Source organism: Nocardia sp. NPDC019323 (genome assembly GCF_044389845.1).
GTDB lineage: Bacteria > Actinomycetota > Actinomycetes > Mycobacteriales > Mycobacteriaceae > Nocardia > Nocardia implantans.
The window spans coordinates 114,876-170,316 of the sequence record NZ_JBIRYN010000002.1; the positions used below are offsets into that span (position 1 = coordinate 114,876).

57 protein-coding genes and 4 tRNA genes (2 of these 61 only partly in view) are annotated in these 55,441 nt (G+C 67.7%); 28 read left to right on the forward strand and 33 right to left on the reverse strand.

What is annotated here, in order from left to right:
• Both tgt and ACH49X_RS08020 read right to left on the reverse strand, forming a co-directional pair.
• A protein-coding gene (gene tgt / locus ACH49X_RS08015) for a tRNA guanosine(34) transglycosylase Tgt (protein WP_357207029.1) crosses the window boundary here: on the reverse strand, positions 1–352 show its beginning. The gene continues 908 nt to the left of window position 1, outside the view; only the first 352 of its 1,260 coding nucleotides appear in the window; it begins with the start codon at positions 350–352; the stop codon falls past the left edge of the window.
• A 60-nt stretch (positions 353–412) separates the two neighbouring features.
• Entirely contained in the window at positions 413–880 is a 468-nt protein-coding gene (locus tag ACH49X_RS08020) for a MarR family transcriptional regulator (RefSeq protein ID WP_357207031.1), read from the reverse strand.
• Positions 881–940: 60 nt separating this feature from the next.
• On the opposite strand from ACH49X_RS08020, the gene ACH49X_RS08025 reads away from it, so the two are divergent.
• On the forward strand, positions 941–1,441 hold the full coding sequence (locus ACH49X_RS08025) for an SgcJ/EcaC family oxidoreductase (protein WP_195079771.1): 501 nt from the start codon (positions 941–943) through the stop codon (positions 1,439–1,441).
• Positions 1,442–1,673: 232 nt separating this feature from the next.
• Here ACH49X_RS08025 and ACH49X_RS08030 read toward each other — a convergent pair whose 3' ends face one another.
• The 4 genes from ACH49X_RS08030 to ACH49X_RS08045 all read right to left on the reverse strand — a co-directional run bounded on the left by ACH49X_RS08030 (position 1,674) and on the right by ACH49X_RS08045 (position 6,529).
• The gene (locus ACH49X_RS08030) at positions 1,674–3,578 is read right to left on the reverse strand and encodes an ABC transporter ATP-binding protein (RefSeq protein WP_357108648.1); all 1,905 of its coding nucleotides are present in this window, start codon (positions 3,576–3,578) and stop codon (positions 1,674–1,676) included.
• Positions 3,575–5,308: an ABC transporter ATP-binding protein gene (locus tag ACH49X_RS08035; protein ID WP_195079769.1), complete on the reverse strand. Its 1,734-nt coding sequence runs from the start codon at positions 5,306–5,308 to the stop codon at positions 3,575–3,577. The genes ACH49X_RS08030 and ACH49X_RS08035 overlap by 4 nt, the downstream gene beginning before the upstream one ends.
• Positions 5,309–5,395: 87 nt before the next feature.
• The gene (locus tag ACH49X_RS08040; protein WP_195079768.1) at positions 5,396–5,899 is read right to left on the reverse strand and encodes an Rrf2 family transcriptional regulator; all 504 of its coding nucleotides are present in this window, start codon (positions 5,897–5,899) and stop codon (positions 5,396–5,398) included.
• Positions 5,900–5,935: 36 nt separating this feature from the next.
• The gene (locus ACH49X_RS08045) at positions 5,936–6,529 is read right to left on the reverse strand and encodes a TetR/AcrR family transcriptional regulator (protein WP_357207033.1); all 594 of its coding nucleotides are present in this window, start codon (positions 6,527–6,529) and stop codon (positions 5,936–5,938) included.
• 203 nt (positions 6,530–6,732) lie between these two features.
• On the opposite strand from ACH49X_RS08045, the gene ACH49X_RS08050 reads away from it, so the two are divergent.
• On the forward strand, positions 6,733–9,027 hold the full coding sequence (locus tag ACH49X_RS08050; protein ID WP_357207034.1) for an MMPL family transporter: 2,295 nt from the start codon (positions 6,733–6,735) through the stop codon (positions 9,025–9,027).
• A 57-nt stretch (positions 9,028–9,084) separates the two neighbouring features.
• Here the strand turns inward: ACH49X_RS08050 and ACH49X_RS08055 are convergent, their stop codons facing one another.
• Together ACH49X_RS08055 and ACH49X_RS08060 are read right to left on the reverse strand one after the other, a co-directional pair.
• Positions 9,085–9,360: a hypothetical protein gene (locus ACH49X_RS08055; protein ID WP_323124468.1), complete on the reverse strand. Its 276-nt coding sequence runs from the start codon at positions 9,358–9,360 to the stop codon at positions 9,085–9,087.
• 185 nt (positions 9,361–9,545) lie between these two features.
• The gene (locus ACH49X_RS08060; protein ID WP_039794406.1) at positions 9,546–9,746 is read right to left on the reverse strand and encodes a hypothetical protein; all 201 of its coding nucleotides are present in this window, start codon (positions 9,744–9,746) and stop codon (positions 9,546–9,548) included.
• 169 nt (positions 9,747–9,915) lie between these two features.
• Between ACH49X_RS08060 and ACH49X_RS08065 the strand changes: the two genes are divergently transcribed.
• The 5 genes from ACH49X_RS08065 (at position 9,916) to ACH49X_RS08085 (ending at position 13,614) form a co-directional block, all read left to right on the forward strand.
• A complete protein-coding gene (locus ACH49X_RS08065; RefSeq protein WP_195079765.1) occupies positions 9,916–10,209 on the forward strand; it encodes a DUF6191 domain-containing protein in 294 nt (97 codons plus the stop codon).
• A gap of 51 nt (positions 10,210–10,260) precedes the next feature.
• Complete coding sequence (locus ACH49X_RS08070) at positions 10,261–10,584, forward strand: hypothetical protein (RefSeq protein ID WP_357419950.1); 324 nt, start codon at positions 10,261–10,263, stop codon at positions 10,582–10,584.
• A gap of 1 nt (position 10,585) precedes the next feature.
• Positions 10,586–11,203, forward strand: coding sequence for a hypothetical protein (locus ACH49X_RS08075; protein ID WP_357207036.1), 618 nt, complete (start codon positions 10,586–10,588; stop codon positions 11,201–11,203).
• A gap of 55 nt (positions 11,204–11,258) precedes the next feature.
• A complete protein-coding gene (locus ACH49X_RS08080; RefSeq protein WP_357207038.1) occupies positions 11,259–12,662 on the forward strand; it encodes an amidohydrolase family protein in 1,404 nt (467 codons plus the stop codon).
• A gap of 115 nt (positions 12,663–12,777) precedes the next feature.
• The gene (locus tag ACH49X_RS08085; RefSeq protein ID WP_323124466.1) at positions 12,778–13,614 is read left to right on the forward strand and encodes an antibiotic biosynthesis monooxygenase; all 837 of its coding nucleotides are present in this window, start codon (positions 12,778–12,780) and stop codon (positions 13,612–13,614) included.
• On the opposite strand, the gene ACH49X_RS08090 is transcribed toward ACH49X_RS08085, so the two are convergent.
• The 6 genes from ACH49X_RS08090 to ACH49X_RS08115 all read right to left on the reverse strand — a co-directional run bounded on the left by ACH49X_RS08090 (position 13,615) and on the right by ACH49X_RS08115 (position 16,793).
• Entirely contained in the window at positions 13,615–14,070 is a 456-nt protein-coding gene (locus ACH49X_RS08090) for a deaminase (RefSeq protein ID WP_323124465.1), read from the reverse strand.
• Positions 14,071–14,182: 112 nt separating this feature from the next.
• Positions 14,183–15,208, reverse strand: coding sequence for a hypothetical protein (locus tag ACH49X_RS08095; RefSeq protein WP_357207041.1), 1,026 nt, complete (start codon positions 15,206–15,208; stop codon positions 14,183–14,185).
• Positions 15,209–15,332: 124 nt separating this feature from the next.
• Positions 15,333–15,899 (reverse strand): hypothetical protein, encoded by a 567-nt coding sequence (locus ACH49X_RS08100; RefSeq protein ID WP_195079759.1) that lies wholly within the window; start codon positions 15,897–15,899, stop codon positions 15,333–15,335.
• 72 nt (positions 15,900–15,971) lie between these two features.
• On the reverse strand, positions 15,972–16,181 hold the full coding sequence (locus ACH49X_RS08105; protein ID WP_195079758.1) for a hypothetical protein: 210 nt from the start codon (positions 16,179–16,181) through the stop codon (positions 15,972–15,974).
• The gene (locus tag ACH49X_RS08110; RefSeq protein ID WP_195079757.1) at positions 16,181–16,450 is read right to left on the reverse strand and encodes a hypothetical protein; all 270 of its coding nucleotides are present in this window, start codon (positions 16,448–16,450) and stop codon (positions 16,181–16,183) included. Before ACH49X_RS08110 ends, ACH49X_RS08105 begins: the two co-directional genes overlap by 1 nt.
• Positions 16,437–16,793 (reverse strand): hypothetical protein, encoded by a 357-nt coding sequence (locus ACH49X_RS08115; RefSeq protein WP_357296707.1) that lies wholly within the window; start codon positions 16,791–16,793, stop codon positions 16,437–16,439. The genes ACH49X_RS08110 and ACH49X_RS08115 overlap by 14 nt, the downstream gene beginning before the upstream one ends.
• A gap of 412 nt (positions 16,794–17,205) precedes the next feature.
• On the opposite strand from ACH49X_RS08115, the gene ACH49X_RS08120 reads away from it, so the two are divergent.
• The 4 genes from ACH49X_RS08120 (at position 17,206) to ACH49X_RS08135 (ending at position 20,337) form a co-directional block, all read left to right on the forward strand.
• On the forward strand, positions 17,206–18,387 hold the full coding sequence (locus tag ACH49X_RS08120; RefSeq protein ID WP_357207043.1) for a helix-turn-helix transcriptional regulator: 1,182 nt from the start codon (positions 17,206–17,208) through the stop codon (positions 18,385–18,387).
• 211 nt (positions 18,388–18,598) lie between these two features.
• Positions 18,599–19,069, forward strand: coding sequence for an SAM-dependent methyltransferase (locus ACH49X_RS08125; protein WP_357207045.1), 471 nt, complete (start codon positions 18,599–18,601; stop codon positions 19,067–19,069).
• A gap of 45 nt (positions 19,070–19,114) precedes the next feature.
• Entirely contained in the window at positions 19,115–19,879 is a 765-nt protein-coding gene (locus ACH49X_RS08130) for a helix-turn-helix domain-containing protein (protein WP_357207046.1), read from the forward strand.
• Positions 19,880–19,926: 47 nt separating this feature from the next.
• Positions 19,927–20,337, forward strand: a complete 411-nt coding sequence (locus ACH49X_RS08135; RefSeq protein WP_195079752.1) for a VOC family protein — start codon at positions 19,927–19,929, stop codon at positions 20,335–20,337.
• Between the two features lie 153 nt (positions 20,338–20,490).
• Here the strand turns inward: ACH49X_RS08135 and ACH49X_RS08140 are convergent.
• The 3 genes from ACH49X_RS08140 to ACH49X_RS08150 all read right to left on the reverse strand — a co-directional run bounded on the left by ACH49X_RS08140 (position 20,491) and on the right by ACH49X_RS08150 (position 21,655).
• Positions 20,491–20,578, reverse strand: a tRNA-Ser gene (locus ACH49X_RS08140).
• A gap of 59 nt (positions 20,579–20,637) precedes the next feature.
• The gene (locus tag ACH49X_RS08145) at positions 20,638–21,072 is read right to left on the reverse strand and encodes a nucleoside deaminase (protein WP_195079899.1); all 435 of its coding nucleotides are present in this window, start codon (positions 21,070–21,072) and stop codon (positions 20,638–20,640) included.
• A 43-nt stretch (positions 21,073–21,115) separates the two neighbouring features.
• Entirely contained in the window at positions 21,116–21,655 is a 540-nt protein-coding gene (locus ACH49X_RS08150; RefSeq protein WP_195079751.1) for a tRNA adenosine deaminase-associated protein, read from the reverse strand.
• Between the two features lie 58 nt (positions 21,656–21,713).
• Here ACH49X_RS08150 and ACH49X_RS08155 point away from each other — a divergent pair, with 58 nt between their 5' ends.
• The gene (locus ACH49X_RS08155) at positions 21,714–22,664 is read left to right on the forward strand and encodes a prephenate dehydrogenase (protein ID WP_397069280.1); all 951 of its coding nucleotides are present in this window, start codon (positions 21,714–21,716) and stop codon (positions 22,662–22,664) included.
• 43 nt (positions 22,665–22,707) lie between these two features.
• Here ACH49X_RS08155 and ACH49X_RS08160 read toward each other — a convergent pair whose 3' ends face one another.
• The 3 genes from ACH49X_RS08160 to ACH49X_RS08170 are packed head-to-tail and all read right to left on the reverse strand — an operon-like array spanning position 22,708 to position 27,406.
• The gene (locus ACH49X_RS08160) at positions 22,708–23,322 is read right to left on the reverse strand and encodes a putative glycolipid-binding domain-containing protein (protein ID WP_280516576.1); all 615 of its coding nucleotides are present in this window, start codon (positions 23,320–23,322) and stop codon (positions 22,708–22,710) included.
• 50 nt (positions 23,323–23,372) lie between these two features.
• Positions 23,373–25,592: an ABC transporter ATP-binding protein gene (locus tag ACH49X_RS08165; protein WP_357207050.1), complete on the reverse strand. Its 2,220-nt coding sequence runs from the start codon at positions 25,590–25,592 to the stop codon at positions 23,373–23,375.
• A gap of 2 nt (positions 25,593–25,594) precedes the next feature.
• On the reverse strand, positions 25,595–27,406 hold the full coding sequence (locus tag ACH49X_RS08170; RefSeq protein WP_357207052.1) for an ABC transporter ATP-binding protein: 1,812 nt from the start codon (positions 27,404–27,406) through the stop codon (positions 25,595–25,597).
• 221 nt (positions 27,407–27,627) lie between these two features.
• Between ACH49X_RS08170 and ACH49X_RS08175 the strand changes: the two genes are divergently transcribed.
• Positions 27,628–27,906 (forward strand): putative quinol monooxygenase, encoded by a 279-nt coding sequence (locus tag ACH49X_RS08175; protein ID WP_195079748.1) that lies wholly within the window; start codon positions 27,628–27,630, stop codon positions 27,904–27,906.
• Here the strand turns inward: ACH49X_RS08175 and fadD32 are convergent.
• Both fadD32 and ACH49X_RS08185 read right to left on the reverse strand, forming a co-directional pair.
• On the reverse strand, positions 27,903–29,831 hold the full coding sequence (gene fadD32, locus ACH49X_RS08180) for a long-chain-fatty-acid--AMP ligase FadD32 (protein WP_195079747.1): 1,929 nt from the start codon (positions 29,829–29,831) through the stop codon (positions 27,903–27,905). The genes ACH49X_RS08175 and fadD32 overlap by 4 nt on opposite strands.
• 108 nt (positions 29,832–29,939) lie before the next feature.
• On the reverse strand, positions 29,940–31,190 hold the full coding sequence (locus ACH49X_RS08185; protein ID WP_195079746.1) for a KasA/KasB family beta-ketoacyl-ACP synthase: 1,251 nt from the start codon (positions 31,188–31,190) through the stop codon (positions 29,940–29,942).
• Positions 31,191–31,524: 334 nt separating this feature from the next.
• Here ACH49X_RS08185 and ACH49X_RS08190 point away from each other — a divergent pair, with 334 nt between their 5' ends.
• From ACH49X_RS08190 to ACH49X_RS08210, 5 genes are all read left to right on the forward strand, one after another.
• Positions 31,525–32,658 carry a DNA cytosine methyltransferase gene (locus tag ACH49X_RS08190; RefSeq protein ID WP_195079898.1) on the forward strand — a complete coding sequence of 378 codons (1,134 nt, stop codon included), beginning with the start codon at positions 31,525–31,527 and terminating at the stop codon, positions 32,656–32,658.
• Positions 32,655–33,083: a very short patch repair endonuclease gene (locus tag ACH49X_RS08195; RefSeq protein WP_195079745.1), complete on the forward strand. Its 429-nt coding sequence runs from the start codon at positions 32,655–32,657 to the stop codon at positions 33,081–33,083. The genes ACH49X_RS08190 and ACH49X_RS08195 overlap by 4 nt, the downstream gene beginning before the upstream one ends.
• A 218-nt stretch (positions 33,084–33,301) precedes the next feature.
• Positions 33,302–33,991, forward strand: coding sequence for a DUF998 domain-containing protein (locus ACH49X_RS08200; protein ID WP_357108690.1), 690 nt, complete (start codon positions 33,302–33,304; stop codon positions 33,989–33,991).
• Between the two features lie 178 nt (positions 33,992–34,169).
• Complete coding sequence (locus ACH49X_RS08205) at positions 34,170–34,562, forward strand: RidA family protein (RefSeq protein ID WP_357207054.1); 393 nt, start codon at positions 34,170–34,172, stop codon at positions 34,560–34,562.
• Between the two features lie 160 nt (positions 34,563–34,722).
• On the forward strand, positions 34,723–35,439 hold the full coding sequence (locus ACH49X_RS08210) for a maleylpyruvate isomerase family mycothiol-dependent enzyme (RefSeq protein ID WP_195079742.1): 717 nt from the start codon (positions 34,723–34,725) through the stop codon (positions 35,437–35,439).
• 99 nt (positions 35,440–35,538) lie between these two features.
• On the opposite strand, the gene tnpB is transcribed toward ACH49X_RS08210, so the two are convergent.
• From tnpB to ACH49X_RS08230, 4 genes are all read right to left on the reverse strand, one after another.
• Positions 35,539–36,930 (reverse strand): IS607 family element RNA-guided endonuclease TnpB, encoded by a 1,392-nt coding sequence (gene tnpB, locus ACH49X_RS08215; protein ID WP_357207056.1) that lies wholly within the window; start codon positions 36,928–36,930, stop codon positions 35,539–35,541.
• Between the two features lie 180 nt (positions 36,931–37,110).
• Positions 37,111–37,183, reverse strand: a tRNA-Arg gene (locus tag ACH49X_RS08220).
• A gap of 34 nt (positions 37,184–37,217) precedes the next feature.
• Positions 37,218–37,307, reverse strand: a tRNA-Ser gene (locus ACH49X_RS08225).
• An 88-nt stretch (positions 37,308–37,395) separates the two neighbouring features.
• On the reverse strand, positions 37,396–38,100 hold the full coding sequence (locus tag ACH49X_RS08230) for a dienelactone hydrolase family protein (RefSeq protein WP_195079740.1): 705 nt from the start codon (positions 38,098–38,100) through the stop codon (positions 37,396–37,398).
• A 117-nt stretch (positions 38,101–38,217) separates the two neighbouring features.
• Here ACH49X_RS08230 and hisC point away from each other — a divergent pair, with 117 nt between their 5' ends.
• Positions 38,218–39,291 carry a histidinol-phosphate transaminase gene (gene hisC, locus ACH49X_RS08235; RefSeq protein ID WP_357108718.1) on the forward strand — a complete coding sequence of 358 codons (1,074 nt, stop codon included), beginning with the start codon at positions 38,218–38,220 and terminating at the stop codon, positions 39,289–39,291.
• Here the strand turns inward: hisC and ACH49X_RS08240 are convergent.
• The gene (locus tag ACH49X_RS08240; RefSeq protein WP_195079738.1) at positions 39,288–40,361 is read right to left on the reverse strand and encodes an alpha/beta hydrolase family protein; all 1,074 of its coding nucleotides are present in this window, start codon (positions 40,359–40,361) and stop codon (positions 39,288–39,290) included. The genes hisC and ACH49X_RS08240 overlap by 4 nt on opposite strands.
• A 60-nt stretch (positions 40,362–40,421) precedes the next feature.
• Positions 40,422–41,453 carry a HoxN/HupN/NixA family nickel/cobalt transporter gene (locus ACH49X_RS08245; RefSeq protein ID WP_357207058.1) on the reverse strand — a complete coding sequence of 344 codons (1,032 nt, stop codon included), beginning with the start codon at positions 41,451–41,453 and terminating at the stop codon, positions 40,422–40,424.
• 515 nt (positions 41,454–41,968) lie between these two features.
• Between ACH49X_RS08245 and ACH49X_RS08250 the strand changes: the two genes are divergently transcribed.
• Positions 41,969–43,042 carry a nitric oxide synthase oxygenase gene (locus ACH49X_RS08250; RefSeq protein ID WP_195043765.1) on the forward strand — a complete coding sequence of 358 codons (1,074 nt, stop codon included), beginning with the start codon at positions 41,969–41,971 and terminating at the stop codon, positions 43,040–43,042.
• 403 nt (positions 43,043–43,445) lie between these two features.
• On the opposite strand, the gene ACH49X_RS08255 is transcribed toward ACH49X_RS08250, so the two are convergent.
• The 3 genes from ACH49X_RS08255 to ACH49X_RS08265 form a co-directional block, all read right to left on the reverse strand.
• Positions 43,446–43,530: transfer RNA gene (locus ACH49X_RS08255), tRNA-Ser, on the reverse strand.
• Between the two features lie 24 nt (positions 43,531–43,554).
• Positions 43,555–44,055 carry a MarR family winged helix-turn-helix transcriptional regulator gene (locus ACH49X_RS08260; RefSeq protein ID WP_397069289.1) on the reverse strand — a complete coding sequence of 167 codons (501 nt, stop codon included), beginning with the start codon at positions 44,053–44,055 and terminating at the stop codon, positions 43,555–43,557.
• A 41-nt stretch (positions 44,056–44,096) separates the two neighbouring features.
• Complete coding sequence (locus tag ACH49X_RS08265; protein WP_323124460.1) at positions 44,097–45,275, reverse strand: alpha-hydroxy-acid oxidizing protein; 1,179 nt, start codon at positions 45,273–45,275, stop codon at positions 44,097–44,099.
• A 117-nt stretch (positions 45,276–45,392) separates the two neighbouring features.
• On the opposite strand from ACH49X_RS08265, the gene ACH49X_RS08270 reads away from it, so the two are divergent.
• Positions 45,393–46,382 carry an NAD(P)H-quinone oxidoreductase gene (locus ACH49X_RS08270; RefSeq protein ID WP_195079734.1) on the forward strand — a complete coding sequence of 330 codons (990 nt, stop codon included), beginning with the start codon at positions 45,393–45,395 and terminating at the stop codon, positions 46,380–46,382.
• 7 nt (positions 46,383–46,389) lie between these two features.
• Here ACH49X_RS08270 and ACH49X_RS08275 read toward each other — a convergent pair whose 3' ends face one another.
• Positions 46,390–47,592, reverse strand: a complete 1,203-nt coding sequence (locus tag ACH49X_RS08275; protein WP_195079733.1) for a cysteine desulfurase-like protein — start codon at positions 47,590–47,592, stop codon at positions 46,390–46,392.
• 252 nt (positions 47,593–47,844) lie between these two features.
• Here ACH49X_RS08275 and ACH49X_RS08280 point away from each other — a divergent pair, with 252 nt between their 5' ends.
• From ACH49X_RS08280 to ACH49X_RS08310, 7 genes are all read left to right on the forward strand, one after another.
• Positions 47,845–48,447: a bacterial proteasome activator family protein gene (locus tag ACH49X_RS08280; protein ID WP_195079732.1), complete on the forward strand. Its 603-nt coding sequence runs from the start codon at positions 47,845–47,847 to the stop codon at positions 48,445–48,447.
• A gap of 225 nt (positions 48,448–48,672) precedes the next feature.
• The gene (locus ACH49X_RS08285; RefSeq protein WP_195079731.1) at positions 48,673–49,554 is read left to right on the forward strand and encodes an ABC transporter permease; all 882 of its coding nucleotides are present in this window, start codon (positions 48,673–48,675) and stop codon (positions 49,552–49,554) included.
• Between the two features lie 10 nt (positions 49,555–49,564).
• Positions 49,565–50,404, forward strand: a complete 840-nt coding sequence (locus ACH49X_RS08290) for an ABC transporter ATP-binding protein (protein ID WP_195079730.1) — start codon at positions 49,565–49,567, stop codon at positions 50,402–50,404.
• Positions 50,405–50,624: 220 nt separating this feature from the next.
• Positions 50,625–51,632, forward strand: coding sequence for a glycosyltransferase family 2 protein (locus ACH49X_RS08295; protein WP_323124459.1), 1,008 nt, complete (start codon positions 50,625–50,627; stop codon positions 51,630–51,632).
• Between the two features lie 243 nt (positions 51,633–51,875).
• Positions 51,876–52,922, forward strand: coding sequence for a ribosome small subunit-dependent GTPase A (gene rsgA, locus ACH49X_RS08300; RefSeq protein ID WP_357207061.1), 1,047 nt, complete (start codon positions 51,876–51,878; stop codon positions 52,920–52,922).
• Between the two features lie 56 nt (positions 52,923–52,978).
• The gene (locus ACH49X_RS08305; protein WP_357207063.1) at positions 52,979–53,692 is read left to right on the forward strand and encodes a hypothetical protein; all 714 of its coding nucleotides are present in this window, start codon (positions 52,979–52,981) and stop codon (positions 53,690–53,692) included.
• A gap of 143 nt (positions 53,693–53,835) precedes the next feature.
• Positions 53,836–54,687, forward strand: a complete 852-nt coding sequence (locus ACH49X_RS08310) for an NAD(P)-dependent oxidoreductase (protein ID WP_357108735.1) — start codon at positions 53,836–53,838, stop codon at positions 54,685–54,687.
• A 60-nt stretch (positions 54,688–54,747) separates the two neighbouring features.
• Here the strand turns inward: ACH49X_RS08310 and ACH49X_RS08315 are convergent, their stop codons facing one another.
• Positions 54,748–55,441: the 3' end of a glycosyltransferase gene (locus ACH49X_RS08315; protein ID WP_195079727.1), read on the reverse strand. It continues 1,223 nt past the right edge of the window; the window shows 694 of its 1,917 coding nt (coding positions 1,224–1,917); its start codon lies off the right edge, out of view; the stop codon is at positions 54,748–54,750.

Sequence of the window (55,441 nt, forward strand, 5' to 3'; positions counted from 1 at the left end):
CCTCCATCGCGAGCACCTTCTTGAAACCGACGCCCAGCGACATCACCTGGAACCCGCCGCTGTCGGTGAAGGTCGGCCCCGGCCAGTTCATGAACGCGCCGAGCCCGCCCGCCTCGTCCACGATGTCGGCGCCCGGTTGTAAGTACAGGTGATAGGCGTTCGCGAGCAGCGCTTGGGCGCCGAGTTCCCGCATGGTTTCCGGCAGCACCGCTTTGACCGTCGCCTTGGTCCCCACCGGGATGAAGGCGGGCGTGGCGATCGGCCCGTGCGGCGTGGCGATCACACCGGACCGGCCGTGCCGTCCGTCCAAGCGGGTACCGAGGGTGAAGGAGAAGGATTCGGGACCGGACACCCCGCTATCCTCGCAGTTCGGTGGTCGCCGCCCGAACCAGGCCACTGCTCGTCACAGGCATCAGCATGATTCGCCCGACCGCGAGACACGCTCGGTTTGCTCCTGGTGCACCCGCAGCGCGGTGCGCAGGAAGTCGAGTGCGATGCGCAGTTCGTCGGTGTCGAACCGTGTCAGAGCCTCGGCGCCCGCCTTCCCCACGGGTTCGAAGATCTCTCGCGCCACCTCGGCGGCCCGCGCGGTGGCTTCGACCAGGATCCGCCGCCGATTACCGGGATCTTGTGCGCGCGAGACGAATCCAGCCCGGGTCAACCGGTCGACGACGGTGGTGGTGGCGGCGGGACTCAGTCGCAGCGCAGCGCTGAGCTCCCCTGCCGTCAACGGGCCTCGGCTGAGCACGATGTCCAGGCAGCGCAGGTCGGTGCGGTTCAACCCCAGACGAACGGCCGCGGCCTCGTCGAAGGCGTCGAAGCTCTGCTGCAGCGTCCGCAGCTCTTGCGCGATCGCGCCGATCAACTCTTCTTTCGACATTCGAATCTTTCTGTTATCTTATATTTCGATAGTCGAATCTTAACACCGGAAGGCACCACCATGGACGCGACCCTCGACCGCACCGACGACCGCGCGCTGCGCAGCCTGTTCGACGAGCTGATGCGCACCTGGACCGATAACGACGCCGCCGCGTACGCCGCCCTGTTCACCGAGGACTCCGACTACGTCTCCTACGACGGCACCCGAGCCACCGGCCGCGGCGAGCATCAGGCCAACCACGAAAAGCTCTTCCGTGGAGTCCTGGCCGGGTCGGCACTGGTCGGCGATCTGGAGTCGATCCGCTTCGTCACCCCCGACGTGGCGATTGTGCACGGCACGGCATCGGTTCTGATGCCGTGGCGCTCGCGCCTCCCCCAGCGCCGGCTGTCCCGCCAAACGCTGGTGACCGTGCGCACCGACCAGGGCTGGAAGATCACCGCACTACACAACGGCCGCGTCCGCCCGGTACGCATCCCCGGACCGAACTCGTTCCCGTCGAAGATGTCCCAGCTCATGAGCCGCCTGTCCCACCGCCTCGGCCTCGGCCGGAAACGGTCGTGAGTGCGGGCCGACTGAGCGAGCTGTTTCGGCGCCCGTGCGAGCGCACCGAGACAACGATGCCGTGCGCGCGACTCCCCTGACGAGCCCAGCGCCGGCCCACCCACACCTGCGAACGAAGAGCAGCCAGAGCGAGCATCCGCCGGGCTCACGTTCGGTCCGAGCCGACAACGAGCCACTACACCGCGCACCTGGTCGCGAGCTTCGACCACGCCGCGCCGCAGGCGCGGCCGAATCACACAGCTCCAGCGAACTGGGCGTTGTACAACCGGTAATAGGCCCCGCGCTCATCGAGCAGGCGTTCGTGTGAGCCGTGTTCCACGATGCGGCCCGCTTCCATGACGACGATCAGGTCGGCGTCGCGGATGGTGGACAGGCGGTGGGCGATGACGAAACTGGTCCGGTCGCGGCGCAGGGCGGCGGTGGCGTGCTGCACGAGCAGTTCGGTGCGGGTGTCCACCGAGCTGGTCGCCTCGTCCAGGATGAGGATGGACGGCTTGGCGAGGAACGCGCGCGCGATGGTGATCAGCTGCTTCTCGCCCGCGCTGACGCCGGCGCCCTCCTCATCGATGACCGTGTCGTAGCCGTCGGGCAGCGCGTGCACGAAGCGGTCGACGTAGGCGGCGCGGGCCGCGGCGAGGATCTCCTCTTCGCTCGCGTTCGGGTTGCCGTAGGCGATGTTCTCCCGGATGGTGCCCTTGAACAGCCAGGTGTCCTGCAGCACCATGCCGATGCGCGAGCGCAGGTGGTCGCGGGTGATCTCGGTGATGTCGACGCCGTCGATGGTGATGGTGCCCGCGTCCAGTTCGTAGAACCGCATGAGCAGATTCACCAGCGTGGTCTTGCCCGCGCCGGTGGGGCCGACGATCGCGACCACGTGGCCCGGCTCAGCCACCAGCGACAGGCGCTCGATCACCGGCTTGTCGGGTTCGTAGCGGAACGAGACTGCCTCGAACTCCACGCGGCCGCGGTCGACCGGGCGCGCGTCGGCCATCACCGGGTCGGGGCTCTGTTCCTCGGCGTCCAGGATCTCGAAGATCCGCTCGGCGGAGGCGACGCCGGACTGCAGCAGGTTCGCCATCGCGCCGAGCTGGGTCAGCGGCTGGCTGAACTGGCGCGAGTACTGGATGAACGCCTGCACCTCGCCGAGCGAGAGACTGCCCGTGGCCACCTTCAGGCCGCCGACCAGCGCGACCAGCACGAAGTTGACGTTCCCCAGGAACATGATGGCGGGCATGATCAGGCCCGAGATGAACTGCGCTTTGAAGCTGGCCTGGTAGAGCTGCTCGTTGCGCTGGTCGAACTCCTTGCCGACCTCGCGGTTGCGGCCGAACGCGGTGACCACCTCGTGCCCGGTGTATGCCTCCTCGACCTGGGCGTTGACCAGGCCGGTGTACTTCCACTGGTCGACGAAGTGCGGCTTGGACCGCTTCGCGATCTGCGCGGTGACCACGATGGCGGCGGGCACGGTGAGCAGGGCGATCACCGCGAGCTGCCAGGAGATCCAGAACATCATGACCAGGATGCCGAGCACCGAGAACACCGAGACCAGCAGCTGGCTCATGGTCTGTTGCAGGCTCTGGGAGACGTTGTCGACATCGTTGGTCACGCGGCTGAGCACGTCACCGCGCGGCGCGGAGTCGAAGTACCGCAGCGGAAGCCGATGGATCTTGTCCTCGACATCGCTGCGCAGCCGCTTCACCGTGCGGTTGATCACGATGTTGAGCAGGTAGCCCTGCAACCAGCCGAAGACGGCCGCGCCGATGTACAGCGCCAGCACCAGGGCGAGGACCCGCCCGACCGCGCCGAAGTCCACCCCGACGCCCGGGACCACGTTCATGGCGCTGAGCATGTCGGCGAAGGTGTCGTCACCCTTGGCCCGCAGGGCCTCGATCGCCTGGTCCTTGGACACGCCGGACGGCAGTTGTTTGCCCACCACGCCGTCGAAGACCAGGTTGGTCGCCTTGCCGAGGATGTAGGGGCCGATGGTGTTCAGCACCACGGAGACGATGACGAGCGCGACGATCAGCGCGACCTGCACCCGCTCCGGCGCGAGCCTGCGCAACAGTCGTTTCAGCGAGGGCCCGAACGACTTCGCCTTGGTGCCGGGTGCGCCGGGGGTCGGCATTCCGGGTCTCATCGCGCCTCCTCGGCACTCAGTTGCGACTCGACGATCTCCCGGTACTCCGAACAATCCCGCAGGAGCTGATCGTGGGTGCCGATGCCGGCTATCGCGCCGTCCTCGAGCACCACGATCTGGTCCGCGTCCCGGATGGTGGCGATGCGCTGCGCGACGATGATGACCGAGGCGTCGGCGGTCTCCGGCTTCAGCGCCTCCCGCAGCCTGGCGTCGGTCGCCACGTCCAGCGCGGAGAACGAGTCGTCGAACAGATACACCCTCGGCTTCTTCACCAGCGCGCGGGCGATGGCCAACCGTTGACGCTGACCGCCGGACACGGTGGTGCCGCCCTGGGCCACCGGGGTTTGCAGCCCTTCGGGCATCTCGCGGACGAAATCGGCGGCCTGCGCGATCTCCAGCGCGCGCCACAGCTCCTCGTCGGTGGCCTGCGGGTTGCCGTAGCGCAGGTTGCTCGCGATCGTGCCGGAGAACAGGTACGCCTTCTGCGGGACGAGGCCGATCTGTGAGCGCAATATCTCCAGGTCGATATGGCGCACATCGGTGCCGCCGACATAGACCGCGCCGTCGGTGACGTCCATCAGCCGGGGTACGAGGTTGATCAGCGTGGTCTTTCCCGCGCCGGTGGAGCCGACGATCGCGGTGGTGGCGCCGGGACGTACCTGGAATCGGATGGCCTTCAGCACCGGCTTCTCCGCGCCGGGGAAGGCGAACTCGGCGAACTGGAAGTCGACGACGGCCGGGTCGTCGGTGAACGGCTGCGGCAGCCGCGGCGGGTGCACCGAGGACTCGGTGTCGAGCACCTCGCCGATCCGGTCGGCGGAGACCGCGGCGCGCGGGGCCATCATGGCCAGGAACGAGGCCATCATCACGGCCATCAGGATCTGCATGATGTAGGACAGCATCGCGGTGAGCGAACCGATCTGCATGTGCCCGGCGTCGATCGCGTGCCCGCCGAACCAGATCACCGCGACCGCGGTGACGTTGCTGATCAGCATGACCGTGGGGAACATCAGCGCCATCAAACGGCCGACTCGCAGCGCGGTGTCGGTGAGCTCGGTGTTGGCCAGGCCGAACCGCCAGGTCTCCTGGCGTTCCCGCACGAAGGCCCGCACCACCCGAATACCGGTGATCTGTTCGCGCAGAACGCGATTCACCTCGTCGATCCTGGCCTGCATGTCGCGGAAGCCCGGCACCATCCTGGAGATCAGCACGGCCATGGAAAGGCCGAGCGCGGGCACCGCGATCAGCAGCAGCCAGGACAGGCCGAGATCCTCGCGCAGCGCCATGATGATGCCGCCGACGCACATGATCGGCGCCATCACCAGGATGGTCGCCGACATCACGATGAGCAGCTGCACCTGCTGAATGTCGTTGGTGTTGCGGGTGATCAGCGAGGGTGCGCCGAACATGCCCACTTCGCGGGCGGAGAACGTGCCGACGCGGTGCAGCAGCGCGCCGCGCAGGTCGCGGCCCGCGCCCATGGCCGCCTGCGCGCCGAGATAGACCGAAGTGGCCGACGCGACGATCTGCACACCCGTGACCGCCAGCATCCACAGGCCAGTGGTCCAGATGTAGCCGAGGTCGCCTTTGGTGACGCCGTTGTCGATGAGGTCCGCGTTCAGGCTCGGCAGATACAGCATCGCGATCACGGAAATCAGCTGAAGCGCAACGACCCCCGCCAACTGGGCGCGATAAGGCTGCAGATGCGAGCGGAGCAGTTGGATCAGCATGATGAGTCGCAGGCTACCGGCTGTCGGCGCGATGCGCCCTGATGTTTTCTGACCTGCATGGATGCTCTCCCGTGGTGGTGTGCGGGGCTAGCGGCGCGCCCAGGCGCCCGGATCTTCGGTGAGCGCCCCGACGAATCCGGGCAGCCGGTCGCTCGCGATGTCGGCGATGGTGACGTTCTCCAGCACCGCGCGAATATTGACCCGCAGCGCGATCCACACCCGCTGCAACGGCTCGGCCGCACCGGCGTAGTGAACGTCCTCCGGGCGCGCGCCGCGCACCGACGCCAGCGGGCCCTCGATCGCGCGGATCACGTCGGCGACGGAGATCTCGGCGGCCGGCCTGGCCAGCCAATAGCCGCCGTCCGGCCCGCGCCTGCTGATCACGAGTTCGGCGCGGCGCAGTTCGCCGAGCACCGACTCGAGCACCTTGGGCGGGATCCGCTGGGCGGTGGCGATCGCTTCGGCCTTGACCATCGGCGCGGCCTGCACGGCGGCTGCGCCGAGCCCGACCACGGACCGGTTCAGCCGCGGCGCACTGGCGATTTCGAGCAGCGTCCGCACCGCGTAATCGATCTTCGCGGTGATGTGCACAGCGGCGACTCCTGGCGTCGAGGGGATGGCTCGAATCTACGCGGCGCCGCCGCCAGCGAGCACGCAGGTCGCGGCGTCCAGCAGTGACGATTCCACCAGCGAGTCGTCCGCACCAGGCACGAGTTCCTTGGACACCAGCGCAACACCGATCACCTCCAGCGCGGCGCAGGCGCGCAGATGCGCTTCCTCGGTGGCGTCCGGCCCGGCCAGCCACAAGCGCAGTTCCCGGGTGGTCTCCACCAGATCGGGGTAGCGGTCGGCCATGGCGTTCACGATCGCGACGGTGTCGCGCACGACCAGCGCCCCGGCGTCACGGTGATCGATCAGACCGCGCAGATATGTTCGCAGCACCCGGCGGATGCTCTCGCTGTCGTGCGGGACCTGGTCGAGATCGTTCACCACCGAGCGCATGTGATCGACGATCGGATCAATGATCGCCAGGAGCAGATCGAGTTTCGACGCATAGTGATAGTAGAGCGACGCCTTTGTGATTCCTACCGCATCCGCGACCTCACGCAGGCTCGTCTGCTCGAATCCTTTGGATCCGAAAAGTTTCACCGCGGCGTCCCGAATCGCGCTTTTGGTGCCTCCACCTGCGGCGACAGCGCCGGGTGTGTCACGCACAGCCATCCGATGATCCTCTCATCACCTTCGCATCGAGCGAATCTCGCCCGCAGAATAGAGGTTGTACCTCCGCTTATCCGCTGGGTAGTCTACCTACCGCACGGTAGGCAGAAAGCGTCAGTGGAGGCGGAGGCAGGCAGGGCACCTCCGCGAGTGCTGTCTACACGCAGAACCAGCACGATCCCAGTCATCGCTAGGAGTAACCACTCGTGTCCGTTTTTCTGTACAGATGGGGGAAGTTCGCCTTCCGCCGGAAATGGATAGTGCTTCCCGTCTGGCTCGTCTTGTTCGTGCTCCTCGGTGGCCTGGGCGCGCAGCTCAGCAAGCCGATGAGCGACGACTTCAGCATGCCCAACCTGCCCTCGGAGCGTGCCAACGAAATCCTCGACAAGCACTTCCCCGGCGCCTCCGCCGCGTTCCAGCTGGACGCGGTCACCGGCACCTACGTCGCGGCCGCGCCGGAGGGACAGACGCTGACCGATCCGGCGAACCGTGCGGCGCTGGACGCGTTCATCGCCAAGCTCGGCCAGCTCGACATCGTCGACCACAGCAAGCCCATCGCCAACCCGGTCGAAGCGGCCGAGAAGATGGGCTGCCTGAGCAACCCCGATCCCGCGCAGTGCAGTGGCGCCCCGCTGAACGTGCTCAGCAAGACCGCGCCCGCGACCGTGGCCGTGATCAATGTCCCGTTCACGATCGCGAAGGTCACCGACGTCACCGACGCCAACCGGGAAGCGGCCTACGACATCGCCGCCGACGCCCGCAACGCCGGGCTGACGGTGGAGATGAGCGGCTCGATCGCGCAGAAGCAGGAAGCGCCGAGCGGCAAGTCCGAGATGATCGGCATGGCGGTCGCGCTGGTCGTGATGGTCGTGGCGTTCGGCGCCATCGTCGCGGCGTTCGTGCCGATCGTCACCGCGATCATCGGTCTCGGCGCGGCCACCTCTTTGATCATGCTCGGCACCTCGGTGATCGAGATCCCCAGCTTCACCACCTTCCTCGCCTCGATGATCGGCATCGCGCTGTCCATCGACTACGCGCTGTTCATCGTGTCCAGGTACAAGCACGAACTGGCGGTGCAGGATTCGCCGGAGGAGGCCGCGGGCACCGCGCTCGGCACGGCCGGTTCCGCCGTGGTGTTCGCCGGCCTGACCGTCATCATCGCGCTCGCTGGTCTGAGCATCGTCGGTGTCCAGTTCATGACGTTCATGGGTCTGGGCGGCGCGATCGCCGCCGGTTTCGCCGTGCTCACCGCGATCACGCTGATGCCTGCGCTGCTCGGCGCGTTCGGCCGGTTCCTGTTCAAGCCGAAGCTGCCGGTGGTCGCCCAGCACGATCCCGAGGACGAGAACTCGGTCACCAACGGCATGCGTTTCGGCCGCCTGATCGGCCGCGCGCCGTGGGTCGCGCTGATCCTGAGCGTCGTGGTGCTCGGCGCGCTCGCCGCCCCCGCCGCCGGCCTGAACCTGGGCCTGCCGGGCGAGGACAGCATGCCGAAGACCTCCACCATCAGGAAGGCCTACGAGCTGCGGACCGAAGGCTTCGGCGAAGGCAGCAACGGCGTGCTGAACGTGGTCGCCGACCTGAGCGCCGTCCCCGCCGAGAACCGGGACGCCGCGGTGAAGGCGCTGCGCGACAAGCTCGCGTCCTACCCCGACATGGACTACGTGACCGAGCCGCAGTTCAGCCAGGACCAGCAGGGCGCGATGCTGAACGGCGTGCCGAAGTCCGGGCCCAACAACCAGGCCACCAAGGACCTCGTGCGCGACGCCAGGGAGGCCGAAGGCCAGCTGAAGGCCGAGTACGGCATCGAGTACGGCATCACCGGCACCACCGCGATCTACGCCGACGTGGACCACGTGCTGCTCAGCAAGATCGTGCCCTACCTGGCGATCGTGGCGGGCGCGGCGTTCGTGCTGCTGATCCTGGTGTTCCGGTCGATCCTGGTGCCGCTCACCGCGGCGCTCGGGTTCCTGCTGTCGATGGCCGCGACCTTCGGCGCGACCGTGCTGATCTTCCAGGAGGGCAAGCTCGGCCTGATCGAGGACCCGCATCCGCTGGTCAGCTTCATGCCGATCATGCTGATCGGCCTGGTGTTCGGCCTCGCGATGGACTACCAGGTCTTCCTGGTGACCCGGATGCGCGAGGAGTTCGTGCACGGCAAGTCGGCCAAGGACGCGGTGGTCGCCGGTTACCACCACGGCGCGCGTGTGGTGACCTCGGCGGCGATCATCATGATCTCGGTGTTCGGTTCGTTCCTGCTGGAGACCGACGTGACGGCGAAGTCGTTCGGCTTCGCCCTGGCGGCGGGCGTGCTGCTGGACGCGTTCATCGTCCGCATGGTGCTGATTCCGTCGCTGCTGGTGCTGATGGGCAAGTGGTCGTGGTGGATGCCGAAGTGGCTCGACCGCATCCTGCCCGACATCGACGTCGAGGGCACGAAGCTGCGTGAGTTGCAGCAACGTACCGCCGAGACGGCGAAGGTGCCGGTCGGCGTGAGCTGATCCGGAGAGCATCACCGGGCCCCGTATCCGTACTGCGGATACGGGGCCCGGTGCGTTTCACCCGCTCGGTTGGGGCAGCTCGCAGCCACCGACCTTGGGATTCACCCCGGCGTAGTTCAGCGGACCCGCGAGGGCGGTGAGACCGATCGTGCCCCAACCGGCGCAGTTGATCGGGGGGCCGCTGTCGAAATAATGCCGTTGACCGGCCGCGAGCAAACCGACCGCCAGCCAAGCCAGCAGCAGGAACCCGAATACCCGGGAGCCTGTGCCTGAGCCGCGCCCGGCACGCGCACGACGTTCGTAATCACGCCCCCGGCGTCCGTAATCACGCATCTCATCGGTCCCTTCCGTGCTCCCCGTCGAGCGGGGATACCCGGACACACCGACAGTTACCCAACAAATCCGAGGTACAGGCGACTCTTCGCGAGTTGGCAAATATCTAGTTCAAGTCTCGCGCGGACGAAAAGCGGACGGCCGGGTGGCATACCCACCCGGCCGTCCGCGGTCACTCGATCGAATTACGGGCTCGGTTGCGGGACATTGCAATCCGCGACCTTCGGATTGACGCCCATGTAGTTGAGCGGTCCGGCGATCACCGTGACGGCGATGGTGCCGAAACCGGCGCAGTTGACCGGCCCACTGTCGAAATAATGGCGTTGTGCTGCGGCTACCACGCCGATCAGCAACCAGATCAAGACGATTACACTTCCGATTCTCATGTTTCTCTCGCGCATCGCTCCCGCGCGGATCGTCCGACGGCGCATGTGGCATCGCGTCCTTCCCGCACTTTCCGTATCGGGCGTATACCCGCGATCGCCTCGGTTACCCGTCGCGAAGCGGGCAATTTTCACCCGGTTCGGCGGAAGCGCCTGCTGGTAGCTTCGTGACATGGCAGCGCTGTTCCAGTGGTCGATCCCCGGCTGGGTGATCCTGCTCGTGCTGGTGGCCGTCTACGAGATGACCGTGAACAAACGCCGCAGGCGCCGCCGCACCCCGATCTCCGGCACGTTCACCGACGAGTTCACGGCGCTGTTCTACGCGACCAAGCGCATGGAGCTGGACCACCGTGAATCGGTGTCGATGTTGCGGGACGAGCAGGGCCAGGGCGCGCCGCCGCTGGCCGCGGTCGATCTGGACGACCGGAAGGTCGTGCTGCGCAGGGCGAAGGACGACAACCCGTAGCGCTGCGCCGATTCTCAGCGCGGGCGGTCGGCGTCGGACAGAATGAGGCCCATGCGTGGCTCGATGAGTGAGAAGTGGCAGCGGTTCGGCGAACACCTCGAGTCCGCGCCGGGGCGGTTGCCGAGCCGGGTCCGCCGGGCGCTGAAAGCCGGGGCCGCCGGGACGACCGAGTCCGGCCAGGACGTGCCGGCGGAACTCGCCGCCTTCGCCGACCTGGTGGCCGAACGGTCCTACCGGGTCACCGAGCAGCAGATCGCGGCGCTGAAAGCGGCCGGGCACAGTGACGACGAGATCTTCGAGGCGACCGCGGTCGTCGCCTACGGTGCCGCCGACCGGCGCCTGCGCGCCGCGCGCCTGGCTTGGGAGGGGAACTGAGATGTGGCTCGAGGCAGTGCGATCCGGTCACGACCGGCCGACCAAACTCGTGTTGTGGACCATGCGGCGGTTCAGCGGCGTCGAGGTCCCCGCCGTGCTCAAAGTGCTGTTCTACCGGCACCGGTTCTTCGGTTCGCCGTTGTCGGAGCTGATTCAGGACATCATGCGCGGACCGTCGTACTGGACCGTCGCCGAGCGGGAGATCTTCGCGACGCACACCTCGCAGGCCAACGAGTGCCCGTTCTGCGCCACCTCCCACGAGGCGATCGCGGGCGCCTACATCGATGCCGATGTGGTGACCCGGGCACTGGCCGGCGGCACGGACTCCCCGCTGCGCCCGGAAGCGCGGGTCATGCTCGATTTCCTGGCCAAGATGGCTCGTGACCCCGACGGGTTGACCGCAGAGGACGCCGCGGTGGCCCGGCTGGCGGGCGTCTCCCGGGAGGCGTTCGACGAGGCCGTCTGGGTGGGCACCTGCTTCAACGTGATCAACCGGATGATGAACACGGTCGGAGCGGGTCCACTGGAGGATCGGCAGCGCGGCGTGAGCGCCCGATTCATCAAACTCGCCGGTTACCGTATGCCGCCTCCGGTGACATTGTTCTCGCGCGGCGTCTGAGCGCATTTCACCTGATCCGCTCGCGCGCCGGATCGATGTGTGTTTTGCTCGAACGGTGAGCCAAGTCCACTTGGGGCACATTTTCCACATCGCCGGAAGTCCCGCTTCCGGCGATGCGGCCGACGCTTTGACCGACGTGCCGGACGGGGCTCTGGTGATCGACGAGAGCGGCCGGGTCGCATTCTGCGGACCGCGCTCCGATATCCCGGCCGAACACCATTCCGAAAAAGTGTTCGATCACCGTCCAGGGTTCTTGCTTCCCGGGTTCGTCGACACACATATTCACTTCCCGCAGACCTTCGCGGGCGATGCCTACGGCGGCGGCCAGCTGCTGGAATGGCTTGAATTGTGCATCTATCCCGCGGAATCCCGCTACGGCGACCCGGAATTCGCGCGCTCGGCGGCCACCGAATTCTGTGCGCGACGCATCGCCGCGGGCACCACGGCGGCGATGGTCTTCGGCTCGGCGTTCCCGCACGCGCAGGACGCATTGTTCAGCGAGACCCGGCGGCGAGGTCTACGCATGGTCGCGGGGCGTGGCATCCAAACGACCGGAGCGGACGCGGCGGCCGCACTGATGACCACCGAGGCCGATGCCATCCGATTGACCAGCGAAGAGATCGCCAAATGGCACGCCGCCGACACCGGTGACGTGGACACGGCGCTACTGCACGTGGCGATCGTGCCGCGATTCTCGTTGGCGGTCACTCGCCAGACGCTGAAGAACCTGGGTGATCTCTACGATTCGGTGCGCGAACGCGGCGTCTATTTCCACAGTCACCTCAACGAGAACAACCGTCCCGGGACCGGCGAAGTCGACACCACCAAGCAGGCGTACGACGTCGCGACCTACCTCGACACCTACGACGGAAAGTTCCTGCCGGGATCGGCCGTTGGCGGCAAGAGCCTGCTCGGCAGGCGCAGCATCCTCGCGCACTGCGTGCACTGCCAGGACGTCGAGCTGCGGCGGATGGCCGAAACCGGCACGTCTGTGGCGCACTGTCCGGTCTCGCAGCAGTTCCTCGGCTCCGGCACGATGCCGTGGAAGCGGACGCTCACCTCGGGTGTCACGGTGGCCGCGGGCACCGATTACGGCGGAGGCGACGAGTGGCTGATTCCGCAGGTGCTGTCGGCCGCGTTCAAGGTGCACATCTCCGAACCGGGCGAGCAAGGTGTGTCGATGCATCCGGCCGAAATGCTGTTCACCGGTACGCTGGCCGGTGCGCGCGCCTTGGATATGGAGAATCGTTTCGGCAACTTCGACGTCGGTAAGGAAGCCGATTTCATCGTGATCGATCCGGCGCGGGTCCCGGCGCTGGAAAGCTCGCTGACATACGGCATTCGTTCCGACGACCCGGTACTGGCTCGGGATCAGACCCTGTTCGCGCTGCTGATGGGTATTCGCGAACCCGCGATCACCGAGGTCTATGTGCGGGGCCGTCGCCTCGACGTCACATAGCCCGATGAATGCCGCGGCTACCGTCGTAACGGTCTTTCATCGACCGGCACACGAAGCGGCATTCCGGGATTGGCTCGATGGACTGCGCCGAATCGCCTGCCGAATACAAGGATTCATGCATTCCTCGGTCGCGGTGACCGGAAGCCGGATGCTCGAAGCGGGATTCAGCGTCACGTTCCGATCCGAGTCATCGCTCCACGAATTCCTGGACTCGGCCGAACGGGCGGCCCTCGTGTCCGAGGGCGAATCTCGCGGCTTCCATTGCAAGAGTTCGGATCTGATCTTCGTGGCAGGCGAGGCCGCCCCGCCAGGCGTCTGCGTATTCCGGCACAGCGTCGCGCACGACAAGGAGGACGAATTCCAGGCGACCGAAGCGCAGCTCGTGGCGGCGAGTTCGCGATTCCCCGGGTTCGAAGGAGCCGCGCTTTTCCCCGTGGACGGCGGGCGCTGGTTCTCGGTGCTCAGATTCCGCACCCAACGGCAGCTGACCGACTGGCTGGGCTCGGACGAACGCGCCGCCGCCTTACCGGAATTGCGCGCGAAGCTGACCGAGGACTTCACCGTGGACGCGCACACCACACCGTTCGGCTCCACCGTGCGCACGGTCGACGGCGAAACCAGGATGACCCCCGCCTGGAAGACCGCCATGCTGGTGTTGCTGGTGCTGTATCCGACGGTGATGGTGCTGTCCCGATTCCTCGGCCCGGTGCTCGACCGGCTCGGCGCGCAGCCGTGGCTGGCGCTGTGGCTCAGCCAGATCGTGAGCGTGGGTTTGATGAGCTATTTCCTCTCGCCCGCCGTCGCTCGCTGGTTCCGCAGGTGGCTGGACCCGGTCGACGGCGCGAGTCCGCGGATCAGCGTCGCCGGGGCGGCGGTGATCGTCGTGCTCTACGCGCTGACGCTGCTGCTGTTCGCGTCCGTGCGCTGGCTGCAGTACTGGGACTACGACTGATCAGGACAGGTCGAGGTGGCGGTTCATCGACATCGCCGCCTCGGCCAGGTCGGCGAGTTCGACCACCTCGACACCCGCCCGCTGAAGTTTCTCCACGCCGACGCAGTTCGCCACGAACGTCGACGGCTCGCGCCACGCGATCACCACGACCGGAATACCTGACCGCAGTATCCGGTCGGTGCACGGCAGCCGGTCCTTCGTCCCCCGCTCCGAACAGGGTTCCAGCGTGCTGTAGATCGTCGCGCGCGCCAGCCGGGGATCGGCCGGGTCGAGCTTGCGAAGCGCGGCCTCCTCGGCGTGCTCCTTGGGATCGGACTCGCGGGAATAGCCGGTCGCGATTTCCGCCCCGTCGGCGACGATCACCGCACCCACCGAGAACGCACCCTCGGCCACCGGGCACAGACGCGCGAGCTCGATAGCGCGGTTCATCCAGTAGTGATGGTCGGGCTCACCCACCGGATCGACCTCCTTCGACTCGTCCTGCTGATCCACTCACCTCTCGGGCCTGAGACTAGCGCCACGCCATCCGACCGCGCGGAGACCGCCGGGTCGAAGTCGGCAAGACGATTCACCGGCCACGCTCGATCGCCCGACTCCGGTCCTGACTGTGCCAATAACCACGCTGCACCCGCGGCGCCGTGCCAGGAGGTTCCCGCACCGCCGCCGACGGCGGTTCCGCCTGACCGATCTGAAGGAGCTGCACCACCTCCGGCGGATTCCCCCGCGCCCGCAACCGCGCCCGCTCTTCCGCGCGTTCCTTCTCCGCCGCCTCACGCGCCTTGAAAGCAGCCTCTCGTTCCTTCTCGGCTGCCGCGCGGGCCTCGGCTGCCGAACGGTCGGCATCGGCAGCCTCAGCCCCTTCTCTCGCCGCCTGCTGCGCCGTGTCAACGGCTTCGCGTTCCTGGTACTGGCTGGGCGCCGGGAATTCCTGCGCCACCCGTTCGGCAGCCGCCCGTTCCATCCGTGCACGCTCATCGGTTACCCGTGCTCGCCTGGCTCGCTCGGCTTCTTCTCTGGCCTGCCGATCACGTTCGATTTTCTGCGGGGCTTCCGCACGGCCACGTGTCGCTCCGTCGCGAAACCTCAGCATGTTCCGGAACTTTTCGGCTCGCCCACGCGCCCGCGCGAGCTCGGCGATTCTATCTTTCCACTTCTGTAGCTCCTGAACCTTTCCCTGCCGAGCCTTTTCACGAACACCCGGCAATTCGAGCTGCTGCCCTTTACCGCGTTCCACCTCGAGACCTCGCGCCCAGATCTCGCGGGCATCGGCTCGCGCTATGATTTGGTGCGTGAACTGGTCCGGGAAGTCTTGGATCAGTCCGGCAATGAGTTCCTGCGCTTCTTTCGATATCGACTCACCCGCGACGGACCGCAGGATATGCTGATGTTTCTCATCCTCCCGGAGAAGTTCACGCACCGCCCTCAACTGCTTGAGGTCTTTATCACTCCTGATGACCCCTGATTTTTCCTCGATGGTGAAGGTTCGATCCCGATCCAACTTGATCTTGTCGAATTGAATCCTGTCTTTCCCCGCTTCATATGTCCGCGAGTGGACGGCGTATCCGTTCGCACGGTCCCGGAAAAACGATCGCAACCATTCTCGAATATACGTCCACGCTCATTGCTGTCGAATCCCCTACGATCACTGTCGTAACCGTCACCAGGCATGATGCCCGCCCCCCGGATCGGAAGTCTACAAAATCGCCATCATTCTTCAGTCACAGGAAAGGAGGATGATCAGAAAGATTCGCGCTCAACTCGGAAAACAGTGGGCCGTCATCTTTGCGCAGCCTCCAGAAGGCCACGGAAACCAGCTCCATCAGAGCGATGAATTCCTGCTCGACAACGAATTTTACGAGCAGTTCCGCAGTGCAGGTCTTCCAGTCCGGGAACCGGAAAGCCATACCGGGCCTGATGTCGTCGTATATGAGTATGCCCGCGAAGTCGTTGTACCCAGGGGGCATATCGGTCAGGTCGATCCATCGCGCATCGAGATAGCGAATAAAACACTCTCCGATGAAGCACACCAATTGGTCGGTGACATCCGCATTTTCGGGAAGTGTCACACTCTCCATATTCGGGAATATCTCCACGATCATGTCACTGATCTGAATTGCCTCGCGAGATTCGAAGTCCCATGGTTCTGGCGGCAAAGCGGAGAATCCGGCCCGCTCCAGAAATTTCCGTACCTGCGCCGCCCGCCGGTCAGGGTCGACCCATTTCCCCCATTCGGTTCGCTCGACGGGTACGCCGAGATCGATGGTCAGCTGCTCGTCGTTCCCCACGCCTAGCTCCTTCTCGTCATGTCCGAACAGGTCAGTGTCGCGCGTGCAGGGGCACCGGGCAAGGAAACTCCATCATCGCTCGATATACAGCCGTTCACACGGCAATCTGGGCCACCCTTCAGCACTATCGGCCAGCACGTGCACGGCGTCGACGTAATGCCGTTTCCGGTGCTCTCGTACGAACAGCACAGCGGCGGTGAAGCAGGCGGCGAAGTCGAACCGCGCGCCGTGCAGGAACACCGACAAGTGCACATCCGGTTCGTGCGGTAGCGGGGATGTCATCACATGCCCCGTTCCCGGAACCATCGGTAGCCGTCGCGGGTCACGATCACCGCCGTGACCCGCGTCGAACAACCCAACGGATCGCAACCCCCGTGCGCGTCCAGCGCCTTGTCCGCGGCGTCGCGGCTCATCAACGGCAAGGTCGGGTTGCTGTGTGAAGTCAACCGGGCATGCAACCGCGCCAACGCTGCCTCGACATCGAACCTGCCCGACTTGCCGCCTTGGAGCAGTCGCAGGGCAGGACGCTCGGGTTCGTCACTGTCCGGCATAAGCCAGTACCCGTCGACGCTGCGCCCGCTTCGCTTCCGCGATGTCCCGTATCGCCCGCACTATCAGCCACCCCGAAGGGCGAACATGGCTGTCCGGACGCACAATCCACGCCCGAAACGCGGTTCCGCGATCGGCTGGACTCGGCAACCCGATCGTTCCGCCGTCGCGCACGATCGAGACGTTGAACCGGAACATCTCAGCGAACAACCGCACATCGTCCGGCACATCCGGCCGGATGATGAACGTCCAACGCTGCGACCGTGGATGCGACAGGATCGGTCCCGGCTTGTAACCCTGGTTCTGCATCCACACCTTCACGTCGTGCCCCAGCACGGCGGGCATGGTGATCGCCCACACCGAGCCGCAACGGGCCACGATCCGGCCGACATGCGGAGGATCGACCCTCGCGGGTATGTCGCACACATTCCGGTAATAGGCACATCGGGACATCGGCGTATCCCCAAACGCTATGTGGCCCACACAGACCTCTACTCGTATCGGAGGGGCATCGAGGTGCGCCCGGTCCTCGACAACCCCCTGACCGGTACCCGAGGACGGAAGCGGATGCCTTGTGCCGCTTGCGGTTCCGCACTCCCTGCCGGGCGCACATCAACATCAGCACGGGCGAGTGCATCTGTGCAGGACTAAGCTGTTTTCAAAGCGACAGGTCCACATTTGAAAACACACGGGTGGGTGTGAGATGCCGTCAGCCGAGCAACAATTGTGCGGGATGGAATCGGACAGGACCGGCCGCATGCTGAGGCAGTTGCGGACCACACGCGGACTCACCCTGCGCGACCTTGCAGGGGCAACGTTTTGCGATTATTCCCAGCTCGCGAACATCGAAGCGGGCCGCCGCTGGCCGAAGGATCGCGGATGGGCCGAACGCGTAGACCGTGCGCTCAACGCAGGAGGCGCATTGATCTCGGCGTGGGATGCGGACCAAGCCGAGCACGCACGACGCAATGACACGTTGCGAATGCTCGACCAGGCGCGGCGAGAGTCCGAAGCGCTTTTAGCCCAACCGGACGCGTTGCCGCTGGACGATATGCAATCCGGCATCATCGACGTGGCGCGCAACGCCAGGTTCGAGTCATACGACCGCACCCTGAGTCGAGCGATGGACATCCGCGCGGAGTTGATGCGGCGTATCAAGTTGGGCGCCTACCGACCGGACGAGATAAGGGAATTGTATGTAGCGCTTGGCCGGGTGTGTGGAGTGTTGTCGTACCTGACGCTCGACCTCGGACAGGCGGACACGGCACGCGTTCACGCACAGGCATCGTTTCAACTGGGTGACCGGGCGGGCCACGACCAGTTGAGAGCCTGGGCGCGCGGCACACAAGCGTTGGCGTTCCGGTTCGTGAAGGATTTCGAGCGCGCACGAGACGCGGCAACGGATGGACTGAGGTACGTCACGCACTCGACCGGGACCGCCGAACCCCGACTCTTGTGTGGTTTGGCCGCATCGGTCGCGAACCTTGGCGACTCGGCGCGTGCGCTCGAACTGCTCGACCAAGCCGAACGTGCACGCGACGCAGCGGGACCCGACGAGATACCCGGTCTGTTCACCTTCACGCCAGCGAAACAGATCTACTACCGGGGGTTCTCGCTCATGTGGGCAGACGATGAGAAGACGCTCCGCAAGTCCGTGAAAGCGTCCGAGGAAGCGATCGACGCGTGGCAAGTGCAGCGATCGCCCGGTGACGAGATGTTGTCTCAGATCTACTTGGCGTCCGCGAGCGCACGTCTCGGAGACTTGGACGGCAGTATCGCCGCAGTATCGCCGGTTCTGGAGAACCCGATCAGCGCCCATTTCTCATGGGTGCGCAAGCGTCTCAACCAGCTGGAAAAGCTACTGGCAGAGAACTTCCCGGATTCCTCTGTCGCGGGCGACATGCGGGAAACCTTGGTGAGCTACGTACACTCGAACTAGCCCTCGTCGCTGCCGAGCGCAAACGCCGTTACGAAACGCGGAAAGCCCTTGCTGCTTCACTGGGGCGAGGATGGCGGGCTTGCGTGTTGTCGGCACGATGCGGCGTCGGGCGGGACGACTCCCCTGCCCCGCCGGTGACTGGCCTCCCCGCCGCGAGTGTGGGGCAGGTAGACGTAGTTGTCAGCGGCTCCCACCAGCAAGGGAAGGTCGTATGGCTGACGAAGTGTTCGAAGTAGTGCCGGTTGCGCACGTCGTAGGTGGCCGGCGCGAACCGACCGATGATCACTGGGGTGGCACCGAGGCGATCATCCGCGTCGACGACCCCCGGTTCACCGAAGAGTCGGTGCAGGGTTTGGAGGAGTTCAGCCACCTGGAGATCGTGTTCCGGTTCCACCTCACCGACCCGACAGACCTGCATTTCGGTGCCCGTAGCGCCCGCGACAATCCCGAATGGCCGAAGGTCGGCATCTTCGGGCACAGGAACATGCGGCGCGTCAACTGGCTCGGCGTCTCGCGATGCCGACTGCTCCGAGTAGACGGCCGCGACCTGCACGTCGCCGAGCTCGACGCCGTCGACGGCACACCCGTGCTGGACATCAAACCCTGGTTCGCGGAGTTCGGCCCGCGCGGAGACGTCCGGCAAGCTGCGTGGTCCACGGAAATGCTCAAAGACTATTTCTAATGACCGGGCCGCTGACTAGCCGTGCGCGGCGCTACCATGCCGGACGTGGCGCTCGACCGGTTTGAAGGCATTTCAGGGCTGGAGTACCGATTGTCGGACTCGCCCTATGTCGAGGGCGTTTACCGGGTGGCGCCGATCGGTGCGCATGGTGTCTTCGCACCGGAGCGCATGGTGTCGGTCGCGAACTCGAACTGGGAACTGCTGGTGTGGGCGTCGGATGGCGTCACCACCGTTTCGGTACGCGGTCCCGAGACCCGACCCACCGTGGTGCCGTTGGGTGGCGGGCTGGGCTGCACCTTCGGCGTGATCTTCCGGCACGGTGCCTTTCTCCGGAATCTGCCCGTGAGCGGACTTGTGGACGGCAGCGTGTCGAGCCCGTACACGACGCCGCGCTCCTTTGTGCTGCAGGGGAGCGAGTGGGAGATCCCCACCTACGAGAACGCGGAGACGTTCGTGGAGCGCCTGGTCCGGGCAGGGTTGCTGGTGCGGGACCCGTTGGTGACCGACGTCGTCGCGGGGGAGCGGCCGGTGCTGGTAACTCCGCGCTCGGTGCAGCGCCGGGTCGCCGCCGCGACGGGTCTGACTCAGGGCATGATCCGGCGGATCGAGCGGGCTCGGCAGGCCACGATGCTGCTGCGGCAGGGCGTGGCCGCGACAGATGTCGTGCATCTGGTCGGGTATCACGACCAGCCGCATCTGGCGCGGTCGCTGACCCGGTTCGTCGGCTTGACGGCGACACAGCTGCGGCGGCCCGCCGCTGAGGAGATCCTGTCGCTGCTGTACAAGACCGAGGCCGAGGTGCGGCCATAGGTTCGAAGTCAGCCGGACGGCCCGGCGACAAGAACCGAGGAATACCAATGGCTTTCACACAGATCTATGTCAACCTGCCGGTCACCGACCTGGAGGCGAGCACATCGTTCTACCTGGCGCTGGGTGGTGTGCTCAACCCGCAGTTCACCGACGAGACTTCCGCACAGGTCGCCCTCGGCGAAGTGGTGACCGTGCAGCTCATGACGCACGAGCAGTTCGCCGGATTCACCTCGCGGCCCATCGCCTCCGGTGCGATCGAGTCGATCCTCGCGTTGCCCGCCGAGTCGAAGGAGGACGTCGATCGGCTGGCCGACGCCGCCGTGAAGGCGGGCGGATCCGAGCCGCGCCCACCTCAGGACATGGGCTGGCTCTACAACCGTGCTGTGGACGACCCGGACGGCCACAGCTGGGAGCTGCTCTCGTTCGACGCGTCCGCGATGCCCGGCACGCCGGAATGATGAAGGCGCGGGCGGTTGATTCCCACCGCCCGCGCCGCGCCCCGCTAGCAGTGCGTTGTTCGGCGTGACGGTGATGTGTTCTGCTAGTGACCAGGCCGCTGACGGAGCCAAAGGAAAAGCCCTTCACCTGGGCTAACAGGTGAAGGGCTGGAGCGGTGGCGGAGGGATTTGAACCCTCGGAGGGGGGTTACCCCTCACACGCTTTCGAGGCGTGCTCCTTAGGCCGCTCGGACACGCCACCGCCGACAACCATACCGGACCGGCGCCGGATCGTTAAATCGCCTGTTGACCAGGGGTGGGTCAGCGCTGGGTGCGGAAGAACTCGTCGAGCAACGCCGCGCATTCGTCGGCGAGCACCCCGCCGCGCACCTCGGGCCGGTGGTTGAGACGACGGTCACGAACCACATCCCACAAGGAGCCGACGGCGCCGGTCTTCGGCTCCCAGGCGCCGAAGACCAGGCGGCCCACCCGCGCGAGCACCAGCGCGCCCGCGCACATGGTGCACGGCTCCAGCGTCACGGCGAGCGTGGCGCCCTCGAGCCGCCACCCGTCACCGTGGACGGCGGCGGCACGGCGCAGCGCCAGGATTTCCGCGTGCGCGGTCGGATCGCCCAGTGCTTCGCGCGCGTTCGCGGCGCGGGCGAGTTCTCTTCCGGCCGAGTCGAATACCACCGCGCCGACGGGTACGTCCCGCTCCCCCGCCGCCGCGGCGGCATCGATGGCCGCGCGCACCATGGCGGCATCCGAGGAGAACGGGTCGTCCGGCAGAACGCCCACGTCAGCGCGGCAGCTTGTCCAGCACCGCGGCGAATTCGCCGGCGAAGCCGAGGCGCTGGGCGATCATGCCCAGTTGCTCGTCCGGATAGAGATCGGTCTCGGCGAGGATGACGCTGAGCACAGGTTCGGGCAGGCCGAGATCGGCGAGCACGCCGAGGTCGCCCTCCTCCCACGGCTCCACGTCGTCCAGTTCGTCCGGATCGATATCGGGGATTTCCACGTTCAGGGCCTCCAGGACGTCCGCGGCGATGTCGTAATCGATCGCGGCCGTGGCGTCCGAGACGAGCATCCGGGTCCCGCTCGGCGCGGGCCGGAGCACGATGAAGAACTCGTCGTCGATGTCGAGTAATCCGAACACCGCTCCGGAGCTGCGCAAAGCCTTCAGTTCGTTTTCCGCGGCGGACAAATCGGTGAGCGCGTCCCGGCTCAGCGGACTGCACCGCCATTTGCCTTCTTCGCGGACAACCGCCACTGCGAACCCTTCCACGTCGTCGTAATCGTCCGACGCCGCCCTGTTCGTGCCCGAGCGCTGTGCTGCCATGGCCGCAACGGTAGTCTGCTCGAGCGGAAATGTTGAAGTCGTATGCGAATCTGTTCCGGTGACTTCGGCGAAGAAAGCACCCGTATGCGTCCTCGGGACCGGTTTGATCGGCGGGTCGCTATTACGCGCGGCCGTCGCCGCGGGCTACGACGCCTGGGGATACAACCGCTCGCCGGTGGGCGCGCGGGCCGCCCGTGCGGACGGGTTCGACGTCACCGAAGACCTACCGGCCGCGCTGCGGCGCGCTGCGGAGAATGACGCGCTGATCGTCGTCGCGGTGCCGATGCCAGCGGTAGATCACATGCTTTCGGCGATCGCCGACTACGCGCCGGAGTGCGCGCTCACCGATGTGGTGAGCGTGAAGGGACCGGTCGCGGCGGCCGTACGCGAGCACGGTCTCGCCGCGCGGTACGTCGGCGGGCACCCGATGGCCGGTACGTCCGAATCCGGCTGGGCCGCCACCGATCCCGTGTTGTTCCGCGACGCGGTGTGGGCGGTCGGCGTCGACCAGGGCACGCGGGCCGACCCGTGGACGCGCGTGGTGCGGCTGGCGCTGGACTGCGGCTCGGTGGTGGTGCCGGTGGCGGCCGCGGAACACGATCGCGCGGTGGCCCGCATCTCCCACCTGCCGCATGTTCTCGCCGAGGCACTGGCCGCGGCGGGCGCCATCGGAGGCGATCTCGCGCTGGGGCTCGCGGCCGGGTCGTTCCGGGACGGCACCCGCGTCGCGGGCACGGCGCCCGATCTGGTTCGCGCGATCTGCGAACCGAATTCGGCGGCGCTACTGGAAGTTCTGGACGAAACACTCACCGTGCTCAGCGCGGCGCGCGACAGCCTGCGCGACAAGCAGTCCCTCGCGGACCTGGTCGAAGCCGGACACGACGCGCGACAACGCTACGAATCCGCGCGACGCTGGGAGATCACCGGCATCCGTCCTGGCGACCACGAATGGCTGGAAGACCTGCGGACGGCGGGCGAGCGCGGCGGGGTCATCACCCGGCTGGACTGACCGCGCACCACGACGCTGTCGCCGGACTCCGATGAACGCGGTTTCAGATCCGTTCGGCCAGGCCCGGGTAATCCAGCAGGAAGCCGTCGGCGTCCACCGTGACCGTCGCGCTGGAGACCGGCGACAGCACGCTGATGCCGTCGGCGGCGCTGCTGTAGATCAGCGTGGCCTCCTGGACGAGCAGGTCGGGAAGGCGCACGTAGACCACCGGGACCTGCACGTCCTCGACCGCGTGTTGCAGGTCGTAGCGGCGGATCGGCAGGGTGTTGAAGAACGGGCTGAGCACCACGTCCACGTCGAGCGCTCCGGCGAACGTGGAGCGCACGTGGTTGCCGCCCGCGTCGATGAGCCAGTAGTTCTCCTCGTCGCGGGCGATGGAGGCGTGCCGCTCCCCGGCGGCGGTCGCGGTGCGCACCGACAACCGCTTCGTCACGCCGTTCTCATCGGTGACCAGGTCATATGACGCGCTGAACGCAGGGTGATCGGCGCTCGCGCCGCCGATCATGCGCCCGGCGGCGCGGATGCGGTTGCCGTTGAGCTGCACCCGCACCGACTCCATCCGGGTCGCGTCGTGGGCGCGCCAGGTGAGGATCGCCGGCCACCGGGATTCCTGCGTGCTCGCGGCGGGGCTCTCGGGGTCGGAGGATGGGGTCGTCACGTATCTACCGTAAGCGACATCCACCTCCGGCCCGTAGAACCCACCGCTCATCACACGAGCGACTCCCGCCACGCCGCGTGCAGGTCGGCGAACCGGCCGGTCCCTGCGATCAGGGCATCCGGCGCGCCGTCCTCGACGATCCGGCCGGACTCGAGCACCAGCACCCGGTCGGCGATCGCCACGGTGGACAGCCGGTGCGCGATGATCACCGCCGTGCGCCCGTGCAACACGGTCTCCAGCGCCCGCTGCACCAGCCGTTCGCTGGGGATGTCCAAGCTCGAGGTCGCCTCGTCCAGCACGATCACGGCCGGGTCGGCCAGGAACACTCGCGCGAACGCGACCAGCTGCCGCTGCCCGGCCGAGAGCCTGCCGCCGCGCTTGCGCACGTCGGTGGCGAAACCCTCGGGCAACGCCTGCACGAAGTCGTACAGACCCACCGCGCGCGCCGCCGCGAACACCTCCGCGTCGGTGGCTTCCGGCCTGCCCAGCCGGATGTTGTCGGCCACCGAACCGGAGAACAGGTAGGACTCCTGGGTGACCATCACCACGTTGCGGCGCAGGTCGGCGTCGGAGAGTTCGCGCAGGTCGATGCCGTCCAAGGTCACCACGCCGCCGGACGGGTCGTAGAACCGGGTCAGCAGCTTCGCCAGCGTCGACTTGCCCGCGCCGGTCGCACCGACCAGCGCGATGACCTGCCCGGCCGGGATGTCCAGGGTGAACTCCGGCAGCACCGGTCGCGTCCGGCGATCCGACCGCACTGGCGAGTCCGCGGACTGTATCGGCAGGGCGTCGGCAGGCGCGGCCGGTTCCGCCGCGACGGCGCTGCTCGTGGAGCGCTCGGCCACACCCGTGGACGCACCGGGCAAGGCATGCGAAGCGGCAAGCGGCTTGTCGGTCGGGGCGTCAGCCGGGCTACGCACATCCGACAGGCCGCCCGACCCGTCACCGGTCGCGGCTTCGGCCTCGGCCGGGCTTCGCACCTCCGACGTCCCATCCGGTCGGACCGCCGAATCACTCACCGCACCGGCATGACGGCCGCCGTCGTCCAGCTGGGCACCATCCGACTTCGCCGATGCGCCGCCGCTGTCGGCCGAGTAGCCGAACCACACCTTCTCCATCCGCACCGCGCCGGTCGCCTTCTCCAGCGCGACCGGTCGCGCCGGCTCCGGCACCGACGGCTCCTCCTCGAGCACGCCGGAGATCTTCTCCAGCGCGGCCGCAGCGGACTGGTAGGCGTTGAAGACCTGCGCCAGTTCGTCCAACGGCCCGTAGAACTCGTTGAGGTACAGCAGGTAGGCCGCGAGCACGCCGACCGCGAGGTCACCCTCGATCACCCGCCAGGCGCCGACCACGATGATGATCACCGTGGTCAGGTTGCCGAGCAGTTTGGTCAGGCCCGAGTAGTCGCCCATCCCGCGCATGGCCGCGATGGTCGCGCGGCGGTATTCGGAGTCCTCGACCGCGAGCACCGACTCGTTGCGCTGCTCTCGGCGGAACGCCTGCACCGCCCGCATGCCGCCCATCGACTCGACGAACTGCACGACCACCTTGGCGATCGCGGCGCGCGTGCGCCGGTAGCCCGCCCGCTGCCTGCGCTGGGCCCAGCGGGTGACCAGCACCAGCGGGACGAACCCGGCCAGCACGATCGCGGCCAGCACCTGGTCCAGGTAGATCAGCAGCGCCGCGATGGTCAGCACCGACAGGATCGCGCTCAGCGCCTGGTTGAGCGCGCTCTCCAGCAATTCCTGCAACGTCTCGATGTCGCCGGTGAGCCGCGCCACCACCTTGCCCGAGGTGTACTTCTCGTGGAACGCGACGCTGAGCCGCTGCACGTGCGTGAACGCGCGCACGCGCAGGTCGAACAACACGCTCTGGCTGAGCCTGCCGGTCACCCGCAGGAACGTGTACGTGCAGATCAGGCCGAGCAGGATCGAGCCGACGTATCCGGCCACGGTCCTGGTCAGCGGCGCCCAGTCGCCCGCGATCCCGCGCGCGATGCCGGCGTCCAGCGCGTGCGCGACGAACAGCGGCGCGGACACCTTCGCGACGTTGTCCAGCACGATGAGCACCAGCGCGAGGCCGGTGAGTTTCCGGTAGGGCTTGACCAGGTCGAGCAGCAGCCGCCGGGAACGTCCGGCCAGCACCAAGTTGCCGGTCTCGGTGACCTCCTTGTCCTCGCCCGCGATGCCGCGCCAGTCGGCCGCGGCTTCCGGGAGGGTCGAATCACCCTCCTGCGCTTCGTCTTTCGAGGTAATGGTCGTGGTGCTCACAGCTACTCACCTCCCATCAGTTCGCGGTAGGTCCTGCTGGTGCGCAGCAGTTGATCGTGGGTGCCCTCCGCGACGATCCGTCCGTCGGCGAGCACCGCCACCCGGTCGGCCAGCGCGGCCGTGGACGGACGGTGCGCGACCAGCAGCGTCGTCGCGTCGGCCAGCACGGTGCGCAGGCGTTCCTGCACCCGCTCCTCGGTCTCCACGTCGAGCGCGGACAGCGGGTCGTCGAGCACCATGATCCGGCTGCGCCTGCCTTCGCCCGCGCCGGTGAGCACCGCGCGGGCCAGCGCGAGTCGCTGCCGCTGGCCGCCGGACAAGCTCAGACCCTGTTCGCCGATCCTGGTGTCCAAACCCCACGGCAGGTCGTCGACGAACTCGGTGGCCTGCGCGACCTCGAGTGCGCGGCGCACATCTGCGTCGGTGGCGGACGGGTCGCCGAGCGCGACGTTCTCCCGCACACTCGCCGAGAACAACACCGGGTCCTCGAACGCGACCGACACCAGCGACCGCAGGTCGGCGAGCCGCATCGCCGCGATGTCGATGCCGTCGATGGTGATCGCGCCGCCGGTCACGTCGTACAAGCGCGGGATCAGGTTGAGCAGTGCGGTCTTGCCGCTGCCCGTCGCGCCGACCAGCGCCACCGTCTCACCGGGGCGCACCCGCAACGACACTTCGCGCAGCACCTCGTGCTCGGCGTCGGGGAACGCGAAACTCACCTGCTCCAGCCGTAATTCGCCGCGGATGCGGTCCGGCAGGAGCACCGGCTCGGCCGGATCGGTGATGTCGACGGGGGTGTCGATGATCTCCCAGTACCGGTCGGCCGCGGTGCGCGCGTCGTTCAGCTCCGCGAGCAGGAAGCCGGTCCAGATGATCGGCCACTGCAGGAAGGTCGCGAGCGTGATGGCCGCGATCAACGTGCCGAGCGTCATCGTGCCGTGCGCCACCGCGTAACCGCCGTAGCCGAGCGCGAACGCGATCGCCAGTTGCGGGATGCTCAACATGCTCGACCACAACGTCGCGTCCAAGCGCGCTTTCAGCAGCTCGGTCTGCCGCAGCTGCTGCGCCTGCGCGGTGAAGCGGCGGCCGAAGAACACGCCCCGACCGAACGCCTTGAGCACCCGCACGCCCTGCGCGGACTCCTCGGCCGTGGTGGCCAGGTCTCCGGACTGGTCCTGCGAACGCCGCGACGCCACCGCGTACCGGCGCTCGAAACGAATGCAGATGAACACCAGCGGAATGGCGATCACCGCGAAGATCAGGCCGATCTGCGGGCTCAGCCCGATCAGCACGAGCAGGCCGATCGGGATGATCACGCAGTGGATCAGCAGGAACGGCCCCGCGAAGGCGACGAACCGGCGCATGGTGGCCAGGTCGTCGATCGCGCGGGACAGCAACTGGCCCGACTCCCACGCGTCGTGCCTGCCGATCGACAACGCCTGCAGCTTGCGAAAGATCTTGGCGCGCAGTGTGATCTCGATACGCGTCGCGGGTGCGGCGATCAGCCAGCGGCGTCCCCACACGCCACCGGCCTCCACCAGGCCCAGCGCCAGGACCACGGCCACCGGCCCGAGCGCTCCCGCGAGATCGCGGCGGGCTATCGGACCGTCGATGATCCGCGCGATCATCAGCGGGATGACGACGGCCGTCAGGCCGGACAGCAGCGCCAGCCCGCTCGCGGCGAGCAGAATGCGGACGTGCGGACGCAGGTACGGCCAGAATCGGCGCAGGGAATGCAAGCGGCCCGTGGCGGCGGGCCGCTCCGATATATCGGCCTCCGATTCGGCCGACGACACGTCCACTGTGACAGACAAGACTCCCCCTCTGGTTGCTGGCGGCGGAGAACGGGACCCACGGTGATGTTCGCAGCGGGGTCCGACATCTCAGGGTCGCACCGCAACGCGCGCCGACCAACCGATTTTCCGGCGACCGCCGGGCATCACGGCTCGTCGCTGCGACGGATGCGGCACCCATCAGCCCAGTCCACAACCTCTAGCGGACTCGAGGTCAAGCCGCGCGGATCTAGACTCCGGACATGCTGATCGTCGCCGGATACCTGCGCGTCACCGATCGCGACCGCTACCTCGACCGCTGCCGGGAAGTCGTGGCGCTCGCCCGCGCCTGTGAAGACTGCCTCGACTTCAGCCTGGGCGCGGACCTGCTCGAACCCGATCGGGTCAACGTCTACGAGCGCTGGACGACCCGTGCCGCGGTGGAACGCTTCCGCGGCACGGGCACCTCCGGCGACCTCGACACCCAGATCGTGGGCGCCGACGTGCGGGAATTCGAGTACGAGACCGAGACCAGGCTCTAACCGACGCCCGCGGTTTCTTCCTCCCACTCCTGCGGCGCGTCCGGGAAAGCCTGTTGCTGGTGGCCGCCGCGCAGCGTGCCCTCCAGATAGGCCGCACGGCAGGCGCGACGGGCGATCTTGCCGCTGGATGTGCGCGGGATCGACCCCGCGGGCACCAACAGCACGTCGCGAACCGTGACGCCGTGGCGCTGGGAGATCGCCGCGCGCACCGCGTCGGCGATCGGCTGCGGCTCCAGCTTGCCCGCGCGGGCATTGCGCTCCGCGACGATCACCAACTGCTCGGAGGTGTCCTCGGCGTCGAACGTCAGCCCGGAGCGGCTGCCCCGCTCGAAGACCAGTGCGGGCAGTTCGTTGGCCGGCACCGAGAACGCCGCGACGAAGCCGGGACGCAGCGCCGTGCTCGATTCCTGGGCCGAGAACTCCAGATCCTGCGGATAGTGATTGCGGCCGTCGACGATGACCAGGTCCTTCACCCGTCCGGTGATGTACAGCTCGCCGTCGAGATACGCGCCGAAGTCACCGGTGCGCATCCAGTGGGCATCCGGCGGCGTGCCCTCCGCGTGGCTGCCCTCGGGCAATCGAGCGGTCAGGTGGGCGCGGAAGGTGGCCTCGGTCTCCTCGGCACGGCCCCAATATCCGATGCCCATGTTCTCGCCGTGCAACCAGATCTCGCCGACCTCGCCGTCGCGCCGCTCGGTGCCGTGTTCGGGGTCCACGATCACCGCCCACTGCGATCGCGCGACGTATCCGCAGGAAACCTGCGCGATCGCGTTGTCGGCGTCCGCGGCGACCTGAACCATGCGCCCCGCGTTCAGCTCGGCCCGGTCGACATGAACGACTTTCGCCTTGTCCTGGGCCCTGGTGGCGGAGACGAACACCGTCGCCTCTGCCATCCCGTAGCACGGCTTGATCGCCGTCTCCGGCAAGCCGTACGGCGCGAACGCCTCGTTGAACTTCTTCATCGACGACACCGACACCGGCTCGCTGCCGTTGATCAGCCCGATCACATTCGACAGGTCCAATTCCTCGCCCGGCTTCGGCTTGCCGCGCGCCGCCGCGTGCTCGAACGCGAAATTGGGTGCGGCGGCGAAAGTGCCCGCGCCGTCCGAGGCGGCGGCCAGTTCCTTGATCCAGCGATAGGGACGGCGCACGAACGCGCTCGGCGACATGATGGTGATGAATCCGCCGCCGACGGTCGGCAGGATCACGGCCAGCAGACCCATGTCGTGGAACAACGGCAGCCAGGTGACCCCGCGCGAATTCTCGGTGACGCCGATCGCGTCGATCATCTGCAGAAGATTCGTGCCCACCGCGCGGTGGGTGATCGCCACGCCGGCGGGGGTCCGGGTGGAACCCGAGGTGTACTGCAGATAGGCGATGCTGTCGATGTTGATGTCCGGGCGCACCCAGGATGCGCCGACACCGTCCGGGATCGCCTCCACCGCGATGATGCGCGGACGCTCCTGCGGTGGCAGGTGCCGGAAGAATTTCCGCACCCCGCCCGCCGCCGAACCCACCGTGAGGATCACCGCGGGCTTGCAGTCGCCGAGCACCGCGTGCAGCCGATCGGTGTGCCCGTGCTCCTCCGGATCGAACAGCGGAACCGCGATGTTGCCCGCGTACACCGCCGCGAACAGCGAAACGACGTAGTCGAGTCCTTGGGGCGCGAGAATCGCCACCCGGTCACCCGGCCGTGTGACCTGTTGCAGCCGGGCCGCCACCGCACGCAGACGCACGCCGAACTGCCGCCAGGTCAGTTCGTGGTATTCGCCGTCCCGCTCCCGGGAGTAGTCGATGAAGCGGTAGGCGAGGTCGTCGCCGTTCTCCACGCTGTGCTTGTCGACGAAGTCGATCAGGGTCTTGTCCCCGGGAATTTCGATATTGCCCTGATCGTCCAGATAGTCGTCGAAGGTTTCGTCGATCATCGCCTTATCCTTTTCCAGCGCACAGACACTCCGGCCGTGCAATGACACCGAACACAGGTCGATAACGAAGCGTCGGGAAGGCTAGCAGGTGTCCCGGCCACCTGGCGGTCAGTACCGGCCGAAGGCGAGCGCGACATTGTGCCCGCCGAATCCGAACGAATTGTTCAACGCGTAATCGATACGGCCTTGCCGCGGGCTGCCGTGCACCACATCCAGATCGATCTCGGGATCCTGGTTGTCCAAATTCAGTGTCGCGGGCACGATTTCGTCTCGCACGGTGAGCACCGTGAGCACCGATTCGAGCGCGCCGACCGCGCCGATGGAATGACCCAGAGCCGATTTCGGGGCGTAGACCGACGCGTGCGTGCCCACGGCAGCGCCGATCGCGCGCGCCTCCGCCGTGTCACCGATCGGAGTGGCGGTCGCGTGCGCGTTGACGTGCGTGACATCGGTCTTGGCCAGCCCGGCGGTCCGCATCGCCCGGGTCATCGCCCGCGCGGCGCCGGCGCCACCGGGATCCGGCGCGACCAAGTGGAAGCCGTCGGAGGTGACGCCCGCGCCCATCAGCCTGGCGTGGATGGTCGCGCCGCGCGCTTTGGCGTGCTCCTCGGTCTCCAGCACCATCAGCGCGCCCGCCTCGCCGAAGACGAAGCCGTCGCGGTCGGCGTCGAACGGACGCGACGCGCTCTTCGGCTCGTCGTTGCGGGTGCTCATGGCCCGCATCATGGTGAACGCCGCGATCGCGAGGGCCTGGATGGAACCCTCGACGCCGCCGGTGACCATCATGTCGGCGTCGCCCATGACGATCGTCCGCCACGCGTTGGCGATCGCCTCCGCGCCCGAGGAACAGGCCGACACCGGCGTCGACACCCCGGCCCGCGCGCCGAGCTCCAGCGCGACGCAGGCCGCCGCGCCGTTCGGCATCACGGCCTGCACCGTGTACGGCGACACCTTGCGATAACCCCCGTTGTGCAGCTTGTCCCTGGCGTGCACGATCGCCTCCGCGCCGCCGAGCCCGGTGCCGATGGACACCCCGAGACGGCACTTGTCCACCTCGGGGCTGCCCGCGTTGCGCCAGACCTCACGCCCGAGCACGACGGCCAGCTGTTCCACGTAGGAGAGCCGATGGGCCTCCACCGCGTCCAGATACACGGCGGGCGGGACCTTCAGATGCCCGCCGATGCGGACCGGCAGCTCGAACGTCTCGATGAAATCGTCCTCCAGTACGTCGATACCGCTGTCGCCGTTGAGCAAGCCTTTCCACGTGGAATCCACGTCACCCGCGATCGCCGTGGTCGCCGCGAGGCTGGTGACCACGACCGAGGGGAACTGTCCGTTTCTGGTGGAAGGCATCTGCATGTTTCGCTCACTTTCCCTAGCGTCGCTCTGGAACTTCGTCGAGCAAAAGCACTGCGAGCGCGCCACCAGGATCGTGGGCGGCCCGCACGGATGGCACTGGAGCGCAGGCGGATCAGCCGGTCATCACGTCCCGGTGCGACCACCCTTGTGCATTATTGGAAAAGCGCATCGATCGCACGGCGTGACACGCGGACCGTACCAGGTGCGGGGGGCGATGGTCGCGTTGTTCGGGGATCGCCTCGGACGACTCGAGTAACCTGCTCCCCGGGCACGGGGCGCGCGGGCGGCGTCCGGTGTGGACGCGAGAAAGGGAAGGGCGTTGACGGGCGCGCGGATGGTCGGGCTGTTCGCCGGGATCGGCGGGCTCGAGCTCGGCCTCGGCAGGCACGGCTGGCACACCGAGCTGTTGTGCGAGATCGAGCCGGGGGCCCAAGGCGTGCTCGCCGCCCGTTTCCCCGACGTGCCGCTGCACGCCGACATCACCCGGCTGCGCGCGATTCCGGCGGGAACGGAGCTGGTCGCGGCGGGATTCCCGTGCCAGGACCTCTCCCAGGCCGGGCGCACCGCCGGCATCACCGGCACGCGTTCGGGTCTGGTCGACGAGGTGTTCCGGCTGGTCCGCCGCAAGCGGGGCCCGCGCTGGCTGTTGATCGAGAACGTGCCGTTCATGCTGCAACTCGGCCGCGGCGCGGCCATGCGGCACATCACGAGCGCGCTCGACGACCTCGGATACACCTGGGCCTACCGCGTGGTGGACGCCCGCGCGTTCGGCCTGCCGCAGCGCAGGCAGCGGGTGCTGATGCTGGCTTCCCGCACCGAGGACCCGCGCGGGGTGCTGTTCGGCGAGGACGCCGGGCCACGCGCGATCGGCGACCCCGAGATCGATCCGTGCGGCTTCTACTGGACCGAGGGAGTGCGTGGACTGGGCTGGGCGGTGAACGCGGTGCCGACGCTGAAAGGCGGCTCCGCGCTCGGCATCGCCAGCCCGCCCGCGGTGCGGCTGCCGTCCGGGGAGATCGTCACGCCCGGCATCGCCGACGCCGAACGTCTGCAAGGTTTCGACGCGGGCTGGACGGCGCCCGCGACCGAGATGCCAGGCATCAGGAAAGGCCACCGCTGGAAACTGGTCGGCAACGCGGTGAGCGTGCGGATGGCGGCCTGGGTCGGGTCGCGGCTGGCCGCGCCGCTCGAACCGGTCTCCGGCGATCAACCCCTGGCGCCGGGTACCCCGTGGCCGGTCGCCGCGTGGGGCCACAACGGCGCCGCCTACCGGGTGCCGGTCTCCACCTGGCCGGTGCACGAGCCGTACGAAGACCTGGCCCACTTCCTCACCGACGCGCAGCTGCTGTCCGCCCGCGCGACGGCCGGATTCCTGCGCCGCACCACCATGGGCAGTCTGCGTTTCCCGCCCGGCTTCCTGGCCGACGTGGAAAGCCATCTCGATCGCATGGGTGGATGGGCGGCATGAGCGGCAGGCCGGAGACCGACGCGGCCACCAGCGCGCGGATGTCGCGCCAGCGGCGCACCGGAACCGATCCTGAGCTGGCTCTGCGCCGGGAACTGCACCGGCGCGGACTGCGCTATTTCGTCGACCGCGCACCGATCCGGGGCCAGCGCAGGCGCGCCGACCTGGTGTTCCCGCGCAGGCGCGTGGCGGTCTACGTGGACGGGTGCTTCTGGCACCGCTGCCCGCAGCACGCCACCGATCCGAAGAACAACGCCGAATGGTGGGCGGCCAAACTGGCGGGCAACGTGGCCAGGGACCGCGCCACCGACGCGGCGCTCATCGCCGCCGGGTGGCGCGTGGTCCGCGTCTGGGAGCACGAGGATCCCGTGCGTGCGGCCGACCGCGTGCAGGCCGAGCTGTCAGCGGTGACGCACCCGCACCAGTGAACGCGGAGCGTGCGCGGCCAGATAACCGGACACCACCATCACCGTCATGACGGCGATTCCGGCGGCGGCAGTCGCGAAACCGAGCATGGGGACCTCCTCGAGTTGCAGCTGTCGACCAGCGTGGCGGGCGAAGCTGACAAGACCCTGTGTGCCGGATGGTAATGACGTGTGCGGCCCGCCGCTGTCCGGCGCGCTCGGGCGACCAGCAGAATGAAGGCGTGACGAGTGGCCCGAAGATCTCCGTTCGGCGCCTGCGGCCGGCGACGGTGCTGGTCGCCGCGGCGATCGCGATCGCTGGGCTCTGCTACTCGTCCTGGGTGCTGCAATTCGTGTTGAGCATCGACCTCGACCCGGTCGATACGTTCCTCAGCGAATTGGACGCGGAGGGCAAGCCGTACCGGGAGGTGTTCGCGACCGCCGATCTGATCGTCGGCGTGGCGCTCGTGCCCGCGGCCCTCGCCGGGCTGCTGCTGTTCCCACGCCGCAGGCTGACCGACGTCGGCTGGATCGCGCTGTTGTGCTTCGGCGCGGCGACCGTCGCCGACGTCCTGCTGCCGCTGCACGACTGCGTCCCTGGTGAGAGCGGGTGCGGCGGTCCGAGCGAACTTTTCCCGCAACTGCATCAGCCACACGCGCTGACGAGCACGCTCGCGGTGACGTCCATCGCGGTCGCCGCCTGCGCTTTCAGCCTCGCCGCCTTCCGCTACCGGCGCTGGCGGGTACTGCGCGAGTTCGGCCTGGTCGTGCTGGTGATCGGCTCGGTAGCGACGGTGTGGATGCTGGTCGCCGACAATCTGCCAGGCAACTATGCCCTCGGCATCGCCCAGCGCATCCAGGTGGGGGCGATGTCGCTGTGGTTGATCGCGCTGGCCGCGGCGGTGATCGTGGAGGGACGGGAACCCAGCTGACGCGCCTCCGCGCCGTCGCGGGGCTCCGGCCGGATGGTCGTCTCGAAGATCGGCGGCGCGAAGTTCCGCTCGCTGACAGCACGCACTCAGGTCGTGCCGCGGCTACCGGACCGGGTGCCGTCAGCACTGCGCTGTCCGCCGAACGAACCGCGCCGAGTGCCGTGCGAAGCTGTCGCGCATGAGTGATCGCGTGAACATCGCCTCGGGTTCGGAGTTCGAAGACATCGTCGGCTACTCGCGGGCGGTCCGGCTCGGCGATGTCATCGCGGTCAGTGGCACCACAGCGTCGGCTCCCGGCGGCACGGCGATCGGCGGCGACGATATCGGCGAGCAGACCAGGGAAACCCTGCGACGCATCGCCTCCGCGCTGGAAGAGGCCGGCGCGAGCCTGGCCGACGTGGTGCGCACCCGCATCTTCGTCACCGACATCGCCCGCTGGCCCGAGGTCGCCAAGGCGCACGCAGAGGTCTTCGGCGACATCCGTCCCGCGACGGCGATGTACGAGATCAAGGCGCTGATCACCCCGGCTCTGCTGGTCGAGATCGAAGCCGACGCGATCGTCGGGGGGTAAGAATTCCCGCTGCCGAGGGTGCGTTCGGGTACGGCTCAACCGGGAAGCCGGTAGTGCCGCCGAACCGGACGGATCGTCGGCTTCGTGCCCGCAGGGACATCAGGCCGGGCGCGGCTCGTCGTTCGCGGCGGACCGGGCCTTGGCTCGCTAGGGTCGAACCGTGACCACCGCCTCGCAGACCCCCGTGCAAATCGACACCGTCGCCGAGGCGACCGCACGCCTGCTCGACACCATCCGCGGCCTCGACGAGCACGCCGTCACCGAACCCTCCCTCCTGCCCGGCTGGACTCGCGGCCACGTCTTGGCCCACCTCGCCCGCAACGCAGACAGCTTGGTGAATCTCCTGCTGTGGGCCCACACCGGCGTCGAAATCCCGCAATACGCCAGCGCTTTCCTGCGCGACGCCGACATCGAGGCCGGCGCGCCCCGCCCACTCGCCGAGCAACTCGCCGACAACGAGGCCGCCGCGACCCGTTTCCTCGGCCTGGCCCGCTCACTCACCGACGACGCTTGGCGCGCACAGGTCCGCACCCGCCAAGGCCGCCCCATCCCCGCGACCGAAGTCCTGTGGATGCGCCTGCAAGAGGTCGAAATTCACCACGTAGACCTCAACGCGGGCTACACCCCCACCAACTGGCCCGCCCCATTCGTCTCCCGCATCCTCCCCCAAGCCACCGCCGACCTCACCCGCCTCACCACCGAATCGCCCCTCCCCTTCACCATCCAAGCCACCGACACCGACTTCACCGCCCCCCTCGGCCCTTCCCCCACCCAAACCATCTCCGGCCCAGCCCCCTCCCTAGCCGCCTGGCTCCTCGGCCGCACCCCCGGCACCGACCTCACCGGCCCCCTCCCGCCCCTCCCAGCCTGGAAGTAGCCCTGCGGGTATCGGGTGTGTGCCCGAAGGGATTCGAACCGTTACCGCCGCTCAGCTCAGGGCGTAGCGACGGCAGCCGCGTGATTACTCAGGCGACGTTCACCTCACTGTGCGAGGCGTTCCCGTGGCAGTATCCTTCGCCGACGGTATTGCCGGACTTACGTGGATTTCCAGCGGGCTCGTTTTTCGTCGCCCCGCAACTCGAGGAGGACGTTCCGCCGTTCGGACGGCCAATCCGGCCAGGTTTCTCGCGGCATTGCAATCCCGGTCGAGCACAAGACCGCAATGCTCACAGCGAAACTCGCGCTCGCTCAGGCGCAGTTTGGCTTTCACCGCACCACAACGAGGGTTGGAGCATGTCTTCGATGACGGATACCAGCGATTGGCGACCACCAGTGTCCCGCCGTTCCACCGAACCTTGTAGATCAGCTGGCGCTTGAGTTCACCCCACCCCGCATCGGCGATCGAGCGTGACAAGCGACGATTGCGCAACATGCCTGCGACATTGAGGTCTTCCACGACGACCGTCCCGAAGCGGGAAGCGAGAGTTGCCGTCAACTGGTGCAGGCTCTCAGATCGTGCCTGCGTGATCTTGGCATGCAGCCGCGCGATCCGGCGATTGGTGCTCTGCAATCGCTTCGAAGGTTCTGTATTGGGCCGGGACTTGCCCGAAAGACGCCGACGAGCAGCCTGACGCTGCAACCGTCTCATCTTCTTTCGAACTCGGCCGAGATGCTTCGGGTTCGGCAGCATCCCTGCGGAGTCCGTCAGTCCACGCACTGGCACGGAAAGCACAGCCAGGTGTTTCACACCGAGATCCACGCCTACTATGCCGTCGATTCGATCAGGCTTGCGCGCATTTTTGGTCACTTCGACGGAGAACGACACGAACCATCGCCCGTGCCGGAAGGACACCGTGGCAGAGCGAATCCGCGCCGTGCCCGCGTCCAGCCGACGTGCCAACTTCCTGGTCGATTCGCAGGTCCGTACCGTACCGATCCGGGGTAGCTTCACATGCCGTCGGTCCGTAGTAGCCAAGCCGATCACTCCGGTGGTGAACCGGCACGAGGCATGGGTCTTGCGGCTCTTGAAGCGAGGAAAGTGGACACGCGGGCCACGTCGGTCTCCGGCAGCGGAAGTCGACCAGTTCGTCAAGGCGATGGATAGATTGGCGATACCGCTGGAATACGCTTCCTTGGAGTTCTCCCGCCACCATGGAGCGATCTCGGCCTTGGCTTGGTTCCACCGTTTACGCAGTTCATAAGCTGACCACCCCAGCGCGGGCGTCAGGTCGGACTCATCAATACCGTACGAACGCTCCGCCGCCCGCTGCCGAAGATTCGCGCTGATCAGGCTGAGCGCCCAGTTGAACGCGAAGCGCTGCGCCCCGCAGTGAGACCGCAGCATCGCCACCTGATCGACAGTGGGGTCAAGAGCGAAGCGGTATGCCTGCACGACGAAGGTCAGCGGCGCTTCACTGCTGACACTCATTCCCACCCCCGATCAACGAACTCGACGACAGTCCCGGCCCAAGGACTACCTTCGCATCCGGGTCCGACATGTAGCGAGACCACCAAGCGGTGGAGTATCGCGTGACCATGCTGCAGATGGCGCAGCGTCAGAGAAGCGAGAAGGTCCCTCCGCTGATTCCGGAGGGACCTTCTACTCGCGTGCGCCCGGAGAGACTCGAACTCCCAACCTTCTGATCCGTAGTCAGATGCTCTATCCGTTGAGCTACGGGCGCATGTGTTATTCAGTTGTACCCGGTTTCCCGGGCGTGGCGGAGGCGAGAGGATTTGAACCTCCGGTCCCCGTGAAGGGACAACTCATTAGCAGTGAGTCCCATTCGGCCGCTCTGGCACGCCTCCTGGAGCCTTCTCTTCGAGGGCACCGGTCCTTTCGAACCGCCGAGCAGAAAGGTTACAGCAGCTACGGACCAGATGACAAAACGGCTGGTCAGCGTAGGTTACTGTCGAACCAATCGAAGATTCTGGTCTGCGAATCGACCGCGTCGCCGTCGTCCGCCTCCGAGGTGTCGGCTCGGTGGTGCAGGCCGGGGTAGGTGACCACGAGGCTGGCGACCGCGGCGCGGGCGGTCGCGTCGCGTAGCTCGTCGACCTGGGCCGGCGGGGTGGCCGGATCGTCCACGCCGAACAGGCCGAGCCACGGCGCTTGCAAGTTGGGCGCGGCGCGCACGAGGGCGTCGGCCTGGGCGGTGAGCGGCTCGGTGATGCCGTGCGCCGCGACGCTCACCGCGGCGCCGATGGGGCGGTTGGTCGCGACCAGGAACGCGGCGGTGCCCGCGGAATCGAAGCCGAGCACGCCGATGGTGTCGGGGAACACCCCGCGCCGGGTGAGCCAGTCGAAGCAGGCGTCGAAGTCCGCGAACAGCTCGTCGCCGAAGACTCCGACGCCGGGGTCTTCGTCCGCCCGATGGAAGAGCTTGGGCGCGACCACGGTCCACCCCTCGCCGGCCAGCGCGTTCATCAGGTCGCGCAACGCGCCGGTGAACTCGCGCGACTCGTGCAGCAGCACGATGCCGCCGCGGGCGTTTCCTTCCGGCTCCACCACCGTGATGGGCACCTGCCCACCGCTGGTCGGCCGCTCGTCTTCCTGGTCGCTCGCCCGCAGCGGGGCCATATCGTCGTAGGTGCCCGACATGAAACCAGCGTAGGGCGAGTTGCTGATCTTCGGTAGAAATTGCACGTGAGGGCCTATATCCAAGAGAATTTCCGGTACGCCGATCGGGCTTTTTCCGGCGCGGATTAGGGTTGGAGTGTGACAGCGCAGATCCGGCCGGACCTCGAATCGATCCCGGCGTACACCCCCGGCCGCAGCAATCCAGGCGCGGTCAAGCTGGCCAGCAACGAGACGACCGTCGGTCCGCTGCCCGCCGCCGCCAAAGCCATCGCCGAAGCGGCCGAACTGGCCAACCGGTATCCGGACAACCAGTCCACCGAGCTGCGGACGGCGCTGGCCGAGTTCCTGGGGGTCGGCTTCGAGAATGTCGCGGTCGGTTGCGGCAGTGTGGCGCTGTGCCAGGAACTGGTGCAGATCACCTGCTCGTCACCGTCGGACGAGGTGCTGTTCGCCTGGCGCTCGTTCGAGGCGTACCCGATCGTGACGAAGGTGGGCAACGCCACCGCGGTGCAGGTGCCGCTCACGGCCGGTCAGGTGCACGATCTGGACGCGCTGGCGGCCGCCGTCACCGAGCACACCAAGTTGATCTTCGTCTGCAACCCGAACAACCCGACCGGTACCGCGGTCGGCCGCACCGAGCTGATCCGGTTCCTGGACGCGGTGCCGTCGCACGTGCTGGTGGTGCTGGACGAGGCGTACTACGAATACGTGCGCCTGGCCGACCACCCCGACGGCGTCGAGATCGGCCGGACCAGACCCAATGTGGTTGTGCTGCGCACCTTCTCCAAGGCCTACGGCCTGGCCGGGCTGCGGGTGGGCTACGCGGTGGGCGATCCGGCCGTGATCACCGCGCTGCTGAAGGTGCACATCCCGTTCAGCGTGAGCAGGCTCGCGCAGGCGGCGGCGGTCGCGTCGCTGGAGGCGCGCCACGAATTGCTGGATCGCACGGATCTGCTGGTCGTCGAACGCGAGCGGGTGCGCGACGCGCTGGTGGCGGCCGGGTACCCGGTGCCGCCGAGTGAGGCGAACTTCGTCTGGCTGCCGCTCGGCGCGCGCAGCGCCGAGTTCGGCGAGGCCAGCGCGGCGGCCGGGGTGCTGGTGCGGCCGTACGGGACCGATGGCGTGCGCGTCACCATCGGCGACCCGCACGAGAACGACCTGTTCCTGAGCTTCGCCGCCGAGCCGGAGGTGCTCGCCCGGTTCCTCGGTTAGCGGACGCCGATCGCGGGCGCGATGGTCGGCCAGGAGAGGGCGAGTTCGTCCTCCCAGTACGGCCAGGAGTGCGTGCCGGTGGCGCGGAAGTGCGCGGTGACCGGGATGCCGAGCGACCGCAGCCGGTCGGTGAGCCGCCGGGTGCAGGCGTTGGTCGCGGCCTCCAGCGGGCCGCCGAAGGTGATGGCGCTGGGCAGGTCGACGTTCGGCGTGCCAGGCACGTCGTGCACGCCGGGCAGACCGCTGCCGACCGAGAGGTAGATCGTCTTGCCCCGCAACGCGTCCGCGTGCAGGGTGACGTCGTGCGCCAGCCAGTCCGGGTCATCCTGCTTGCCGAACATGTTGTCCGGCTCGCCCATGTAGGTGGCGACCACGGCCCGCGCCTGCGCCTGGCCGATGTCGGTGCCCATGGAGAAGCAGCCGCTGTGCGCCCCGATCGCTCGGTAGAGCGTCGGCTGCCGGAAGGCGAGCATCATCGCGGCCTCCGCGCCCATCGAGACGCCCATGACCGCGTTGACGCCGTTGCCGTCGAACTTCGCGTCGATCAGCGGGGGCAGCTCCTTGGTCAGGAACGTTTCCCACTTGTTGGTGCCCAGCACCGGGTCGGGCTGCTGCCAGTCGGTGTAGAAACTGGCCGGCCCGCCGACGGTGAGCACGACGTTGACGTCCTTGTCGGCGTAGAAGCGGTCGGCGTGCCCGAGTTCGGTCCAGTTGTTGCTGTCGGGGCTCGCGCTGCGGCCGTCGAGCATGTAGACGGTGGGGCGCGGGCGCGACTGATCGCGCGGCAACAGCACCTGCACCTCGACCACCCGGCTCATCGCGGGCGAGGCGACATAGACCCGCAGCCAGCGATCGTTGATCGGTTCGATGCGCTCGATCCGCGGGGTCGACGGCTGTTTACTGGTCGGCTCGGCCGGGCCTGGACCGTCGGCGGATCCGGTGTTGACCGGTGGCGTGTTTCCGGGCGCCGCCGTGACCTGTGGAGCACCCAACGACACCACACCGGAGACGAGTGCGGCACTGATCAGGGCGCTGGAAAGCCAACGCCGCACCCCGCGGCGACAGAGCATGCGAACCATCCTGCCAGAGACATCGAGGGCCGACGGAAGGCCGTCGCCGTGTCCGAGAACTCACCGTGCGGCCAGACCGTCCTGCCAGCGCCGCTCCACTCCGGCGAAACGCCACACCGCGACGGCGATCGCCCAGGTGAGCACGAACAGCCCGACGATGATGTACCCGAGATCGCCCAGGTCGAGGTTCCCGATCCAGGCGACGACGCCCGATTCGACCTCCAACCGCTCGGCGAAGATGGAGACGATCTCCTGCCCGCCGATCAACAGCGCCACCGCCACCGACAGGCCGGTGATCACCAGGTTGTAGTAGATCTTGCGCACCGGTTTCGCGAAGGCCCAGTCGTAGGCGAAGCTCATGAACGATCCGTCCAGCGAGTCGAACAGCGCCATGCCCGCCGAGAACAGCACGGGCAGCACCAGGATCGAATACCAGGGCAGGCCGGTCGCCGCCGCGCCGCCCGCGATCACGAGCAGACCGACCTCGGTGACAGTGTCGAAACCGAGGCCGAACAGCACGCCCACCGGATACATGTGCCTCGGCCTGCGGACGAGGCCGAGCACCGGCCGCAGCGCCCGGTTGAGCAGGCCCCGGCTGTCGAGCTGCCGTTCCAGCTGCGCCTCGTCGAATTCGCCGCGGCGCATCTGCCGGAATACCCGCCAGATCCCCACCAGCGAGGCCAGATTGAGCAGACCGATCAGGATCAGGAACGTGCCCGAGACGCTGGTGCCCCACAGGCCGGTCCAGCGTTGCAGGGCCGAATCCTCGTCTTCCAAGCTGGACGCCAGCGCCCGCACCCCGAACGCGAGCAACGCCACGAGCGCGAACACCACGGTGGAATGGCCGAGCGCGAACCACAAGCCCACCGTCTGGACCTTCCGCTTGCCGCTCTCCGCCACCAATTTTCGCGTGGTGTTGTCGATGGCGGCGATGTGGTCGGCGTCGAACGCGTGCCGCATGCCGAGCGTGTACGCCGTCACCCCGAGGCCGACGCCGAAGACCGATCCGTCGATCACATAGTGGTTCGGCGCGACGAACAGCAGAAGCGTCCCCCAGCCGAGGGCGTGCAGGGCGACGACGGTGACGGTCATTCCGATGACACTGCGCACGAGTGAACCCCTCGACCCCCGAAACGACGACCTGTCAACGATACTCGACCGCACCGGCACGAGTCCGCTTCTCCGGGCGATCCAGCAAATCCAGCAAATCGTGGCACACCGTCAGCACACCCGCCGTACGCTGAGCGCCGGGCCTTTTCCGGGTATCGAACTAGGACGGGCATGATCGCGCATCAACGCTATCGGCGGCGAGGTCACGGCACTGCGCTTCGCCGCGCCGCACAGACCGGCCGCCCGGTTCGCAGCCGCGACGGTCCCGGCATCCTCTGAGTCGGTCTCGACGCAAAGCTATTTCGTGGCATCTATCCTGGGCGGTTTCCGCGACGAAAGCGTCGGCCGCTGCGCGCTCCGCGCGAATTCTCTGCTCGATTCGTCTGTTCCACCGCAGCACTCATGCCCGACCGGAGAACACCGTGAATCCAGTGTCACCCGTCTCGATCGAAAACGTATCGGATACGAAGTCTTTTTCAGCTGATCTGGACCGCCGGATGCGGGAGTGTGACGAGTTCTTCCGGCTGCCCGAATTGGCGCACCTGAGCGCGCAGCGCCGCCGCTGCGCACTGGAGCAGCTCGAACAAACCGGCTCGTATCTCCAGACCGCCGAGGAGATCCTGATCGGAGCCAAACTCGCCTGGCGCAACCACGCTCGCTGCGTGGGCCGCAAGCATTGGCGCTCGTTGAAACTGCTCGATGCCCGTCGGGTCCGCTCGGCGCGCGACCTGGCCGAGGTCTGCTGGCAGCACCTGCACATGGCGACCAACAATGGCGCCATCCAGTCGATGATCACCGTCGGGCCGCCGCGGCAACCGGACGGGCGCGAGTTCCGCATCGTCAGCCCGCAGATCATCCGCTACGCGGGCTACCGCAACGGGGACGGCACGGTCACCGGTGACGCCGCCAACGTCGAACTCACCGAGTTCGCCATGAAGCTCGGGTGGCGCGGCGCCGGAACGCCTTTCGACATCCTCCCGCTGCTGATCAGTACGCCGGACGAGCCGATTCGCTGGTTCGACATTCCGCCCGAGCTCGCACGCGAGGTGCACCTCGAGCACCCGGAGTTCGAGTGGTTCGCCGGTCTGGGCCTGCGCTGGCACGCGCTGCCCGCGGTGTCGAACATGAATCTCGAGGTCGGCGGCATGACCTATCCGTTCGCGCCGTTCAACGGCTGGTATCTGGGCGCTGAGATCGGCGCGCGCAATCTCAGCGACGCCAACCGCTACAACATGCTCCCGCTGATCGCGGAGATGATGTGCCTGGACACCAGGGCGGAGCGCAACCTCTGGCGCGATCAGGCCCTGGTCGAACTCAACCGCGCGGTGCTGCACAGCTTCCGCAAGGCGGGCGTGTACATCGTCGACCACCACACCGTCGCCAAACAGTTCTGCGATCACGTGAAGCGCGAGGAGGCCGCAGGCCGCCCCTGCCCCACCGACTGGTCCTGGATCAACCCGCCGATCTCCTCCGGCCTGACCCCCACCTTCCACCGCTACTACGACCCACCCGACCTGGACATCCGCCCCAACTTCGTCCGCAGGGACTTCCGCACCGACGCGGCCCTGTAACCAGCGCGGATTCGAAGCGAACGGTGCCGAACCATATTCGGCCCACCCATCAGCGAAAGTCCTGACGACAGAAGGCCCGGCCATCGGCAGGTGACCGCACCGCAGACCAGCGGCCGGGCCATCGGAAGTGACTCGACTGCCGGCCAAAGGCCCAGCCATCGGCAAGTGCCACCCATCAGCGGGCAAGCCCAACCACCAGCAGGCAAACCGACCCCAGCGGAAGTACAACAACCAGCAGGTGGCCCGACCACCAGCGGGAAGCCCAACGGCGAGCGGCCCGACCATAAGCGGGGGTCCGGGGGCGAAGCCCGCCGGGCGGGGTGCGGGGGTTGCACCCCCACAAAACATTGCGAAACGAGCCCCGGCTCATGCTCCATGAGCATGGCTCACCCAGCGAGTGGAGCGGAGACGGAGGGATTTGAACCCCCGGTCGCTCTCGCGACGCTCGCTTTCAAGGCGAGTGCATTCGGCCGCTCTGCCACGTCTCCAGGGACCTGATCGTAGCGGACGGCTCAGCCGGAGTGCTTGCCGATTTCCTCGTCGACGCGGCCGAAGACGTCGGCGATCACCTCGAGCTGGGCCGGGGCGAGTAGATCGATGAAATGGCTGCGGACGGCCTCGACGTGTCCTGGCGCGGCGGCTTGCAGGCGGCGCAGGCCCTCGTCGGTGAGTTCGGCCAGCACGCCGCGGCCGTCTTCGAGGCAGGTGTTGCGGCGGACCATCTGCTGCGCCTCCAGCCGCCGGATCTGATGGGTCAGCTTGCTGCGCGAGGACAGCACGCCGTCGGCCAGCTCGCTCATCCGCAACGAGCGGTCGGGCGCTTCGGAGAGCAGGACGAGGATCCGGTATTCGGCGACGGTCAGGTCGCTGTCACGTTGCAGCTGACGATTCAGTGCCGTCATCAGGCGCTGATGGCCGTCCATGTAGGCGCGCCATGCGCGCTGCTGGGCCGGGGTGAGCCAGCGCGGCTCGGCCACGACGCGACCGCTCGGTTCGGGATGCACGGTGGTCATTCTATGCGCGGCGAACTGCGGAAATGGGCAACTCTCGCAGGTCAGCGCACCGTGGACAGCAGTGCGCGGTTCACCGCGGCCGGGTTCGTGCACCCGGCGAGGCCGAGCGCGGAGTCGAAATCGGCGAGCAACGTGCGCAGCGCGTGCGTTACACCCGCGGCGCCCGCCAGGCCGAGTCCGTAGGCCCACGGCCGCCCGTACAACACCGCCTTCGCGCCCAGAGCCAGCGCGACCAGCACGTCGGACCCGGTGCGCAGCCCGGAGTCGAACAGCACGTCGGCGCGGTCGCCGATGGTGGCCACCACCGCGGGCAGCGCGTCCAGCGCCGCGATCGAGCCGTCCACCTGGCGGCCGCCGTGATTGCTCACCACGACCGCGTCGGCGCCCGCGTCCACCGCCTGGCGGGCGTCGTCAGGGTGCAGGATGCCCTTCACCGCGATCGGAAGGTCGGTCCATTCTCGCAGCAGCGCGAGGTCGGCGAGCCGTAGCGCGTGATTGCCGAACAGTCCCACCCAGGTGAGGACGGCCGCGCGCATCGCCTCCTCGCTCTCCTCCGGCGCGGCGGGCAGCTTGGCACGGAACACCGGATCGGACAGATAGTTGGCGATGCCCTTGCCGTGCAGGAACGGCAGGTGCGCCTGTTCCAGGTCGCGCGGCCGCCACCCCAGGACCGGAGTGTCCACGGTGACCACGATCGCCGAAGCACCGGCCCGCTCGGCGCGCCGGACGAAAGAGCAGGCCAGTTCCTCGTCCGCGGGCCAGTACAGCTGGTACCACCACGGCCCCGCCGCCGCGCCGACGTCCTCGATGGTCGAGGAAGCGGCGGTGGACAGCACCGTGCCGATGCCGAGTTCCTTCGTCACCTCGGCGACGATCACCTCGCCGTCTTCGTGCAGGAGTTCCAGGACGCCGATCGGCGCGGTGAGCACGGGTGCGGCCAATCTCGTTCCGAGCACCTCGACGGACAGGTCCCGCGCGCCGGGGCCGGTGGAGCCGCGCAGCATCCGGGGCAGGATGCGGTAGCGGTCGAAGGCGGACCGATTTGCCGCGGCGGTGCGTTCCGCCGAGGCGCTGCCCGCCACGTAGGCGAACGCGGCCGGATCCAGCCGTTGCTGCGCCAGCGACTCCAAACCCGCTGCGGTCATGGGCAATTCGGGTGTCACGCCACCCAGGCCGCCGAGGTAGATCTCGTTCTGGAAATCGATGAAGCCGCCACTCACCAACCGAACGGTAGTCCGTGACGCCGGTCACCGCAGGCCGCTTGCCGGATCGGTCCGGAAACGCCGGCTCGGGGGGCCAGCGCGCGGGTGTCGGTCCGCGCGGAGCACTATGGCACGGTGCGCGCGATTGATCTGAACGGTGCCGGCGGTCCCGAGGTCATGGTCTTGTCCGAGGTGCCGGAACCGAAACCGGGACACGGGGAAGTGCTCATCGAGGTGGCCGCCGCGGGCGTCAACCGGGCCGACCTGTTGCAACGTCAGGGTTTCTATCCGCCCCCGCCGGGCGCCAGCCCGCTGCTCGGCCTGGAATGCTCCGGCGTGATCGCCGGAATCGGCGACGGAGTACGCGACTGGGCGGTCGGCGACCGCGTATGCGCGCTGCTGTCCGGCGGCGGCTATGCCGAGCGGGTCGTAGTGCCCGCCACCCAGGTGCTTCCGGTCCCGGACGGTCTCGATATCGGGGCCGCTGCCGGGCTGCCGGAGGTGGCGGCCACCGTGTGGTCGAACTTGGTGATGACGGCGGGTCTGCGGGCCGGTCAGCTGGTGCTGATCCACGGCGGCGGCAGCGGGATCGGCACGCATGCCATCCAGGTCGCCAAAACCATCGGCGCGCGCGTCGCGGTGACCGCTGGATCGGCAGAGAAGCTGGCGCGCTGCGCGGAGCTCGGGGCGGACGTGCTGATCAACTACAAGCAGGACGACTTCGTCGCCGCCGTGCGCGCCGAGCGCTCGGGCGCGGACGTCATCCTCGACAACATGGGCGCGGCCTACCTGGGACGCAACGTCGACGCGCTGGCCGAGCACGGCCACCTCGTGGTGATCGGCATGCAGGGCGGGGTGACCGCCGAACTGAACCTGGGCGTGCTGCTGCGCAAATGGGGCACGGTCCACGCGACCAACGTGCGCGCGCGGCCCGCGACCGGCCCGGGCAGCAAAGCCGAGATCGTGGCCGAGGTGCGCAAGCAGCTGTGGCCGTTGATCGCCGACGGCACGGTGGCGCCCGTCATCGCGGCCGAAGTGCCGATCGAAGAGGCCGCCGAAGCACACCGGCTGCTGGATTCCGGCGAGGTGTTCGGCAAGGTGGTGCTGCGAGTGGCCGACCTGTGAGCGGCGCTCACTCCAGCGCCAGCAGCGCCCTGCCGAGCTGATCGATCTCGAACTTGGTGGTGTAGGGCGCGAGGCCGATGGTCACCGCGCCGCCCTCGTCGTTGACGCCGAGCGCGTCCAGCAGCCTGCTGCCGCCGTGCACGCCGCTCACCGTGCCGATCCGGTTGTCGGCGAGCTTCGCCGCGACCTTCTCCGCCTGCATGCCAGCGAGGGTGAAGCTGACCGTGGGAATGCGGGTGGACGCACGGCCGATCACGGTGAGACTGGGGATCGAGTCGAGCACGCTCATCAAGTGCTCGAACAGCTGGTCGTGGTAGTCCTGCAACGAGGTGATCGACATCTCCAGCCGCTCGCGCCGGGTGCCGTGCGCCCGCTCGTCCAGCCCGGCCAGGAAGTCGATCGAGGTGGTCAGGCCGGCGAGCAACGCGTACTGGTGCCCGCCGACCTCGAGCCGCTCGGCGCCCTTGGCGTAGGGGTTGAGCGACATGGACGGGATCCGGTCCAGGAACGCGGGGTCGCGGAAGACCAGCGCGCCGATCTGCGGACCGCCCCATGCCGGGGCGCTCAGCGCGACGACGTCGGCGTTCAGTTCCTCGATGTCGATCAGCGCGTAGGGCGCGGCGCCGAACGCGTCCGCCACCAGCAGGCCGCCCACCTCGTGCACCCGGTCCGCGGCCACTCGCACCGCGGGCGCCGAGCCGACGATGGGCGAGGCCGCGGTGAGCGCGACCAGGCGCGCCGTCGGTCCGATCAGCTCTTCGAACTGCCAGGACGGCATCTCGCAGGTCTCGATCTCCACCTCCGCCCAGCGCACGTGCGCGCCGTAGCGGTTGGCGATGCGCAGCCACGGCGCGACGTTGGCCTCGTCGTCCAGCCGGGAGAGCACGATGCCGGTGCCGAGGCCGAGACGGGAACTCAGGGATTCGGCGAGCCAGGCCAGCAGCACCGCGCGGTCGGGGCCGAGCACGACACCCGCCGGGTCGCCGCCGACCAGGTCCGCCACGGCTTCGCGAGCCGCGTCCAGAATCGCCGCGCTGCGCACGGCCGCGGCGGTTCGGCCGATATGGGAGAAAGAAGAGGTTCGAAAACCCGTGGAAACCGCTCGGGATACCGCGTCCGGGACCAGCATCCCCGCTTGCGGGTCGAGATGGATCCAGCCGTCGCCCAGGGACGGTATCAGGCCCCGAACCCGCGCGACGTCGTAAGTCATGCTGGCCACTCTAAGGGCAGCGGGCGAGCCTGTGTAACCGCGTTCCCCTCCACATCGTGGCGAGAGCACAGCGACCTGGGACTCAGCATGGCGACCGACTTTCGACAAATCCGAACCACACGACCCGAACAGAATAGAACGCCGGCTCGCACGGCGGTGCGTACCGGCGACACGCGCCGCACCCTGCCCGGTGCGCCCGCCCGCGGAGCACCGGCTTAGCGCGTTCCGAGCGAACACGACATGATAGGGACCATGACGCACTCGGACGAGGCACCGGACCACATCGTCGTTGTCGGACCCGACGGCAGGCCGTTGGCCATCCCCGCCGCTGCCGGATCGGAGGCGCCCTTCACCGCGCAGGTGGTGACCGACGATAACAAGGACAAGAAGGACGACCGGGACGACGCCGGCGAGTCGCTCGCCGACATGGTCGAGCAGCCCGCGAAGGTCATGCGGATCGGCACCATGATCAAGCAGCTGCTCGAGGAAGTGCGCGCCGCTCCGCTGGACGAGGCCAGCCGCAATCGCCTCAAGGAGATCCACACGTCCTCGGTGCGTGAGCTGGAGCAGGGCCTGGCCCCCGAACTGCGCGACGAGCTCGAGCGGCTCACCCTGCCGTTCACCGACGACGCCGTACCTTCCGACGCCGAGCTGCGGATCGCGCAGGCCCAGCTGGTCGGCTGGCTGGAGGGCCTGTTCCACGGCATCCAGACCGCGCTGTTCGCCCAGCAGATGGCCGCCCGCGCGCAGCTCGAGCAGATGCGTCAGGGCGCGCTGCCGCCCGGACTCAATGCCGCCGACCCGCGCGGCGGCCAAGCCGGTCACGTCACCGGCGGTTCCGGCCAGTACCTGTGAGACCGGCGACGCGCGTGTGCCACACGTGGGCGGGAAGCCGCCGGGGTAGTCTCGTGCACCGTGCCCGCCGCTGCCGCTCGCTCCGACTCGGTCTCCGAACCGGGTGCGGTGCGTCCTGAAGAGAGCTCAGTTGGTTCCGATGACCAAGCGCGTTCAGATGACAGCTCGCCGACCCCATCGGGCGAGCACACGGGTCCGTCCGGCGACGACGCACCGGAGGCCGCGGTGAGCGCGGCCGCACCGGAGACGCAGACCCTGCACGCCGGTGCCACCGAGGCGAAGATCGTGCCCGACTCGCAGACGTTCCGGCGCGCGTTCCAGGACTTCGCAGGCGGCTTCGCCCAGCGGGAGTTGTGGCTGTCGCTCGGCTGGCAGGACATCAAGCAGCGCTACCGCCGCTCGGTGCTGGGGCCGTTCTGGATCACCATCGCCACCGGCTTGCAGGCCGTCGCGATGGGTGTGCTGTACGCGGCGCTGCTCGGCCAGCCGCTGCGCGAGTACCTGCCGTACGTGACGGTCGGGCTGATCATCTGGAATGTGATCAGCGCGAGCATCCTGGAGGGTTCGGAGGTCTTCATCGCCAACGAGGGCCTGATCAAGCAGCTTCCCTCGGCGCTGAGCGTGCACGTCTACCGGTTGGTGTGGCGGCAACTGCTGTTCTTCGCCCACAACATGGTCATCTACCTGGTGATGCTCGCCGCGTTCGGGGTGTGGCGCCATCTCGGGGTGGCCAGCCTCATGGCGATTCCGGCGATCGCGCTGATCTTCCTGAATTCGATGTGGGTGTCGATCGTGTTCGGCATCTTCAGCACGCGTTACCGCGACATCGCGCCGATTCTCGGCAGCACAACACTCATGCTGTTCGTGCTGACCCCGGTCATGTGGACGACCAAGACGCTGCAATCGCAGATGGGCAACGGCGACCGCGCGAAGCTGGCCGAACTCGTGCCGACGTTCCACTATCTCGAAATCGTCCGGGCGCCCCTGCTCGGCGAACCGCAGGAACCGCGGCACTGGGTGGTGGTCGGCGTGATCACCCTGCTGGGCTGGATCGTGGCGATCCTCGCCATGAAGCAGTTCCGTTCGCGCGTACCGTACTGGGTATAGGAGCGCCCCGATGAGTCGTGTGAGTATCGAGACCCAGGAGGCCTGGGTCGAATTCCCGATCTTCGACGCCAAATCGCGGTCGTTGAAAAAGGCGTTCCTCGGCAAGGCGGGCGGCGCGATCGGACGCAACAAATCCGACGTCGTCGTGGTCGAGGCCCTGCGGGACATCAACCTGTCGCTGAAAGAGGGCGACCGGGTCGGCTTGGTCGGGCACAACGGCGCGGGCAAATCGACGCTGCTGCGCCTGCTTTCGGGGATCTACGAGCCCTCGCGCGGCAGCGCGCGCATCCGCGGACGGGTGGCGCCGGTGTTCGACCTCGGCGTCGGCATGGATCCGGAGATCTCCGGGTACGAGAACATCATCATCCGGGGGCTGTTCCTCGGGCAGACTCGCAAGCAGATGCTGTCGAAGATCGATGAGATCGCGGATTTCACCGAGCTCGGCGAATACCTGTCCATGCCGCTGCGCACCTATTCCACCGGTATGCGGGTGCGTCTCGCGATGGGCGTGGTCACTTCGATCGATCCGGAGATCCTGCTGCTCGACGAGGGCATCGGTGCGGTCGACGCGGAATTCATGAAGAAGGCCCGCAAGCGGTTGCAGTCGCTGGTGGCGCGTTCGGGCATCCTGGTCTTCGCCAGCCATTCCAACGAATTCCTTGCGCAGCTGTGCGATACGGCGCTGTGGATCGACCACGGCCAGATCCGGTTGCGTGGCGGCATCGAAGAAGTGGTGCGAGCCTATGAGGGGCCGGAGGCGGGGAATCACGTCGCGACCGTGCTGCGCGAGATGGAAGCCGAACGGGCCGAGAAGTCGGACGACCGAGAATTGGAGCGGAACCAGGCATGAGCGGTCAGGCCCGGAGGCGGCAGCGAAGCGTAACCACGCAGGGCCCCGCTCATGCCGACAACCGACACAGCATGAGCGGTCAGGCCCGGAGGCGGCAGCGAAGCGTAACCACGCAGCGCCCCGCTCATGCGACAAACCGACACAGCATGAGCGGTCAGGCCCGGAGGCGGCAGCGAAGCGTAACCACGCAGCGCCCCGCTCATGCAGGAAAGGCCGCAGCATGAGTGAGCCGACCGGGCAGGACACCCCGATCGACGAAGGGGCGCAGGCCCGGATCGGCTCCGTGCCGGAGGATGTCGTCGAACTCGCCGCGAAGTCCGTAGCGGCGGAGCCGAACGCACAGCAGCGCATCGTGGCCGTCGTGGTCACGCACAAGCGCCGCGAACTGCTCGCCGAGTCGCTGAAAGTCGTCACCTCGCAGACCCGGCCGGTGGATCACCTGATCGTGGTGGACAACGGCAACGAATCCGAGGTCGCCGATCTGGTGCGCGACCAACCGGTGGAGTCCACCTACCTGGGCTCGGCGCACAATCTCGGCGGCGCGGGCGGGTTCGCGCTCGGCATGCTGCACGCGTTGAGCATCGGCGCGGACTGGGTGTGGCTGGCCGACGACGACGGCAGACCCGAAGGCCCCGACGTGTTGTCCACGCTGCTGGACTGCGCGAGCCGGCACGGTTTGGTCGAGGTCTCACCGGTGGTCTGCGATATCGACGAGCCCGACCGTCTCGCCTTCCCGCTGCGCCGCGGCGTGGTCTGGCGCAGGCTGCGCTCGGAACTCGGCGACGACGATTTCCTCCCCGGCATCGCCTCGCTGTTCAATGGCGCGCTGATCTCCGCGCAGGCGGTGGACGTGATCGGCGTGCCCGACCTGCGCCTGTTCGTGCGCGGTGACGAGGTGGAGGTGCATCGCAGGCTGGTGCGCTCGGGGCTGCCGTTCGGCACCTGCCTGCAGACGGCGTATCTGCATCCCAACGGCGCCGCCGAGTTCAAGCCGATTCTCGGCGGGCGGATGCACACGCAATACCCCGACGATCCGGTGAAGCGCTATTTCACCTACCGCAATCGCGGCTACCTGATGTCTCAGCCCGGTATGCGAAAGCTGCTGCCGCAGGAGTGGATTCGCTTTTCCTGGTTCTTCCTCGTCACCCGCCGCGACCCGGCGGGCCTGCGCGAATGGTTCCACCTGCGCTCCCTCGGCCGGCACGAGCAGTTCGGCAAACCGGACTGAGGCCGGGTAGCGCATCGGCTCGATGCGCGAGGCCCGAAATTCGGTTGCGAGCGGCGGGGGGCGGATGCGAAGGTGATGGGGACTGCGAGAGAGGTAAGGAGGTGTGGACCGTGACGAGGAACGTTCGGGTTGCCGTGCTCAGGCGCGCTGACGTCCGTCATGCCGCCACACGAAACTCCCCCTCATTCTCCGCTCGCTGAACCCTCCGTCGGGTTCGGCGCCCGACGAAGGATTCCTTCCATCATGGTCGACCACGACCTTCTCGTCCCTTACGGCTGGACCGAAGCCGTTGCCTCGCATTACGCCTCGATGATCGAGGAAGACTGTGTGCCCGCGCGTGTGATCCGGATGGATCGCAGTGAATGCGACGTCGCCACGCCGAACGGGCTCACCCGCGCCCGTTGCCCGCGCCCCGATTCCGAGGTCGGCGGACTGTGCACCGGCGACTGGGTGACCATCGATGCCGGCTCCGCGGTGCGCCGGTTGCTGCCGCGCCGGTCGGCGATCACGCGGTCCTCCGCATCCGGCCGATCGCATGGCCAAGTGCTCGCCGCCAATGTCGACACCGTGCTGATCTGCACCGCCGCCGACGGCGACGTGGATCTCGGCCGCATCGAACGCATGCTCGCGCTCGTCTGGGAGAGCAACGCCCAGCCGATCGTGCTGCTCACCAAGGCCGACGCGGCCGAAGACCTTCCGCTCGCCCAGGTCCGCGCCGCGGCACCTGGCGCAGCCGTGCTCGAGGTGAGCGCGAGCACCGGCCTCGGGCTCGACGTGCTCACGGCGCTGCTCGACGGCACCGTCGCGCTGCTCGGACCCTCCGGCGCTGGGAAGTCCACCCTCGCCAACGCGCTGCTCGGCGCGGAGGTCTTCGCCACCAACGCGGTCCGCGACACCGACAAGAAAGGCAGGCACACCACGGTGCACCGGGAGCTGCGCCCGCTGCCCGGCGGCGGCACCCTGATCGACACCCCCGGGCTGCGCGGCATCGGACTGTGGGACGCGGGCGAAGGCATCGAGAAGACCTTCAGCGACATCGAAACCCTTGCCGCGCAGTGCCGTTTCGGCGACTGCGCTCACCACGGCGAACCGGGGTGCGCCGTGCGGGAGGCGATCGACAACGGCGAACTCACCCAGCGCAGGCTCGACAGCTACGACAAGCTGGCGCGGGAGAACGAGTGGATGCTGGCGCGCACCGACAAGCGGCTGCGAGCCGAACGCGAGCGAGCCTGGCGGGACATCACCAAGCACCACCGCAAGATGTTCCGGGAACGGAACTCGCGACGCTGATCGAGCGGGGGCACGGTAGGGTGCCCCTCGCATCGTTCGCTATCTGGGAGGGATAGATGAGTCAGCCCGGCGGGTACCCGCCACCCGGTCAGCAGCCCGGCCAATGGCCCGGACAGCCGACATTCGGTCAGCAGCCGCCAGTCGGCCAGTACCCGCCGCCGCAGGCGCCCGCGCAGTACGCGCCGCCCGCGGGGCAGCATCCGAGTCAACCGCACCTCGCCCAACCGCAGCCGGGCCAGCCGCCGTACGGGCAGCCTGCGCCCCAATTCGGCCAGCAGGCACCGCAGTACGGGCAGCCGCAGCCCTACGGGCAGCCGCCGTATGGCCAGCCGCAACCGTACGGTCAGCCGCAACCGTACGGTCCGCAGGGCTACGGCGCGCCCGCCGATCCGCCTGGCATCACCATCGATGCCTCGTATTCGCTCTGGACGTTCATGCTCGCGCTGACCAAGCCGAAGATCTTGGTCAACGGGCAGCGGGTGCCCAACACCCGCTGGGGCGCGAACCACATTCCGGTCGGCCCCGGCCAGTACCACGTCCGGGTCACCACCCCCTGGTTGTTCGACATGGGTCCGGCCAACGTGACCGTGCCGATCGCCGAGGGGCAGGCCACCCGGTTCTACTACAAGGCGCCGGTGGTGATCTTCCTCAACGGCGCGATCGGGCCGGTTCCGCAGAAGGCGCCGGGCATGCTGTTCCTGTACATCGTGTGGGCCCTGGTCGGCCTGATGTTCCTGCTGAACATCGTGCTGATCGCCGCGACGGCCTGAACCGAGAGAGGGCACCGGCGCGCCGGTGCCCTCTCTTCACACCTGCTATGCAACTGGTTGCATAGAGAGCGGGTTTACGATTGGTCTGCAAGCGCGTACAGCCGCGGGCTGCTGCCTGCGGCGGAAACGAAGGAGCAGGTCAGATGACGGAACCGGGATCCAAGCCGCTAGCCGGTCGGACGATGATCATGTCCGGCGGCAGTCGCGGCATCGGGCTGGAGATCGCCAAGCGGGCCGCGGCCGACGGCGCGAACATCACCCTGATCGCGAAGACCGATCAGCCGCATCCCAAGCTGCCCGGCACCATCCACACCGCCGCCGCGGAACTCGAGGCGGCCGGCGGGCAGGTGCTGCCGTTCGTGGGCGACGTCCGCGTCGACGAGTCGGTGGCCGAGGCCGTGCGCCGGACGGTCGAGCGGTTCGGCGGCATCGACATCGTGGTGAACAACGCCTCCGCGATCGACCTGTCCCCCACCGACGCGCTGCCGATGAAGAAGTACGACCTGATGCAGGACATCAACTGCAGGGGCAGCTTCCTGCTGTCCAAACTGAGCATCCCGCATCTGCGCGAATCGGCGAAGGCGGGGCGCAACCCGCACATCCTGACGCTGTCCCCGCCGCTCAACCTGGACCCCAAGTGGGCAGGCATGGCGCTGGGCTACACCATCGCCAAGTACGGCATGTCGCTGACCACGCTGGGGCTGGCCGAGGAACTCAAGGGCGACGGCATCGGCGTCAACTCGCTGTGGCCGCGCACCACGATCGCCACCGCGGCGGTGAAGAACCTGCTCGGCGGCGAGGAGATGATCTCCACCTCCCGCACCCCCGACATCTACGCCGACGCCGCCTACCTGGTGCTGACCTCGCCCGGCAAGGAGACCAGCGGCAACTTCTTCATCGACGACGAGGTCCTGGCCGCGCACGGCATCACCGACCTGGACAAGTACCGCGTCACCCCCGGCGACGGCGAATTGACCACCGACCTCTTTCTCTGACGCGCGCAAGATACGGGCATGCCCCCGGAACCGGTCAACGCGGTTTCGGGGGCACTCGGATCAGGCGCGCGGAGCGCCGGACTTCTCGATCCCGTACAACCGCTCCCAGTTCTCGCGGCTGGTCAGCTCGGGCATGGCGGCGCGGTACTGCGCCTGCAGGGCGGGCAGCTCCCGGCGCAAGCGCCGCAGCACACGCACCATGCGACGCAGCAATCGCAGCGCGCGGGCCTTGTCGCGCTGACGCACACGGACGCCGGATTGCGAGGCGTCGGTGACCACCACGTGGTCGAACAGCGAGACATGCCACCAGTAGGCGTCTTCCCTGGTGACGCCGATGATGCCGTGCTGGGTGCGGCCGAGCCACTGATTGATCGCGCGCTTGATCAAGACCAATTTCGCGCGACTGGGTTCGCCACCGGCACGGCGCAGCTGGATGTCCGCCGAGCGGACCGGCGGGGTCGCGGCCGGATGCTTGATCGTCTCCGGGTAGTCCGCCCGGCTGCTGCGCGCGGCGGCCAGCGCTTCGATCCCGCCGTCGTGCAGCACCTTCGGGCCTTTCAAGAAGTCTTCGATGCCTTGCAGCGTGGTGTGCACCAAGCCGTATTGCATCGCGACCAACTGCTCGGCCATCTCACGGAACAGCCTGCCCGCGATGTCCTTACCGTCCAGCTCGGTGTGCAGCGAGCCGACGATCAGCGAGTTGCGGGTGCTGAAGTAGCGCGCCCAGTCGTCGTAGTCCTTCCAGTAGAAGTCC

Coding starts and splice junctions, on each gene's coding strand:
- ACH49X_RS08250 (WP_195043765.1), top strand. CDS start 41,969: ATGCGGGAGTGTGACGAGTTCTTCCGGCTGCCCGAATTGGCGCACCTG.
- ACH49X_RS08295 (WP_323124459.1), top strand. CDS start 50,625: ATGAGTGAGCCGACCGGGCAGGACACCCCGATCGACGAAGGGGCGCAG.
- ACH49X_RS08115 (WP_357296707.1), bottom strand. CDS start 16,793: ATGCCCGCCGTGCTGGGGCACGACGTGAAGGTGTGGATGCAGAACCAG.
- ACH49X_RS08175 (WP_195079748.1), top strand. CDS start 27,628: ATGCTGATCGTCGCCGGATACCTGCGCGTCACCGATCGCGACCGCTAC.
- ACH49X_RS08070 (WP_357419950.1), top strand. CDS start 10,261: ATGCGTGGCTCGATGAGTGAGAAGTGGCAGCGGTTCGGCGAACACCTC.
- ACH49X_RS08195 (WP_195079745.1), top strand. CDS start 32,655: ATGAGCGGCAGGCCGGAGACCGACGCGGCCACCAGCGCGCGGATGTCG.
- ACH49X_RS08025 (WP_195079771.1), top strand. CDS start 941: ATGGACGCGACCCTCGACCGCACCGACGACCGCGCGCTGCGCAGCCTG.
- ACH49X_RS08145 (WP_195079899.1), bottom strand. CDS start 21,072: ATGGTGCGCGCGGCCATCGATGCCGCCGCGGCGGCGGGGGAGCGGGAC.
- rsgA (WP_357207061.1), top strand. CDS start 51,876: ATGGTCGACCACGACCTTCTCGTCCCTTACGGCTGGACCGAAGCCGTT.
- ACH49X_RS08035 (WP_195079769.1), bottom strand. CDS start 5,308: ATGCTGATCCAACTGCTCCGCTCGCATCTGCAGCCTTATCGCGCCCAG.
- ACH49X_RS08075 (WP_357207036.1), top strand. CDS start 10,586: ATGTGGCTCGAGGCAGTGCGATCCGGTCACGACCGGCCGACCAAACTC.
- ACH49X_RS08205 (WP_357207054.1), top strand. CDS start 34,170: ATGAGTGATCGCGTGAACATCGCCTCGGGTTCGGAGTTCGAAGACATC.
- fadD32 (WP_195079747.1), bottom strand. CDS start 29,831: ATGATCGACGAAACCTTCGACGACTATCTGGACGATCAGGGCAATATC.
- tnpB (WP_357207056.1), bottom strand. CDS start 36,930: ATGAGTGTCAGCAGTGAAGCGCCGCTGACCTTCGTCGTGCAGGCATAC.
- ACH49X_RS08190 (WP_195079898.1), top strand. CDS start 31,525: ATGGTCGGGCTGTTCGCCGGGATCGGCGGGCTCGAGCTCGGCCTCGGC.
- ACH49X_RS08185 (WP_195079746.1), bottom strand. CDS start 31,190: ATGCAGATGCCTTCCACCAGAAACGGACAGTTCCCCTCGGTCGTGGTC.
- ACH49X_RS08030 (WP_357108648.1), bottom strand. CDS start 3,578: ATGAGACCCGGAATGCCGACCCCCGGCGCACCCGGCACCAAGGCGAAG.
- ACH49X_RS08260 (WP_397069289.1), bottom strand. CDS start 44,055: ATGACCACCGTGCATCCCGAACCGAGCGGTCGCGTCGTGGCCGAGCCG.
- ACH49X_RS08085 (WP_323124466.1), top strand. CDS start 12,778: ATGCATTCCTCGGTCGCGGTGACCGGAAGCCGGATGCTCGAAGCGGGA.
- ACH49X_RS08150 (WP_195079751.1), bottom strand. CDS start 21,655: ATGGCAGCACAGCGCTCGGGCACGAACAGGGCGGCGTCGGACGATTAC.
- ACH49X_RS08310 (WP_357108735.1), top strand. CDS start 53,836: ATGACGGAACCGGGATCCAAGCCGCTAGCCGGTCGGACGATGATCATG.
- ACH49X_RS08245 (WP_357207058.1), bottom strand. CDS start 41,453: ATGACCGTCACCGTCGTCGCCCTGCACGCCCTCGGCTGGGGGACGCTT.
- ACH49X_RS08305 (WP_357207063.1), top strand. CDS start 52,979: ATGAGTCAGCCCGGCGGGTACCCGCCACCCGGTCAGCAGCCCGGCCAA.
- ACH49X_RS08045 (WP_357207033.1), bottom strand. CDS start 6,529: ATGGCTGTGCGTGACACACCCGGCGCTGTCGCCGCAGGTGGAGGCACC.
- ACH49X_RS08240 (WP_195079738.1), bottom strand. CDS start 40,361: ATGCTCTGTCGCCGCGGGGTGCGGCGTTGGCTTTCCAGCGCCCTGATC.
- ACH49X_RS08020 (WP_357207031.1), bottom strand. CDS start 880: ATGTCGAAAGAAGAGTTGATCGGCGCGATCGCGCAAGAGCTGCGGACG.
- ACH49X_RS08290 (WP_195079730.1), top strand. CDS start 49,565: ATGAGTCGTGTGAGTATCGAGACCCAGGAGGCCTGGGTCGAATTCCCG.
- ACH49X_RS08280 (WP_195079732.1), top strand. CDS start 47,845: ATGACGCACTCGGACGAGGCACCGGACCACATCGTCGTTGTCGGACCC.
- ACH49X_RS08055 (WP_323124468.1), bottom strand. CDS start 9,360: ATGCGTGATTACGGACGCCGGGGGCGTGATTACGAACGTCGTGCGCGT.
- ACH49X_RS08065 (WP_195079765.1), top strand. CDS start 9,916: ATGGCAGCGCTGTTCCAGTGGTCGATCCCCGGCTGGGTGATCCTGCTC.
- ACH49X_RS08110 (WP_195079757.1), bottom strand. CDS start 16,450: ATGCCGGACAGTGACGAACCCGAGCGTCCTGCCCTGCGACTGCTCCAA.
- ACH49X_RS08135 (WP_195079752.1), top strand. CDS start 19,927: ATGGCTTTCACACAGATCTATGTCAACCTGCCGGTCACCGACCTGGAG.
- ACH49X_RS08125 (WP_357207045.1), top strand. CDS start 18,599: ATGGCTGACGAAGTGTTCGAAGTAGTGCCGGTTGCGCACGTCGTAGGT.
- ACH49X_RS08120 (WP_357207043.1), top strand. CDS start 17,206: ATGCTGAGGCAGTTGCGGACCACACGCGGACTCACCCTGCGCGACCTT.
- ACH49X_RS08105 (WP_195079758.1), bottom strand. CDS start 16,181: ATGACATCCCCGCTACCGCACGAACCGGATGTGCACTTGTCGGTGTTC.
- ACH49X_RS08230 (WP_195079740.1), bottom strand. CDS start 38,100: ATGTCGGGCACCTACGACGATATGGCCCCGCTGCGGGCGAGCGACCAG.
- ACH49X_RS08060 (WP_039794406.1), bottom strand. CDS start 9,746: ATGAGAATCGGAAGTGTAATCGTCTTGATCTGGTTGCTGATCGGCGTG.
- ACH49X_RS08275 (WP_195079733.1), bottom strand. CDS start 47,592: ATGACTTACGACGTCGCGCGGGTTCGGGGCCTGATACCGTCCCTGGGC.